We start from the raw sequence: 57,671 nt of genomic DNA, 5'->3' as shown, positions 1-57,671 counted from the left end.
CGATATGGTAGGCCTTATCTAGCAAGTCAAAACTTGCAATTTGTGGAAAATCATACTGAGGCCAATCATTGCGGATGATGTTTGAGTTAGTTGCAGCTGCTTGTGCCAAGACCAATTCACGGACATGGACATCCTCATTCAAAGAACCTGCAGTTCCTACACGGATCAATTTCTTAACACCGTAGTCAACAATCAACTCACGCGCATAGATGGAAATAGACGGCATTCCCATCCCAGTTCCCATGACTGATACACGGTGACCTTTGTAAGTACCAGTGTAACCAAACATGTTACGCACTTCGTTAAAACAAACAGCATCTTCAAGGAAGTTCTCCGCAATAAACTTAGCACGAAGAGGATCCCCAGGAAGAAGAATTTTGTCAGCAATTTCACCCTGCTGAGCAGCAATATGGATAGACATAATTTATGATACAAAGAGCGAGAAGAAAACGACTGAAAATTAGGAATCTGACGAGAAATCCTGATTTCTCAGTCAGATTATCTATTTTCCGAGTTTTCCGCTCGTGTTCAAATTAGAACACCTTGCTCTACCTTTCTTTATTGTATATTCAGGATAGCGACAGAGAACAAAGTAAAAATAGGAAACTGACGACGCATCGCAGATGCTAGACAGTTTATCTTTTTTACACAGTTCTCCGCCCGTATTCAGTTCAGCAAATACGGTTTACCCATCCTTTCTTTTTTTGTTTTGAAAAGTTTTCCGCTCGTATTCAAATCAGAACACACGCTCTACCTTTCTTTTTTTATTTTTATATTTCATAGCTAGGAAAAATCGTATTCAATCATGACTCCGATAAGCCTACTACATTTTTATTTAAAACAGTTATTGATAAACTGACAATAGTTTTTAATCTCTTAAGATAAATCCTTGATTAGAAGAAACGGGCATTTCCTACCAAATTACTTTATTCTTTGACATCTTACACAGTATGCTAGCCCAAGGAAAGCGATCTAACACTTTTGCAAAACCATAAGCCAGGAAAGCAGATACTAAGAGATACGGAAGAGAATCTAAACCTAGCCCAGTGAAACCTATAACTAATCCGGTTGCAGAAATGGGCGCCCTCAAGGTCACAGATAAAAAGCAAACAGATCCTAAAAGTAAAACGGTTGGCTGGTTGTCCAAACCTAGAATCATGCCCAAGAGAGCAGCTCCAGCCATCCCCAAGGCAAAAGATGGCGTAAGAGTACCACCATAGGCCCCTGCCCAAAGGATAATAAGAACGACCACTGCTTTTAGGAAAAACATGAGAAGCACTGTTTGACCACTGCTGCCATTTAAAATCTCCTGAGCCATCATGCGTCCATTGCCAAGTAGATGCGGAAAGTAAATTGCTAGACCAACAAGAAAAAGAAAAGCTGAGGGCAATGTGAGAAGTATTCGTTTATCTTTTATCCTGTTTGAAGACACTTCTTTACTTAAGCGACCAAAAAGCCAAGCTAAGGGGGTTAAGAAAAGAAGTAATAAAGGGACAATCCACACTTCCTTTAATGACCATGCAATAGCTGAAATCTGGTAGAGAGCATGATCTGAAATAACCAATCCTGCTGTATAGGTTGACACATAGGTAGTCAAACCGACTAAGACAAATCGCTTGATAGATAAAGTAATTCCTAGAGTCTCAAAAACGAAGAAAACACTTGTTAATGGAACCTGATAGACAGCCGCTAAACCAGCACCAGCACCACAAGCAAGGAGAAAGATGCGATCCTTCATAGACAGTATACATATTTTTCCAATTGGCCCTGCAAATAGAGTTCCAATCTCTCGTGGCGCAGCTTCTTTTCCAATAGGCGCTCCCCCTCCAACTGCAATAATCTGCCAAATTGAATGAAATAGCTGTCTTAAAAAATGAAGCTTGTATTGCGAAGTCTCATCCTTCATCTGAGCTTTGATGGAATAAAATCTTCGACCCTTTTTGCAAGAAGTACCAGACTAAGGACGAGCTAAGACCCACGATTATTAAACTTAGTCCTATCCGTGAGGAGGAAACTCCATCTGTCAAAAATCCACTATGATGCTCTGACTGACCAAAAACTAGCCCCTCCACCATCTCTAAAAGATAATGGAGAAATATACCAGATAAACCCGAAATTATTCCTTGCAGAATTACTGCTATGAATAATCTAAAATTATAAGGGATTTCTCGAAAAATACTCCTCAATTCTATTAACATGATTACAATTCAGCAAGAATCGCTTTAAGCAAACCTTTGAAGTCGTCTTTAACACGTTCAGTCACTTCTACAACTTCCTCGTGGTTGAGTTCTTCTTGGAAACCAGCAGCATGGTTAGTAATACATGAAATACCGAGAACTTTCAAGCCTGAGTGGGCTGCCACAATAACTTCAGGAACAGTGGACATACCAACTGCATCTGCTCCCAATGTCTTATAGGCACGAATCTCTGCAGGTGTTTCATAAGTCGGACCAGTTACACCGATATAGACACCTTCATCAAGCTTGATACCGAGTTTTTTAGCCACTTCATGGGCAGTTGCACGATATTCTGGAGTGTAGGCTTTAGACATATCTGGGAAACGTGGACCAAAGTCATCTAAATTTTCACCAATCAACGGATTTTGACCCGTAAAGTTGATATGGTCTGAGATAGCCATCAAGGTACCAGGACCGTAGCCGATACCTCCTGCAGCGTTGGTAACAATGACACCCTCACAGCCGAGAACTTTCATGACACGTACAGGGAAAGTTACCACTTCAAGAGGGTTTCCTTCGTAGAAATGGAAACGCCCTTGAAGAGCCAAGACCTTGCGACCAGAAAGTTCTCCATATACCAATTTACCAGCGTGACCAACTACGGTTGAACGACCCCAGTTTGGAATTTCTGCATAGTCTACAACTACTGGATTTTGGATTTCTTCTGCAAGTTCTCCCAGACCTGATCCAAGGATTAAACCAAATTCAGGCGCTAGGACACCCTTTTCTTTCAAAAAAGCAGCTGTTTCCTTGATTTTGTCTAAAAATGTCATTGTGTGTCTCCTTTATTATTTTTTAGTAATTTACCAATTTTGTCAAAGGTTTTTGCATTACGAATGGTGATTTGGCGGTAGAAAGGCATCTTGAGTAAGTACTTGTGATAGGCTGTTGCATAGTAAGATTCTTCAGAAAATTTCCCCCAGAAAATCCCAAGTTTACCAAAATGAACGACTTCATCTTCCAGTTCCAAACTGTCCACTTTCTCGATGACTTGATCCACATCCAAGCCCTCCGTGTAGAAGAGGACATCTTTTCGTGCCATGTCTTTTGTCCACCAACCTGGTAGATTGTCAAGTTCCGCCTCAAAGTCCTCTAGACTCAGCAAAGAAAAGCTCTGAATAAATGGATAATGGACTTTAAAGAAAGTCTCTAACTTTTCAACCAATCGGGCTTTGGGGGCTATCGAAGTAAAGAAGATATTGCCACTGTTGATGTAGGTTTCAACCTTTTCCAGTCCCAACTCTGTCAGTTCTTGACGGAGTTGCGCCATGACAACCTTATTTTTCCCACCGACATTAATGCCCCGAACAAGTAAAGCATATCTCGTCATCTTATACCAATTTATCTAAGAAACTTTCTCCAATCATGGCTGTTTCAACACCAAAGTTATCCGCAACTGTTGCAGAGATATCAGCAAAATGTCCAACTGGAATCAAACCGTTTCCTTTAAAGGCAGGACTGTAAGCCAAAAGTGGAATGTATTCACGAGTGTGGTCTGTACCCGCGTAGGTTGGATCATTTCCATGGTCCGCAGTAATCAAGAGAAGGTCATCCTCTCGCATGGCGGCGATAATTTCAGGCAAGCGCTCATCAAACTCATGCAAGCAATCACGGTAACCATGAGCGTTACGGCGGTGACCGTAAAGAGCATCAAAGTCTACCAAGTTTGTAAATGAGAATCCTTTTTCAAACTCAGCAAGTCCCATAGTCTTCAACAGTGTATCAATTCCATGACTATTTGACTTGTTATGACCCATGTCATGGTTGATACCAGCACCGTTAAAGATATCATTTATTTTTCCAACGGCATAAGTATCGATACCAGCTTCGTTGAGTTTGTCGAGAACGGTTGGTGCAAATGGAGATACAGCCAAGTCACGACGATTTGCCGTGCGAGTGAAGTTTCCAGGCTCACCTACATATGGACGGGCAATGATACGACCTAGAAGGGCTGGACGCTCAAGAGTGATCGAACGAGCGTATTCACAAATACGGTAAAGTTCATCCAAAGGAATGATGTCTTCGTGGGCAGCGATTTGCAAGACAGGGTCAGCTGAAGTATAGATAATCAACTCCCCAGTTTCCATTTGACGTGGTCCAAAGTCATCGATAACAGCCGTTCCTGAGTACGGTTTGTTAGCTTCACGAATGACCTTGCGTCCTGAGAATTCTTCGATTTTCGTCAAGATTTCTTCCGGGAATCCATTCCAGAAAATATCGAAAGGCTCCGTAATGTTAAGTCCCATGATTTCCCAGTGTCCAGTCATAGTATCCTTACCAAGAGATACTTCTTCTAGTTTTGTTGCATATCCTGTTGGATTGCTTTCAGCTGGTACAGTCTTCAAAGGCGTTTCGCGAGGAATATTTCCTAGACCGATTTTAGCCATGTTTGGAACATTCAAACCAACTGTTTTGGAAATGTGTCCCAGTGTATCAGAAGCTCCATCTGGAACCCCTGCATTGACAAAGTTATTAGCATCTGGTGCAGCACCAATTCCGACAGAATCCAGTACCACCAAGTGAATTCGATTAAATTTTGACATAATCTGTCTCCTTATTATTTTGCTTTTGTTGAAGTTAAAATCTGAACACCATCTCGTCCCGCTACGATGACCTTATCCACCATTTGGTTGAATAAGCCATGCTCGACGACACCAACGACATGATCCAATTCTTGTCCGAAAGCAATTGGGTCTTCAATGACTTCCAAGGCTAGATCAATGATAAAGTTCTGCATATCTGTCACAAAACGTTGACCGTCTTTTTCACGGAAACTTGGTTTGTAGCCAGCTCGCTCAAAACGACGAAAAACCTGCTCTGCGCCATATTGAACCACTTCTACTGGCAATTTAAAAGCACCTAGTTTTTCTACCAGTTTGCTTTCATCCACCACCCAAATGTATTCTTTTGAGGGCGTTGCGACAACCTTCTCCATCAGAAGGGCACCCCCACCGCCTTTGATCCCGTTAAACTGGCTATCTACTTCATCCGCTCCGTCGACTGTCACATCGACAAAGTCCACTTGATCAATCGACTTGAGCGGGATATTAAGACCTTCGGCCTGTTTACTGGTCACACTGGAAGTTGTTACAGCAGTAATCTGTAAACTTTCTTCCTTAATCCGACGACCGATTTCTTCTACGAAATAGTAGGCAGTAGAGCCCGTTCCAAGTCCGACTACCATGCCATCCTTGACAAACTCAGCAGCCTTGATACCTGCCATTTTCTTCAGATTTTCCACTCAAACACCTCCATTAAAGAGCTATTTTTATTATAACATGTATCCGTTTTTATTTCATGGATACACTGGAAAAACCCGAACATTTTTATTTCGGGTTTTTATGTCCTATTTAACCATATCAGGATCGTAGTCATAAAATCCTGTATCAAGGAAACGATTTTTAGGATGAAGTTTACGGACTTCTTCATCCAGCAAGAAGGCTTGATCATGGCTAAAGTTACCCTCTTGGATCAAGCTACGCGCTTGGATAAAGAGTTTAGCAATCTCAACAAAATTCTGACCTGGAGTGTAGAGTCCTTCTAGCTTCCAATGGGTGAAACCATGCTCAACCAACTCAGTCAATTTGGTCATTAAATCAAGGTCATTGTTAGCAAAGATGTGGGTACCATGATTGTCTTCAAAGATAGAGTAATGGCTTTCTGGGTCACTCGGTTCTGCAAGGAAGAGATCACGTTTACGTGTTTTTTCATCATCGATGTGCGTGAAGTTGTAGTAGTTTTGTAAGAGCGGACGCTTAGAATGGTGAATGACACTGGCACCATAAACCAAGACTTCAGCAGGAATTTCCAAAATCTCTGGCATCTTAAAGAGTTCAGCAGATGGAATTTCACGCGCTAAAACCGCCTCAGAAGCTCCTGCCTTTTGACCCCAGAAATTAATCTGACGACTACTAGTTACCATAGTTGAAGCATCGTAGATAGTCTTGAAGGAATAGCCATCACGGTTGACCACGTAAAAGACACCTGCATCTCCTACTGTAATATAGTCTGTCTTGATTTCTTCCAAGAAGTCTAGGAAGGGCTTGATACGGTCCATCATATCTTGGTGCATGAGGGCGTTAACCGCAACGATCAATTCCTTACTCGCATCATGAACCAGCTTAGCGATGGTGCGCAACTCTTCATAACTAAAGGTCGTTGGCAGACGAAGACCAAAATCTTTCTCACCGACATAGATACGATCTACGTCAGCTTTAAGTAACTGTTCAACTTGTTCAATACTTTCAGCAGTTGCTGTAATGATAATCTTTTCCATAAGAAAAATTATACCACAATTCTCAAAAATCAGCTATGAATACCAGGAATTTTATAAAAAGTCAACGTCATTTTTTAAAGTTGGCAATCAAAAAAGTGAACAGTAACCAGTACCATCCACTCTCTTTTTTATGCATGTGTTTTTTCTACTAGGTGGCCATCATTCATGACATAGATACGGTCAACCTTATCAAGAAGGCGTGTATCATGTGTAATCATAACAACTCCTCTCCCTTGTTCGTGGGCAATGGCAGCCAACATCTCCGTTACTTGGTAAGCACGCTGGGTATCCAGACTGGCTGTCGGCTCATCTGCAAGCACGATGCTTGGATTGTTATAAAGCGCTCTAGCAATCGCCGCACGCTGACGTTCGCCACCTGATAAAGCCTTGGGATACTGATTTTGAACTTTTTCCAAATCCAACAGGTCAAGTAACTCTTTTCGATCACTTTTCCTATTTTTTCCCTTATCCAGTCTGTCAATCAAATCAAGCTGTTCCTTGACCGTTAGAAAAGGAATCAAGTTTGAAGCCTGAAGAATGAAGCCAAACTCTCTAAAACGGAGAGCTGTTTTCTCCTTCTCCGTCAAACTGCCTGTTTCTTTCCCCTTTACCAAAATCTTTCCACTTGATGCTTCCTGAAGTTGTCCTAGAGTTGTTAGAAAGGTCGTCTTTCCAGAGCCTGAAGGCCCAACGATAGCTACGAATTCTCCCGCATTTAGCTGAAAATTCGTCTCATGTAGGGCAACGACTTTCATCTTTCCTTCCCCGTAGGTTTTTGTCACTTGATTCATTTCAATCAATGTTGTCATACTATTCTCCTTATCACTCTGCAATCGCAGTAATCGGGTCCACCTTTAGCAAGCGTGGAAGTGAAATGACACCACCTAGAAGGGCCATCAAGGAAATTACCAAACTTAGGATAGAGTAGGCTAACCAACTTGGGTAGAAAAAGAAGGTAGCTGGTAAGACTAAAATCACTCCTCCAATAGCCAGCAAGGCTAAAGCAATCCCCATACCAGCTAGAAGGAAGATTTGACAGAAAAGAGACCATACAATGGTTTTGATCTGTATTCCCTGAGCCCGCATTATTCCATAAAGTCCTAGTTTTTGGATGGTAATGATATAGACAAAAATCCCCACAATCAAGCCTGTGATAACAATCATAGCAAGAATCATGCCTGAAAATACATTCACCTGAGGTGTGTAACCAGGAATTTTCGATATCATTTTTGGAATAGAAATCTGTTTCAGTCCGTCTCCAGCCACTTCTATATCATTTTTCAATACCAAGGCAGAGATAGAATGATTGGCTTTCAAGGTTCCTTGTAAGGTCCAATAAGTTGACAGACTCGTAAAGACAACAGGCTCGGTGAAAAATTTATTATCTTGAGTCAGACCTACAATCTTGTAACTTGCCTCGCTTCCATTGAGCTGAATGGTATCACCTAGCTTCATCCCATAATTCTCAAAGGACTGATCCACGACAACCTCATCATCTCCTTCAGGATAACGACCCTCCGTCAAACTAGGAGAGATAAAAGAGTCCCACTCTTGAGCAAAGATGGAAACATTGACCTTTTCACTATCATCGACTAGATTGGTCACAGCGAACATATAGCCAAGGGGAGCAGCCTCTTTAGAACTCTTATCCTTGTAGTTATTTTCAGGAATAAAGGATGCTGTCAAATTATCATTTGCGTAGTCAGATAAAACCACACCCGTCGCTTGCCAGTTATCAATAGCTGCTCTGTTATTTCTCACGAGGCCAAGAGCTAAACTGGTCATAAAAAAGACCATAAAAGCGATAAGAAAAATAGTAGTTAGAATCAAACTATATCGAAGTTTGTTTCGTAATATTTCTTTGATAGCAAGATACATGTTTATCTCCTTTAACTTTTCCCCAGAGGTAGCAAAATGCTACCCAGTCCAATAGACAGAATCTCTGTCTTATCATCCATTCAAAACAACTCCTACCACTCTTACAAAGAATCACGGTAGCAACTCAACAAATTATCTTAGGAAAAGCACTTGCTTGCAATCAATTTATATAAGTTATCCCTTCCTTGCTCAGTATATTTATAATAGAGAAGGTCTGGTCATCTGTTTCAAGTGTAACATCCATGCTATCACTTTCTCTAGTAGGTGTCAAGAAGAGCGACTCAGATAATGATAAGAGACTTTAGTAGTTTTGTAACAATTCTGTAATAATTCTCTGCATAAAAAATGATAAAATAGTTATGTACTGTTAAGGAGAGAATCATGTCCGCAAGAAAACTAGAAGCTTATGAGTTTGAACAAGCTCCCGAATCGAATCAAACTCCGCTTTATCAAGATTATACACCGGAAGCTCCAGTCGGCCCTAACTTAAAAGAGATTTTATTTTTTGTAAATATTGCTTGTTTTTGTATTTTTATGGCACTTTTTAGCTTTATCTTTTTAGCCTTAAAATTAAATACAGTTTTATCATTTATTGCTGCTATGGGGACAAGCTTCGCCCTCTTACAACTTCAACGAAAGATGATTAAACGAAAACTTTCAAAATAAAGGTTGGTACTACTACCAACCTCTTTTCTTGTTATCTAAAAAGACAGTTTCTCAAAACTGTCTTTTTTATTTATTCTTACGTTTGGAAGGAGATTGGATGGCAATTTTAACTTCAAAAATCGTTCCTCTAGGTTTGTTATCTTTTACGCTAATCGTTCCTCGTAAGGCATCTACAATCTGCTTGGCCAGAGATAGTCCTAGGCCAAAACCACCTTTCTGACGAGTCCTCGCCTTGTCTACACGGTAAAAACGGTCAAAGATTTTCTTCTTATCGGCAGCTGAGATTCCAATCCCATTATCTGTTACTGTAAGATAGAGATGGCGATCTGTAGCATGAACTACAAACTCAATCTTGCCATCTTCTTCGGTATACTTGATGGCATTATCAAACAAGATGGTCATGAGCTGTTTTAGGAGCAACTGATCGGTCATGAATGGGCGATAAACTCGATTTTCATAGTCAAAAACACGATCATTTTCAGAAGCAATCAACTCATAGTTGGCAAAGGTTGTTTTAAAGAATTGTGGAGAAACTTCTGCTATTTCTGGTTTGATTCCATCATCTCGACGTGCAAGGTTGAGAAGATTGGTCGTGAGGAAGCGCATGTTCCGAACTTCTTCGAGACTAGAAGCAATACTTTCGCTGGATTCCATAATCGTTGCCTCTGGTTTTCGAAAGAGATTCTCTAAGCGATTTTGTAAAACGGCCAAAGGCGTTCTCAGTTCGTGACTCGCATTTTCAACAAAGGACTTCTGCTTTTGCATACTTTCCAGTAAAGGTTTGACACTGACACGTGCCAGATAAACACTAGCAATTAAAGACAGGAGCCAGAAACTAGCCATAACTACAACAATTAAATGCTCGTGGTTTTGACTGATTTGCTCGAGCTGGCTGGTATTGATTAAAACCGCCGCATATTTGACATTGCTTGATACGGAGGAAGAGTTGGTTTCCATCAAGACCATTCGATAGGTTTCTTCCTGACCATAGCTATTGACTACTTGAATTTGGCGAATATGATTCAACTCTTTCTTGTCCAGCTTGATCTTATCCAAGCCTAGAAAACGATTGCCCAGTAAGAGTTGGTTAAAATCCTTGTCAAAGAGCAAAACTTCTGTATTTGAGCTAACATTGGGCTTTACTTCAGCCTTACTGGCATCCGCTGTTGCTGGTTGAATATCCTTGACTTCCTCAGTTGCCCGATTAAGGGCTAATTGGATGACAGCTTGTGGACTACTACTAAGGGCTTGGAGTTTTTCATCTACAGAGGTGTAGAGACTCGAGTGCATGACCTGAAGGATAATCAAGGTCATAGCAGAGAAAATCAGGGTGAACACTCCGAAGTTTCGAATGAAATAGCTGAAATCATCCGCATACCATGTTTTTTTTAGTTTATTGAACATCTTTTAAAATATACCCGACACTACGCAAGGTTTGAAGGTTTTCAGCAAAGGCTGTACCCTTCAGTTTCTTACGAACTTTTGAAACATAGACTTCTACAACGGAAATAGTCGTATCGCTATCAAATCCCCATAGGCGGTCAAAAATTTGTGTCTTGGGAAGAATGACATTTTGATTTTGAAGGAAGTAAACCAATAACTCAAACTCTTTCCCGAGCAATTCCACAGGAGTATCTTCCACTTTTACTTCATTCGTTGAAAGGTTGACGACAATATCCCCATAGGTCAAGGTATTTTCGTTAAACTTGCCTGAACGTTTGAGAAGAGCTTGAATCCGCATTTTGAGTTCTTCTAGGTAGAAGGGTTTGGTGAGGTAGTCATCCGCTCCCAACTCAAAACCATGTCCCTTGTCATCCAAACTCTCTTTGGCAGTCATGATAAGGACTGGTGTTGTAATTCCTTTTTCACGCAATTCTTTCAAAACTTGGAAGCCATTTTTTTCAGGCAACATCAGGTCAAGCAGAATCAAGTCATAAACGCCACTTTCTGCTTCGTAGAGACCTTCTTCTCCATCAAAGACCTGCATGACATCTGCAAAATCATCTAAAAAGTCAAATACTGAGTTTGACAGGCCTAGATCATCTTCTACTAATAAGATTTTTATCATCAGAAACTCCTCCTTGTTACGATTATTATACCAAAATTGCCTTAAAAAAAACTCAACTCTCTCTTGTTTTCAGATAGAAAGTTGAGTTTTTATTTACATTTCGAACGAATTAAACTTTAGCATATTGGGCTACAACAGCTTCGACTGCTGCTTTCTCACGCTTAATCAAGTCAACACGCGCTGCGATATCCTTGATTCCCATACGGATGTTTCGGCTAAGAGCGAGGTCAGAAAGTTGCGGTTCAAAGAATTCCTTGTACTCTGCCAAGCGTTGCTCTGTTTTAAAGATGTGTGATGGGAAGATAACAAAACTATCAAAGCTCATATCACCACCAAGGGCTGCCTTGATCCAATCCCAGTTTTCTCGCGCCCAAACCCAAACAGTTTCTTGGGTAGCTTGGTGTCCGAGGAATTGGAGGTACCATGAAGAAAGGTCTTGTGGTTTCACTACAAATTTGTCCTTCCATGAGCCAATCAAGGTTTGGATATTGTCGGCATCTGTACTGTACGCAAGAGCTCCTGCCAGCTGGCGTTTAAAGACCGCATCCGTCGCATGAGTATAGAGGTCCAGATAAGTTGCGACCAAATCCTTGGTCTCATGGTGTTTCATTTCATTGATGAGAACTTGAGCACGGATTGCTGCTGGAAGTCCTGCAAGATTTTCCTTGTGAGCCGCAAAGATTTGGCTAGCGACTTGACTAGCTTCTGCATCATTAGAGCGAATCATCATGGAAATGGTCAACTGACGAACCAATTCATCCTCATCTGATTCCCCATCTTTGGCTTCAAAACCAAGACGGTCATAGTTGTGACGAGCCAATTTAGCAACTAGACTGTTAAAGACTCTCTCAGTTTCTGTTCCTTCATCAATAAAGCGCTCGAGGGCAGCAATCACTTGAGAAACAGCTGAAACTACCAGGTAAGACTCTTCCTTGGCAAGTTTATCAAGGACTGGGAGCAAGTCAGCATAAGAAATGTGCCCTGCTTCAGCAAGCAAACGACGTTCTTGAACGATTTGCAGTTTGCTTGTGTTATCAAGTGTCTCTAGATCAGCAAGAACGGCATCTAACAAGTCTCCTTGATAGTCGGTAATGTAGTGGGCTGTATTTTCAGTGTTGAGACGAAGAGCTCCTTTGTTTTCAGCAAGAAGAGCAGCGTATCCAGGGATTTCGATACTTTCAGTTTCAAGTGTATCAGGCAAGCCTTTCCAGTTGCTGTTAAGTGGCACAACCCAGAGACGGTTCTTGTCTTCGTGCTCACCGATAAAGAATTGTTTTTGTGAAATCTTCAAGACATCATTTTCAACTTTGACAGTGAGAACTGGGTAACCAGGTTGCTCCAACCAAGAATCCATGAAGGCTGCGACATCACGGCCTGACGCTTGACCAAGTGCATTCCATAGGTCACGACCGATGGTATTTCCATATTGGTGTTTTTCAAAGTAGGCATGCAAACCTTTGGCAAAATCAGCATCACCGAGCCAACGACGAAGCATGTGCATGAGACGACTTCCTTTGGCATAGACGATAGCTCCGTCAAAGAGGGTATTGATTTCATCTGGGTGTTTGACTTCAACGTGAACAGATTGAACACCATCTGTCGCATCGCGTTTAAGCGCCGCTGGAACACCACCTGTTTGGAAGTCCTCAAAGATATTCCAACTTGGCTCGATGGCATCTACACAGACGTATTCCATCATATTAGCGAAGCTCTCGTTGAGCCAAAGGTCATCCCACCACTTCATAGTCACAAGGTTACCAAACCATTGGTGAGCAAGCTCATGGGCGATAACAAGGGCAACTTGTTGACGGCTGGCAAAGGTAGAGTTCTCATCCACAACTAAATAAACTTCACGGTAAGTTACAAGACCCCAGTTTTCCATAGCACCCGCTGAGAAGTCAGGAAGGGCGATATGGAGCGATTGAGGGATTGGGTACTTAACTCCATAGTAATCTTCGTAAAACTCGATGGAGCGAACGGCGATGTCTAATGAGAAATCAAGATTTGAAAGTGGGTGGGCTTTGGTTGAGTAGACACCTACAAGGGTACCGTTTTTCGTTTTAGCGGTAACCCCTTGCAAATCACCTGCGACGAAGGCCAACAAGTAAGAAGACATGCGAGGTGTTGTCGCAAACTTCCAGATACCCGTTTCCTTGCGGCTTTCAACATCAATCTCAGGCATGTTAGACAAGGCCAACTCACCTTCTGCTTGGTCAAAGCGAAGAGCAAGATCAAAGGTTGCTTTGGCTTCTGGCTCATCCACACATGGGAAGGCTTCGCGCGCAAAATGGCTCTCGAACTGAGTAGACAAGACTTCCTTCTTCACTCCATCAACAGTATAGTAAGAAGGGTAAATCCCTGTCATATTGTCTGTGATTTTTCCTGAAAATGCGATAACCAATTCAACTTGACCTGCATCAGCAAGTTCGATATGAAGGACTTCATTTTCATGATCAACTGTAAATGGACGAGCTTGACCCGCAACTTCTACAGAAGCGATTTCCAAGTCTTTTTGATGAAGGGAAATACGGTCACTTTTCGCTTGACCAGTGATGCTCACCTTCCCAGAAAACGTCTTAGTCTCACGACTCAAGTCTAAAAATAAATCATAATGTTCAGGAACAAATTGCGTAATAAAATGTTCAACTGCTTGCATAGTTTTTCTCCTATTCTAAGTTTAAGAGCTGCTGCTCTTCTTCAAACAAACTTATTATATCATGTTTTGCTTAAGAAAAAAGGATTGGACGGCGATTTCCAAAACTTTCTTCCTTCTAGCGGTCTACTGAGGGTAGACCTTACGAAATTCTTCTAAAACAACCTTACTATCAGGTGTAAAAGTCAGTCCTGCCTCTCTCAGCCACTCGGCAAAACAGTCCTCATGAACCTGACGCCAATAGGCTAGGGATTTGTCTCCTTCCCCTTCCTTGAAAGCATGCTCAGCAGAAACTTGATTGAAGGGTTCAACAGAAACCTTGGTAATTTCGACAATACAGACAGCCTGATCTTGGCTATCTAAAATGACATCAAAGGTCCCTTCTTGTGGCAGGGGTTCGTTATCAACTGCATAAAGATCATAGGCTGAGGCGGTTGCTGTCTTTTCGCCTTTTAAAACCAAGTCTGCCAAGAGATCGGCTTCTACTCCGAAAGCCCAAGCATCTATCTCATCTCCGATAGAAGGGTTAATTTTCTTGTAGGCATTCCACATTTCTTGCGGTGTCATAGGTTGCTCCTTTGTAATTTTTTACTTTTTTCTTTTATGTGTTTGAGATGGTCTGGATGGTTAATCTCTAAATTAAAAATCTCTGGAATAGAACTGTAGTGGATAATGCACTCAATCCCCATCTGATTCATTTTTTGTATGAAAGAAGGATTCAGATAACCTGCCACAGCAAAGTCAATCTTTTTCATCCTTGCTTTATCCTGCATCTGTCTCAGCATATCTAACATAATCGGACTTTCCATATCATGCCATTGACTGTTTCTCACAGTCGCAAAAACAAAAGAAGTCAAATCATTCATTCCAACCACAATCTTTGAAATTCCCGTTTCCAGTATCCTGTCCAAGTCAAAATAAGCTGACGGCAATTCAATCATTGTGCCGATTTTCCCAGTAAAACCATGCTGACGCAGTACTGTAATAGCTTGCTTTAACTGATCGGCATCATTGACAAAAGGAAAAATAACAGACAGATGGGGATTGGTTTGATAAACATCTGTAACGACATTTGCCTCAGCCTGAAATTCATCCGGGCACGCCAGTAAACGCCTAGTTCCTCTATAACCAAACAAAGGATGACCTTCATCAAAATACTTTTTAGTCCCCTCTAAACAATTAGCTTCCATATTCGTTAATTCAGAAAAACGATACCAGACCTCTTCATCTGAGTATAAGGAGCAAATTGAGCTTAGATAATCTTTTACAAATTGCTGACAACTTGGTAACAAGATGTTTTGTTTAAGCTCTCTTAGCAAATATTCCCCACGAATCATTCCGACATGGTGCAATAACTGAGGATAAACTTTTTCAATAATTTTTTCTCCACTAAAAGCCAGTTGGTTTTGCATGTCCATTCACCTCGTCTTAAGAGATACAATATCAGATATCATTATATGCCGCTTTCATCTAGTTCAAAAGCTTCATAAGGTTCAACTAACTCATATCCTAAAAATTCTGCTACTTTTTTGGAAGCCTCGTTATGAGCATCCCAGAGAGGAAACATATCTCTATTTAAACTCTCTAGAATCATTGCAGCACCAAGCTTTTTAGCAAATCCTTTTCCTTGTTCGTTTGGTCTAGTTGCAACTTCCACTTCAACTGCTCCACGGTAAACTAACCCTGAGGAAATCCCAGCAATCAGTTCATTATTTTTAAGAACCACAAAGCCAAATCCACCTTTTAAAGCAAAATCCTGATAAGACTCAAAATCTCCCTTTAAATCTTGTGACCATTCTTCCTCAGAAAAGCAGTTATAAATATGATTATCAATAGGCACAATACTGTAACCTTCCTCTAAATGAGTAACTAGATCATTTAGAAATTCAACTTGAAAATTTGCCTTATCTTTAAAAGAATAGCGAGTAAAAGAAATTAGCCCCACTTTTCGATGCAGAAAATCTTGCCAATTGGTATTTTCTGAAATAATAATCTTATAATCTAAACCATATTTCCTAACAAAATCTTCCCAAAATCTGAAATTCAACTTCCCCGCTAGGTATAGAAAATTCCCAACATCATAAAAGCTTGTTGTCCTATCACTGTTTCGGTAGACAGTTCCGATTTGAGATTTAAGACCATAGAGAACCATATTTTTCTTCCATGTTTTAAATAGTTCCATTATCCCCCTTCTTCACCTTCCAATTTCTATAGCTTGTCATATCTAATTCTGGAAATCCTAGTAACTCTGCCTTAACCTGCAACACTAAAGGAGAAGCATTATCGGCAGTAATTTCTTCCAAATTCAACCAAAGTGCATTTGCTGAATCATTACTTCCGTCAAGAACTTCATGAGGAAGTGATTTTTGATAGCGTTCTAAATCAAGTACTATATCATAAAAGGCCATGATATGGTGTACTGCAAAGTCTTGCCCATCTTCTTGAACCAGCACATCATAAATCCTAGGACTAGTGTAACCTTTAAGCTTATATCCCGTCTCTTCCAGAACTTCTCTCTTGAGGGTTTCTGTCAGCCCTTCACCTACTTCCTGGCTACCACCAGGTAAATCAAAACGATGTTGATAGGGTCCTCTCGTTTTCTCAATGCAAAGTAACTTCCCATTTTCAAAGCAAACACCATAGACGCCAAAGTGATTTTTGATTTCCATCAGATTCCCCTACTTCAAACTCCAACCACCATCAATGGTCAGGATTTGTCCTTGCATAGCGCTCGCTTTTCCACTTGCTAAAAAAAGGCTAATCTCTGCTATTTCCTCTGACTCAATCCAGCGTTTGATAGGCGTTTCACTAGCCACCCAGTCCGCTAATCCACCTGGTTCAAAGTCTACAGCCGTCATACCAGTCTTGACAGCACCTGGAGCAATACCAAAGATCTGAATCCCAGCTTCAGCATAGTCTAGAGCCAACTGCTTGGTAAAACCAGCCAGGGCATGCTTAGAGGAAGTATAGGCATGTCCACCTCCACCAGCTAGATTTGAGGCAATAGAACACATATTGATAATGATTCCCTTTTTATTTTCCAACATTTGCGTCAAATAATAGCGAGTCAGCTCAACAGGAGTCACATAGTTGATTTCAAAAATCTCTTGAATTTCCTGCGCGGTCTGCTCCAAAAGTGGTTTGTAATCATCCAAAACTCCAGCAGTATTGCACAAAATATCCACCTGAGGACACCAGTCAAAAATCGGCTCCAAGTCAAGAGTTAAATCTCTCTGTAAAAAGTGGAAATCACCCTGTAAGAGTGGATTTTCGCCTTGGTCAACTCCGTAAACTTGATAGCCATTCTCTAAAAAGAGGCGAGCTTGAGCTAGACCAATTCCTGAACTCACTCCCGTAATCAATACGCGTCTAGTCATGCACTTCTACCCAATCCGTCGCCAAAACATCACAAAGTGTCGGGCTCCACATCGAAAAACCTTCTCCCTCTCCAGAAACGTTGATGAGGAAATAAGGCGTCACTTCAAGTGCAACCCCGTTTTGCTCGATGGTGTCAAAAAGTTGCACATAGTTTTCAGCCCCTCCCCAACCCGTTCGTACATATTTTTTCTTAGCCTTTAATCCAGGCAAGATTTCTTCAAATGTCATGTTTTTCTCCTTTAATTCTGAAATCATAATTTAATTATAACAAAAAACCGTTTTCCAACGGCTTTTTGACTGTGTTTTTAGCAACAGCTTCCAAATAATTGATTCCCACATACTGCAACTCAATCTTTCTCGGGATCAATTCATCCTTTTGATAAATCGGAGTCACTTTGTAGTCAAGATAGTAGTTCGGGTGATTGCCCAACCAATAATCCAAACGGTTTTCATAGTAAAGCATGCTTTCTTGATTAGTATTATCTGTTCCAGCATTGAACCTGTCAGTCATAGAGACCAGATTTCTCTTTTCATCATCCAATCCACTAAACTGATACCCAATCAAATGACCTCTACATAAGTCGCTCATTTCAGTTGACAAAAAGCCTGAAAAAGGAGAAGACCATATGGCCTTCTCCTAAACTTTCGATTTCAGGAACTCTTTATCGTCCATCAACCACAAGATCCTTGTCAAATACTTACTCTTCCCTCTTTTTGAACAGGAACAATCCTGTCAAGGCGGTTAAAAGACCAAGTAAGAAAGCGGAATCTGTTGCTGTTCCAGTATTTGGCAAGACTGCAGTCTCTTTTCTTTCTGGAGTCTGTAGCGGTGCATCCGGTTTAGCTTCTTTATTCTGAGGAGAATCAGGCTTGTTAGTTTGATCTTGTGAAGGAATTTCTGGTTTTTCTTCCTGCACTTGGCTCGCACTAGTCTTGTACACAACTGCATAAACACTCAGTTGACCTGTCATGAATTCGACATAGCGACCTTTTTGTTGGAAAACAAGACTATCCACTTGCTGAGCACTTTTAACAGTATAGACAGCTTCAACTTCTTTGTTCGCAGCTAGAGGCAGACTGACAAATACCTTGCCTTTAGGCTGGATTGGCTGACCATCTTGATCTTCCAGAGTAATATCGTAGGCATCATAAATCTTGCCTTCCAAGTTTTGTGCTTTCACTTTCTTGACTTTCAGACTAACAACTTTATCCAGTGTAGCCTTGGTACCAATGACTTGAACCTTGGTAGCTTTATCAGTCAGAATACGCAAATCACTTTCCGGTTTAGATGGTACTGGTGGAGTGCTTGGTTTTTCTTCCTTACTTCCAATCTCCACGATCTGATCCACTGGAACTTTGGAAACGAAGCTATCTCGAGTCACTCGACCGCTTTCCTTGTCATTCTCAATCGTCACTTCAACAAGCGTGGTCTTCTCACCAACCTTGCCTTCTTGGACAACTTTTCGGGTGCCCTTAGGCAATTGCGGATTTTTGCGTTCGATGGTCTTGAAAGCAACCTCTTCAGTTACCACATCCAAGCGCGGCTGTTCAACTACAGGTGCTTGAACGCCTTCAGCTGGTGTCACTTGCTCGATTGGTTTACCGATTTCCACAATCTGATCCACTGGTGCTTTGGAAACGAAGCTATCCCGAGTCACTCGGCCACTTTCCTTGCCATTTTCAAGCGTCACTTCAACAAGCGTAGTCTTCTCACCAACCTTGCCTTCTTGGACAACTTTTCGGGTGCCCTTAGGCAACTGTGGATTTTCGCGTTCGATGGTCTTGAAGCCAACCTCTTCAGTTATCACATCCAAGCGTGGCTGTTCAACTACAGGGGCTTGAACGCCTTCAGCTGGTGTTACTTGCTCGACTGGTTTACCGATTTCCACGATTTGATCCACTGGTGCTTTGGAAACGAAGCTATCTCGAGTCACTCGACCGATTTCCTTGCCATTCTCAATTGTCACTTCAACAAGCGTGGTTTTCTCACCAACCTTGCCTTCTTGGACAACTTTTCGGATGCCCTTAGGCAACTGTGGATTTTCGCGTTCGATGGTCTTGAAGCCAACTTCTTCAGTTACCACATCCAAGCGCGGCTGTTCGACTACAAGTTCTTTATCGCCCGCAGCTGGCGTTACCTGCTCAACTGGTTTACCGATTTCCACGATTTGATCCACTGGAACTTTGGAAACGAAGCTATCTCGAGTCACTCGACCGATTTCCTTGCCATTCTCAATTGTCACTTCAACAAGCGTAGTCTTCTCACCAACCTTGCCTTCTTGGACAACTTTTCGAGTGCCCTTAGGCAATTGCGGATTTTCGCGTTCGACGGTCTTGAAGCCAACTTCTTCAGTTACCACATCCAAGCGCGGCTGTTCAACTACAGGAGCTGGAACGCCTTCAGCTGGTGTCGTCTTGTGAACTGGTGGTGTTGGTGTATCTGGATTAGGTGTCTCAGCTATCTCAGCATGATAGGTAGAAACCTCATAAAACTCAGGGCGACCACCTTCCCACTTCAATTTAACATCTAATAAGTGGGCGCTGTTAGCGAGCTGGAAGGTTTGGAAACTTGTGGTAACCGCACCCAAGTCTTGCCAAGCTGTTTGCCCATCTTTGGAAATGGTTCTTGCCCAAACGTGCGCTGAGCTTCCTGCTGGAATATCTGAAATCAGGCGAACATGATTTGATTCTGTCTTTTCAGATAGATGGTAAATCAACTCACCGCTGTCTTGGGTCGCCTTGTAACTGCTGAGAATATTTCCATCTGCTATATTATTCTTTTCAGATGACTTGCTCTCTGTACCCGCACCTTCCACAGTTGGATTATTGACTGACTTAGTGTATTCTCCATTATTGATAACTAACTCTGTAAATCCAACAAAGCGATGACGATAAGGAGCTGTGTAGAGCACTCGGAGATATTTCGCTGCAGTTGCTTCTGGCAATTCTCCCTCAATATAGCGATTTCCAGGTCGCTGTGAATCATGTGTCCAGCCATCAGTTAAGGAGTCATCACGTGCTGGATTTTCCTGACCATCTCCTACTGAAACTACATCTTTCCAGGTCTTGCCATCTGCGCTAACTTGAATCTTTCCATCACGAAGATAGTTCTGTGTGCCATCTTTAATGTAGGCACGAATCTTCTTAATTTGACGGGTTGCTCCAAGATTGAGAGTCATATGACCATCGGTTTGTGGATAATCAGAAAATTCAACATAATTGTTTAAATCACCATCAAAGAGTTGGTCTAGGTTTTTCGCTTTACGAACATCTCCACTACCATAGTTAGGATCGATACCCATGCTGGTTGACTCAATTGATGTTGGTTGAATTTCCTTAGTAGTCAAGAGCAAGGAAGTCGTTCCAATTGCCTGTTTCTGACCTGTCTTGTTTTCAAGACGTACATAGCGGACGAGCTGGTGATCCTGTAACTCAGAGGCACTATACCACTCCACCCCATTTGGAGAATAGCGAAGCTGGAGTGCTTGATTAGCATTCTCACCCAGTTTCAAATCCTCAATTTCATGGAGGCGATCTAGTTTCATTCCAAGATATTGGCCCGCATCTAAAGTTGTTCCAGCTGGAATATCCATCTCGTAGCGGCCCAATTTTTCATGGACTTGAGTAGTCTTGAGTTGTTCAACATCAGTGTCTGTGTATTGGTCTGTTCCAGTCTCTGACTCGACAGATAGGTTGCCAATTCGCCACCAGAAATTAGTCTTTTGCGTATTTCTAACGCGTACATAACGGATATTCTGATTGGTTTCAACTTCTTTGCTTTGCTCACCTGTTAAGTTGGCTACCGTTGTCCAGTTTTGTCCGTCAGTAGAGACTTCGATGACACCAGCTGCTAGCTTATCTGTCACTCCTTGTACCAAACGAATCTTCTTGACTGTTTGTTGAGAACCAAGATCCAACTGTACCCAAGCATCTACCGGGGTTGTATCTCTTTCTCCATTTGCTGTTGAAGAACTTGCCAACATTGCTTCTGTGCTATCACTATTGTCAGTCATCTTGGCAGCCGTTGTATTGAGTTTATAGACCAGATTTGGACTGATGGTAATACTTCCAGCTTTCTTCTTGGCATTTTCAAGAGGACGGTTAACTGCGATTTCACGGACTGCAAACCAAGTATTGTCTCGTTCTTCTGTCGCAACCATTCGAATACCTTTGGCCTTGATGTCAAGATTATCTAAGGTAATCTCAGACTCATTGCCGACATAGTTACCTTGAGGAAGGGCAGTCCACTCACCCGCTTCATTTAGGTATTCAATCTTGGCCTTGTTAAAGGTGTCTTTCAGATTGCTGACAGCTCCCATAGCAAAGCTCAATTTCTTGATAGAAACAGGCTTATTGAACTGGAGTCCAACATAATCACCAGCGCTAATTCTGGTTGGATTTTTAAAGATAATCTGAGTAGACAAGTCTCCGTCCAAGACCTGAGTCAAATCTCCTTCACCACCTGTACGATTAGTAACGAAGGTCGTTACAACTTTATCTGGGTTCAGTTCTTTTTCGATCTCCTTGGCCAGATATTCTTTAAGGTTAAGGATAAATGGACGGATATGCTGTACACCTAGCTCAGCATTTTCGTAATGGTCAACATACCAGAAAGAATGTTTCTTAGATTGCTCATAATCTTTCAAGCCCTTGTAGTAATTATTCCAAAGGCCGTCAGCATTTTTACTACCAATAAATTCAGTAGCTGTCAAGAGAGCATCTAAGGCATTCATCTGGTCAATGGTATTGTCAAGCCAGTACTTAATCTGCTCACGCATCTGTTCATTTCCTGATGCTTTATAGGTCTCAGCTGCAGCTTTTAGCTTAGCAAATTCTGCCTTCAACTCTTTGCGCTCAGCTGAGACATCTTGACCTGCTTTCAGCTTGCTCATGAAGTTTGTCAGTTTCGGAGCTAGCTCTACAGACTCTTCTAGCTTCACAACACGATTATCCATATGTTGGTTAATCATGTGCTTACCTAGCTCACGGAAGGCTGCAGATTCTTTGGTCTCTGTGAAACGACCTGTTTCTGCAAAGTTGAAAGCTATATCATTAACAGCTTTGGCTTCTGCCTCATTCTTCCAGATATTCCAGCTGTACTCTGCAGCTGAGAAGAGAGCAATTTTAGATGGTTCTGATTGTTGCATTGGATTGAGCATGACCCCACCGATTAGGCTTGGATCCACACCAGGGTGTAGGAATTTCTCACCACCACCCAAGATAAGGTGTTGTTTAGAATTATCTGTACACGGCCAGTTGATCCAAAGTTGAACAGGACGATATGGTTGACCAGATGCCTCTATATTTTGCTTAAGTTGAGTCAAGAAGTTTTCAGAAACTTCACCCCAAATCTTTCCTCCTGTCAGAGTCATAATGCTACTTTTCGGAAGATTACGGTTTAGGGAACGCAATTCGTCTTCCCGACCATTGCCCCAATACTGACTTGGAACAAAGATCATCTCTTTCTTCAAGCCCGGATAAGTCGCTTGTTTTTCAGTCAACCAATCGGTCATATCTTTCATCAAGCGGTTATAACTTTCATAACCACCATAAGGCTGAGCTGCATCATCTGCAAGGATACCAAACTCACGAACGCCGACGTCCAGTAACTGGGTAAATTTAGCCTTGATTGCATTCAAGTCTTCTTGGTAAACCGTCTCGTTTTGGAAGCGAATTCGACTATTCATAAATGGATGAATGGTCCAAACATAACGAGTCTTGTTTTCGTTCCCCACCTTAGCGAGCTGACGGATTTCTTCTAGTTTTTCTTTTGGATAAAGCTCTCTCCACTTGCTGTTATGATATGGGTCATCTTTTGGTGCGAAGAAATACTGGGTCAGTTTCAAATCACCACCGTAACGCATCAAGGCCGCACGATCTTCGTTGGACCATGGGTTACCATAATAGCCTTCGATAAAGCCACGATTCTTCACATCTGCATAGTCTTCAACATTGACCTCACGCAGAACTGGAGCAGAGCTATCATTTAGCATATGCTTGAGTGTTGTTAGTCCATAGAAGACAGCATCTGTATCTTTTCCGACAATGGAAATTTGCTGACCTTTAACCACTAATGAATAAGCATCAATCTTATCAAATAGTCCTTGGTTGACAGACTCTGTTTTCTGAGCTTCTTCCGCTTTTGAGCCAGTCTGGTGAACTCCCAGATAGATATTAGTTGCTCCAGCTTCGGCTGTCTTACCAGTAGTATAGGAGATATTGCTATTTTGCAAAATAGACTTGAGTCGATTACGAGTATAAATATCAACTTGCTCACCAATTACCAAATGAACTTTCTTATCTAGACGTACCAAGCCATCGCCATAAGTAACCTTATGAGGAGTTGGGAAAATCTTATACTGTTTCTTAAGGTATTCTTGGCTTCTCAAAGCTGCTTCTACTACACTTGGATCTGCTGGTTTTTTAGCGATAAAGGTATCTTCCAATTCAACAGTTCCGTCATCTTTCGGAGCTGGAGTTTCGGGTTTTGGATCTGGTTTTGGTGCTGGTGGTGTAGCAGGCTCATCTGATGTAGCTATTGGTTTCAAAAGATTGATTTCAGCTGCACTAGCATATCCTTCTACTCCCTGTAGAATCTTCAACTGGATTGTATCCGTTTCGACAGCTTCAAAGTTTGCAATCTTTTCAGCTGCATTATTATCCCAAGTACCTTCAGCTACCTTAACCAATTGATCAGCCTTTTTAGCATAGATTTCATATTTAGTCACAAGACCATTTCCGCCACCTGGACGAGGAAGATAAGTCAAAGCATTTACAGCTGTCGCTTGCTTCAAGGTCATAGTAACCGTATAAGACGGATCCTTCTTCGTCCAATGTGAATGCCAGAAGGTTGCAGGATTGCCATCAAAGGCTTTAGAAACAGCTCCTTCTGTCGCATTTCCTGGTAGTTGCTCACTGCTTGCCTCCACACGGGCAATCTGATCCTGTGCAATCAAACGTGGATTGACAAATGGCTTATCAGACAAGCTGAGATTGTGCAAAGTACCTTCAAAACCTCCGATTTTTTCAAGAGGTAGGACAAGACTTGTGTGAGCCAATCTCGGGTGAGCTGGGTTAGCAATACGATTAATCTTTTCACCATTGACATAGAGCTCAGTTGACTGAGGTTTGGTGACAAAGACTAGCTCATAGCGTTTACCTTTTTCCAATGTCTTATCAAACTGAATATGGTGTTGCTCAAACTTATAGGCTACTTTACCTGACTCATCAGACAAATAGAGCTTGTTCCCCTCACTAGAAGCTAACTCCTGCACACCGTCACCTGTAACCGTCACATCAACTTTTAAGACGTGACTTGGACCGACGTTCCCAATGGCATTTTCAATCTTGCTTTCTTTATTGAAGACCAGGCCTTTAGTGCTTTGTGTGATGTTTTCTGCATCGTAACGCTTGATTGTCTTTGGATTAATTTCATAGGTCTCAGTATCATCAATCTTGTACTCTGGATTGCTACCTGGTGCATAAACATAGTCTGCGTGTGGTAAGGTTCTTCCTGCAAAGTTGTTAGCAGCCCGGTTTGATCCCCATGTCTTTTCAGCAGTAACTCTTGTTGCTTCAAAGAAGCGCTTGAAAATATCATAAGAAGTCATGCCTGTTTCGTGGAGATCAATATTATCATTCCAAACAGCATGTCCACCACCCAAGATATGAGGGTTTGAAGCCGCTAATTTTGGACCATTTCCTGCTGTCGTAAAATCATTTGGTGTCCAACGATTATATTGATACTCATAAGAAGAGTAATCACCATATGCTCCTTGCTGGTTATTACCATTTGGCACACTGTAAGTCGGAACATCAGTAATATTGATAATTTTAGCACCAGCCTTCAAAGCCGCTTGGGGATGTTGCCATCCTAGACTCCAGATATCCACTTCGACATCCTTCAAATCAACTGGGGTTTGACCACTCTTACGGCTAAGTGAACCCCAAATTCGTGGTGTATAACCCTTACCTTTAATGTAGGTAATCAAATCATTGACATAACGACGATAGTTTTCATTGTTGCCATAGTACTCATCTGTTCCGATGTGAATCGTCTTAACTCCACGAAGCGGTGCATCCTTACCATCCAGCAATTTATCATAAACAGACTTGACAAAGCGCAATGTTTCATCATAATTCTTGTCCAAATCAAGCATCGCAACACGCTCTACATTGTGCTTATTCGGACTTAGCTGTCCTTTATACATCAAGTCTGGACGAACCTTCACAAATGATAAAGCATGCCCCGGTGTATCAATTTCTGGCACCAAGTTGATTCCTAGCTCATCAGCCAAAGCGATGAGTCTTTGCATTTCATCTTTGGTATAGTGTTGCTTAGAAGTCAAAGGCACACCATTGTCACCGACAATATCTGTCTGTAAACGGAAACCTGTATCTGCATGATTGAGCACATACTCAATTTCCTGCTCCTTGGTCAGATGTTTACCTGCTAAGTGCTCCTTGAGGAAGATATAGTTATCATTCAAATGCAACTGCAAGTCATTCATCTTGTAGTAAGCCATGTTTAGCATAATGTCCACAAGAGTATCATAAGGAATAAACTTACGACCAGTATCTAGCATAAATCCACGGTGGCTGAAACTTGGAAAGTCTCGAATTTCACCATTTTGGATATTTTCTTGCCCCATTTGAAGTAAGGTTCGAGTAGCATAAAAGGCACCTTTATTGGTCTGCGCTTCAATGGTAAAGACATTATCACGAATCGTAATACCATAGCCTTCTTCACCATAGCCCTTGTCCGTTACCTTTTTAAACTCAATACGATGCGCGGAAGTACTGTCTCCCTTGGCAAGCTCTAAACCTCGAGAAATCAAATCATTGGCATAGAAATTAGCTGCCTTGTCAAATCCTGAATCTCCAACAGATAGAACGGTATCTTCCAAAATAGAAGAACGTCCTTCCTCACCATGCCATTGCTGAACAGTTGGAGCCACTGTTGGTTTGTCTCCAACTCCCTCATCTGCATAGCGACCAGGAACTCTAACTTCAAATTCCTTGGTAATGGTTTGGCCTTCATGCACTTGTTGCAAAGAAACTTTAACTGTCTGCTCTGTTAAAGGCTGGTGGATTTTATTATTCAGATCAATCACACCTGTTTTATTGCTACCAACTAAGCTAACTTTACCTGGTAATTCAGGTAAAACAAGTGAATGTCCATCTTGAGCCAAAGTCAGTGACTCTACTTGGTTAAGATTTGTTACCTTATCTGGTTCTGGAATGTTAGAATAAGCTCGTATTTCCTGAATACCGACATTGCGCCAGCGCATACTACCTTCAGTGTATTTTGTGATTTCCAATTTGAGATATTTGGCTTCAATCGGAGCATCCAAGTTGACTCTTTCGTCTAAAACCGGTTGACCATCTTTTTCATAAGCCAACTTCCACTTACGTGTCGCTTCCTCTTCATTGATAGCTTCAGCTGTAGCATAGTATAATTTCCATCCTTGAATGTTTGGATCGTTCGGCTGTCCTGTTCTCTGTCTACGATCCCAATCGATCTCAATTCGTTTGACTGATGTCACTTTATCTAGTGTCATAGTCAACTGAGGATTGACTACATCCTTATCTGTCGCCCAACGACTAGTACTATCTCCATCAACTGCCTTATCAGCAGTAAAAGAAGTGTTTTGTTCGTGATTGGATGCGCTTACACGAACATTTAATAAATGATTGATATCAGGGGTCTTTTCCACTTCTGTTGTTGGTGCAGTTGTTGCTGATTCTGGATGAGTTGGTTCATTGCTAACCTTAGGTTGAGCTGGTTTAGGTGAAGTCGCTTCCGCAGATGCTTCGGAAGTTGGTTCATGACCTTCTGTACTTGGAGTATCATTTCCCCCCGCCTCTGCTTTAGCTAGTTTATCAGCTAAATCTGCTGGCAATTCATCTAAGGGTTGAATCTTCTCTACCGCCCCCGAAGCAGTCTCATCAGTCTCAGTCGCCGAACTAGCACTCGAAACAGGACTTGTAGGAGTAACTTCTGCAGCTGCAGCTAGTTGGGAACTGAATAACATAGTTCCTATCACAACAGAGCACACTCCTACAGCATATTTCCGAATGCTATAGGTAGATTTTTTTTCAAAAAATCTCTTATCCATTTTCCTTTTCTCCTCCTAAAAATGAGTAAGCGCTTTCAATAACGCATTTTATATATTATTATCTCTATTATGCAACCCTTCCCTAAAAATGTCAAGTCTTTTTATAAAAAAATTTAAAGTTTCTAATTAACTCAAGTATCAAACATTCTAGAGAGTAGCTAACGTTTTTTGATTTCTTATATGCCTCTCAAAGAAATCTTGATATTACTGAGCACTATCTCTAATAAACTTATCAAATATCACACTAGCATAGAGATTAGTTTACTTGTCTGAGACCTTACAGCGTGAGACGGATTAATACACATATAACAAAAAGACTCTCCGAAAACTCGGAAAGCCTTATTTAATGCTACTTCTAGCTTCCTCGCCTTTACATTTCAAGGCTCGGGATAAAAAGGTTCACTGGACCTTTTTATTTTGCGATTGGGTAAACAGAAACTTGTTTTTTATCGCGACCTTTACGTTCAAAGCGTACTACGCCTTCAACTTTAGCGAACAAAGTATCGTCTCCACCACGTCCAACGTTTACACCTGGGTAGATGTGTGTACCACGTTGACGGTAAAGGATTGATCCACCTGTTACAGTTTGTCCGTCAGCTGCTTTAGCCCCAAGACGTTTCGCTTGTGAATCACGTCCGTTTGATGTAGAACCTCCACCTTTTTTGTGGGCGAAAAGTTGCAAGTTGTTAAGAGTCATTTTTAACATAATGTTTTCCTCCGTGTTAGTTTTCTGTGATAACTCTGGTTTGGACGAACTCAGAAGAGTTCTCCGATAAGTTTGCCATACCTAAGAAAAATGATTCGAAGAATAACTGGGTCATTTCTCTCTGGTGCGAAGGAAGATCCGCTGGTATTTCAACCTTTAGATAGCCACCTTCATCTTCGTTTAATTCTAAGATTGGTTCATAGCCTGCAAATTTCTCAATGGAATTGACAAAGTTAATGGCAAGCGTAGAAACCGATGCACACACGACATCTAAGCCGTATTCGCCACTTTCGGCGTGTCCAGTAATTTCCGCACTCCTCAGCTCGCCATCTTCGGCTCTCTCAAAGACTGCTTGTATCATGTGTTCTCCTTAAAATTAAGCGTTGATCGCGTTGATGACAACTTTTGTATATGGTTGACGGTGACCTTGTTTACGGTGGCTACCTTTTTTAGGTTTGTACTTGTAAGTAACAACTTTCTTTTGTTTTCCTTGCTTTTCAACAGTTCCAACTACAGTAGCTCCAGCAACAAGTGGAGTTCCGACAACAGTGTTTTCACCACCAACAAGAACAACTTCGTTAAAAGTAACTTCTTGACCAGCTTCAACGTTCAATTTTTCAACGTAGATTGCTTGACCAACTTCAACTTTAACTTGTTTTCCGCCAGTTTTGATAATTGCGTATGTGCTCATTATGCACCTCCTATGATTTTTAGGGTTTCCCCGTGTTTTTGTGAAGACTCGCCTAGCATCGTGGGACGAACCACTTCTGTCTCACAGAGTGAGCAACGATGTTCGTGCGGTTGCACAGGATTGTGCATAGTCAACTATTCAAGTATAGCATATCTTCTTTTTTCTTACAAGCGAAATCAATCAAATTTAAGCTTTTTCTTTCCCTTTTTTTCTCCAAGAAGCAAAAAGCATACTGATGTAAAAGATGCTCATCATCAGGGGAACACCTAAAATTGTCTTCTCCTGATAGTAAATCGTCAAATAAGCTGAAAAAACAACTCCGAAGACAAAACTGCTAAGCAAGCTAACAAAAATCAAGGCTTCACGCAGGAAGGGCGTATGTTTAGTCCGAAAATAATCTCCAAAAGCCAACATGGTACGTTTGATATTCCCTGTCATAAAAGCATTATTATAGGCAATACCTGACACTTCTCCAAAAGCAGTTGTCACCAGTCCCATACAAAAGGCCAATGGCGGTACGAGATAGATATTATCAACCGTTTGCGGCACAAAGCCTATAATTAGGGATAGGACTGCAAGAGGAATCAAGGACAAAATCGGCTTTTTAACAATTCGTAGTTTTTCCTTATACAATGTCAGAAAAAAGACACCCATCATAAAAGAAAATAAGGTCATTACTTTGGCACTGGCATCTGAAACATTCTGTTGAATGAGTCCGACAGAAAGAAAGACGACATTCCCAGTTTGTCCAGCCACAAGGGTGTTCCCTCGCACGATAAAGGTATAGGCATCGACATACCCTGCACAAAAAGTCAAAAAAAGCGCTAGTCTCTTAGACTGACGTGATATTTTTCTTATTGGTAATAATCTCATTTTCTCCCCCTTCTCATTTCATCTACCTATCTAAATATTGTACCACTTTCTCCAAGAAATGCGTAGTCCATTTGAAAATTTTTACCATCTGTTGGATAGTCCTTCTTTTCTATGTTATAATGAAGGAAGGATTTGAAGTCGGAAAAGGAGTATCTATGCTTAAATTAGGTGTCATCGGAACAGGGGCTATCAGCCACCATTTCATAGAAGCAGCCCATGCTAGCGGAGAATACCAGCTGGTTGCAGTCTATTCTAGAAAACTAGAAACTGCCACAACCTTTGCTTCTCGCTATCAGAATATCCAACTCTTTGATCAATTAGAAGACTTCTTTAAGTCTTCCTTTGATGTAGTCTATATCGCCAGTCCAAACTCCTTGCATTTTGTTCAAGCCAAGGCTGCCTTGTCTGCTGGTAAGCACGTCATTCTTGAAAAGCCAGCTGTCACTCAGCCACAAGAATGGCTGAATCTAATTCAAACAGCTGATAAAAATCACTGTTTTATCTTTGAAGCAGCTCGTAATTATCACGAAGAAGCTTTTACTACTATCGAAAACTTTTTAGCAGACAAGCAAGTGCTGGGAGCAGATTTCAACTATGCCAAGTATTCTTCCAAGATGCCTGACTTGTTGGCTGGGCATACGCCAAATGTCTTTTCAGACCGTTTTGCTGGTGGAGCTCTTATGGATTTGGGGATTTATCCTATCTACGCTGCCGTTCGCCTCTTTGGAAAAGCTCAGGACGCGACCTATCAGGCTCAACAGCTTGAAAATAGCATTGACCTAAATGGCGACGGTATCCTCTTCTACCCTGACTTTCAAGTTCATATCAAGGCTGGAAAAAACATCACTTCCAATCTTCCTTGCGAGATCTACACAGTAGATGGAACCTTGACACTCAACACGATTGAGCATGTCCGCTCAGCTATTTTTACCGACCACCAAGGAAATCAAGTCCAGCTCCCTATCCAACAAGTTCCTCATACGATGACTGAGGAAGTTGCTGCATTTGCACACATGATCCAGCAACCAGACCAGACACTTTACCAGATCTGGCTGGATGATGCAGGTTCTGTTCATGATTTACTCTATACCATGCGCCAGTCTGCTGGCATTAGATTTGAGGCAGAAAAATGAAAACCAAACTACCTACTGAATGGCAAGAACTAAGTGACCGACTCGGTTTCCAAGAATTCACCCCCATTCAAACTCAACTATTTGAGCCCATTCTCGATGGAGAAAACCTCCTAGGAGTGAGCCCAACAGGAACTGGTAAGACCCTAGCTTACCTCCTACCTAGTCTACTCAGACTACAAAAGAAAAAAGCCCAGCAACTCTTGATTCTAGCACCAAATACAGAACTTGCTGGACAGATTTTTGATGTATGTAAAACGTGGGCAGAAGCTATCGGCTTAACTGCTCAGCTCTTCTTATCAGGTTCAAGTCAGAAACGCCAGATTGAACGCCTAAAAAAAGGATCAGAAATTCTGATTGGAACTCCTGGCCGTATCTTTGAACTCATCAAACTGAAAAAAATCAAGATGATGAATGTGGAAACCATCATTCTGGATGAATTTGACCAATTGCTTGATGATTCTCAGATTCACTTTGTCGAGAAAATCACTCACTATGCACCTCGTGACCACCAACTCATCTACATGAGTGCGACGACCAAGTTTGACCAAGAAAAGATTGCTCCCAACACGCGCACCATTGATCTTTCTGATCAAAAACTGGACAACATTCAGCACTTCTACATGCAGGTAGACCAACGTCACCGAGTGGATATGCTACGAAAGCTGGCTCATGTAGAGGATTTTCGTGGTTTGGTCTTCTTTAACAGCCTATCAGACCTTGGAAGCGCAGAAGAAAAGCTACTGTATCGGGATATCTTGGCTGTTTCCCTCGCTAGTGATGTCAATGTTAAATTTAGAAAAGTTATCTTGGAAAAGTTTAAGGACCAGCAACTAACCCTGCTCCTTACAACTGATCTTCTAGCTCGTGGAATTGATATCGATAGCCTAGAATGTGTCGTAAACTTTGATATTCCTAGAGACATCGAAACTTACACTCACCGCGCTGGCCGTACAGGTCGCATGGGCAAAGATGGCTATGTGATCACTCTCGTAACCCATCCTGAAGAACTTAAAAAACTCAAGAAATTTGCAAGTGTACGCGAAATTGTCTTAAAAAATCAAGAACTCTATATCAAATAAGGTTGGCTCTCGCCAACCTTTTTCTTATCCCCAAGTAATTTCTAGTTGATAGCTGGCAAAAGGATGTCCCTCTTGATTTTGTAGTTGATAGGCTAGCTCAATCTTTTGCCCATCTAGTTTGTAATGACTCGTTTGAATGATAAACTCCTGCATCCCCATTGGAGTAGGAATATAGGCTAAACTATCACTATCCTTTAGAAAACGCATGATGGTCTTGGAATTCGAGAAACGTGTCATCACCAGTTCCTTACCATGAAACTTGAGCACCACTTTTTCCTTTTCCTCATTGTAAAAAAGCAAGTAAGTATAATCTCCCTTTTCACGCACTTCCACGTCATAGAGTTGGTCAATGACTTCCAACTGTTCATCAAACCGAATCGTATTTCGCATCCGAATCTTCACATCAAATCCTCTTTCTTGTCTCTTGTCCTACTATTTTACCAAAAAGAGCAGGATTTTGCTATAATGGTCATATGAACGAAAAAGTATTCCGTGACCCAGTTCACAACTATATCCACGTCAATAATCAGGTCATCTATGACTTGATCAATACAAAAGAATTTCAACGTCTGCGCCGTATCAAGCAACTAGGAACTTCTAGTTATACCTTCCATGGTGGGGAGCACAGCCGCTTCTCCCACTGTTTGGGGGTTTATGAGATTGCACGACGTATCACAGAGATTTTTGAAGAAAAATATCCTGAGGAATGGGATCCTGCTGAGTCTCTCTTGACCATGACCGCTGCTCTCCTACATGACCTTGGGCATGGTGCCTACTCCCATACTTTTGAACATCTCTTTGATACAGATCATGAGGCCATTACTCAGGAAATCATCCAAAGTCCTGAGACAGAGATTCACCAAGTTCTGCTACAAGTAGCACCCGATTTCCCGGAGAAGGTAGCCAGTGTCATCGATCATACCTACCCTAACAAGCAGGTCGTGCAACTCATTTCCAGTCAGATCGATGCGGACCGCATGGACTATCTCTTGCGCGACTCCTATTTTACAGGAGCATCTTATGGGGAATTTGACCTGACACGGATCCTCCGAGTGATTCGTCCTGTCGAAAATGGGATCGCCTTTCAGCGCAATGGCATGCACGCCATTGAAGACTATGTCCTCAGTCGCTACCAGATGTATATGCAGGTTTATTTCCACCCAGCAACACGCGCCATGGAAGTCCTCCTGCAGAATCTTCTCAAGCGCGCTAAGGAACTCTACCCTGAGGACAAGGAATTCTTTGCACGAACTTCTCCACATCTCCTTCCTTTCTTTGAAAAAAATGTGACCTTGTCTGACTATCTGGCTCTTGATGATGGTGTGATGAATACCTACTTCCAGCTCTGGATGACCAGTCCTGACAAGATACTATCCGACTTGTCGCAACGGTTTGTAAACCGCAAGGTCTTTAAATCCATTACTTTTTCAGAAAAAGACCAAGACCAACTCGCAACCATGAGACAACTGGTTGAAGAAATCGGTTTTGATCCAGACTACTATACTGCTATTCATAAGAATTTTGACCTCCCTTATGATATCTATCGTCCCGAATCTGAAAATCCACGGACACAGATTGAGATTCTGCAGAAAAATGGAGAACTAGCGGAACTCTCTAGCCTGTCTCCTATCGTCCAATCCCTTGCTGGCAGCCGCCACGGAGACAATCGTTTCTATTTCCCGAAAGAAATGTTAAATCCAAACAGCATTTTTGTAAGTATCACCCAGCAATTTTTACACTTAATTGAGAACGATCATTTTACCCCGAATAAGAACGAATAGAGGAAATATATGAGTATTAAACTAATTGCCGTCGATATCGATGGTACCCTAGTCAACAGTAAAAAGGAAATCACTCCTGAAGTCTTTTCTGCTATCCAAGAAGCCAAACAAGCCGGTGTCAAAATCGTGATTGCAACGGGCCGTCCCATCGCTGGTGTTGCCAAACTTCTGGACGACTTGCAGTTGAGAGACGAAGGTGATTATGTGGTAACCTTCAACGGTGCCCTTGTTCAAGAAACTGCTACTGGCCAGGAGATTATCAGCGAATCCTTGACCTATGAGGATTATCTGGATATGGAATTTCTCAGTCGCAAGCTCGGTGTCCACATGCACGCCATTACCAAGGATGGTATCTACACCGCCAATCGCAATATTGGAAAATACACGGTGCACGAATCAACCCTCGTCAGCATGCCCATCTTCTACCGCACTCCTGAAGAAATGGCTGACAAAGAAATCGTCAAATGTATGTTTATTGACGAACCTGAGATTCTCGATGCTGCGATTAAAAAAATCCCAGCAGAATTTTACGAACGATACTCTATCAACAAATCTGCTCCTTTCTACCTTGAACTCCTTAAAAAGAATGTAGACAAGGGTTCAGCCATCACTCACCTAGCTGAAAAACTTGGATTGACCAAAGATGAAACCATGGCGATCGGTGACGAAGAAAACGACCGCGCCATGCTCGAAGTCGTTGGAAACCCCGTTGTTATGGAAAATGGAAATCCAGAACTCAAAAAAATCGCCAAATACATCACCAAAACAAATGACGAATCTGGCGTAGCCCATGCTATCCGTACTTGGGTATTGTAAAAGGTAAGAATAGACGAAAACCGCTCAGCAGAGCGGTTTTTTCAAATCAATAGTTTTTCTATCCCATCATTTTTAAAGTAATCAAGTTAATTCATCTAGGTAGGCAAATCGCTATGAACTTTGCTAAATTACCAATCACTTGATGATCCTCCACCATCAAAACCACCACCAGACCAATCATCACTCGACCAAGACGATGAGGAATCACTGCTACTTTCCTCAGGATACTTATCTCTATTTTTGCTACGGAAGTCTCTTAGTGCTTTTTGCGACCATGAACCATCATTAATAAAGGCAGCATCATAGGGGAATAATTTATCATTACCCTTATATGATTTATTAGATTTTCGTTTTCTTTCCGAAACAGTACCATTCTTAAAAAGATTAATCAAATAAGAAATTATAAAATATCCGCCATATAACAAAATAATTCCTATTGACATATCCCATAATCCTTTTGCGATTTCAAGTAAATAATTTCTCTCCACCACAGGTGCGTCAGCTAATTTATATTCTTGATCGGAAATATTTTGGATTATATCAATAACAGCTCCGTCATAGTCTTTTGCTCGCATCTTATCACGAGAGGCATCTAATATTTTCTTAGCCTTTGTATCAGTCAATGTAATAGATAGGTTATTAGAGGTTTCAATACGAAACTTTCTATCTCTTATAGCAATCAGTAACAATGCACCCTTATTTGAATCCGAATAACCGATTTTCCAAGATCTGGCTATAGTATTTGATAATTCTTCTAAAGATTCACCATTTAGACTCTCAACAATATAAATGCCAATTTGAATTTCCGATTTGCTATTTAGTTCCTGTAGTTTATCTGAAACAGCCCCTGATAAATAATGATTTGGATCATAAATACCATTGGAAGGTCTATCTGATATCACTAAATCTGCTTGAGCTGGTCCAATAAAGAATAACAGGATTGTAAAAAAAGACATTAGGATTAAAGCTATTTTTTTCATCATGAAAGTCGAATCTTCCTTTTGTTGACAATTTACAATTTCAATAAGAACGAGAATAAAGGATATTCTTTTTTAAAATAGAATTACTTTAATAAAGTCATCTTTCTATCGATCTATCGTAAAAGGTAGTTCCATTATAAGCTATTTATCTGACTGAATCAACGTAAAAATATAGGAAAACTAGTTCTAAATTTTTATTAACAATATTGTATCTCAGCACTGAATGTTGCTTTCAAATTTGACCAATAAAATCATTTCTACATAGTCTTCATACTAGAATTGAAGTACGAAATCAGATTATCTGCAGATGACATAACCTTTTTATCCAGTCAATTTTTACTAATTCATTATCTATTTCTTCCACTGAACTAAACTAATTTGTGATTGAATTTCATCGAATAGAAATACCATGGAAAAAATCAGAAACATTCTTGCCCAGACTTTTGACAGTCTCCAAGCCTTGGTGGAGTCCTTCCAAATCTATTTTACGTGTTTCTCATACCATTCCTGATACTCTTGGTAACTGTTGAGCGGAGTCTCTTCCTTTGTTTTGGGATCTATCCCAACAACATCTAGCTTATCCTGACCAACCGGCGCAAACCAATGCCGCATATCTTGGAAAATAGCTTCCGGATCGGAATAGGCTCCTTTTCTAACTACTATATTAGCGGCTCCCTCCATAGCCTTATAATATTCGGGGTAGTCCCTAATAAAGTTTATATTAGTATCTTCTCTCACTTTTGAATCATTACTGTAGGCTAAATCGTAAGTGGGTATGAAGCCGTATTCAGTAGCTATCTTATCTAGATTGGTATAATCGAACGAAAAAGGGGTTCGTTTTGATTCTGCTTTATCTGTAGGTAGAGCTGGTACTATCTGTTCAGAAGCTACATCCAAAGCAACCTCCTTCTTATCTTCTCTATTTTGCTTATTCCTCAAAGAAAAAACTAAATAATCTTTCCCATCATTAGTGTAATTTCTTGTAGAATAAAAATCTACTCTATAATTTTGGTCATAGGTTTGGATCAGTTTGACTACATCAATCGTCTTTGGTAGGTTCTCTAAATGATTGAGATCATAAACATCTAGCGTTAATTCCACCAGATTACTCTCGCTCCTCCCAACAAACTTTGCATTACTTATAACAAAATGATTGGATAAAACAACTGGAATCATAGGCTCCTTCATTTTATAATAAACATAACGGTTCTGGGAACCAAAGGTTTCAATGCGCTCCACCTCTGTTTTAACTATCAATACCTCATGGTCTTCCTGCCATTGGACATATATGGGCCAGGTATAGGCATAAACACCATAGCCCACCAAAGAAACTAGAAGCAAGCCCACAAACACCTTAGTTCGGAAGCTGAGAGTCTTTAGGTATTTCATTTGGTAAAAATCCTCCTTTATTTGAGTTTAAATACATAGGACGAATCGTCCTCTTATTCTCCTTTTTCAACTAATATTCGACGTTGTTTGTTTAGTTCGCGGTCTTTAGCAACATCGTAATACAAGTCAAATTCTTCTTTGGTATTGATTGAATGTTCTTGATCATCCTTGCTAAGTTCGGCTGGAATCATCAATCCTTCGTAAAGATTCGTATTTGCTGGGACAAAAAGCTGATACAAATCAAGAAACTGTGGAACATCTCCATAAACCTTATCATAATCATACTTGGAATCAATCAAAAGGAAAAACTGTGAATCTTGCTCACTTAATAATTGATAAACCTTAGGCGCAACTGTCTCTAAAACACTTCCCTTCAATACATCTTGATGAAAAGAAAGTTGATTTTGGCGAAGACTATCATAGTAAGTTTGTAAGATAGTCATCTCTATCAATTTCTCTTTTAAAGAACCTAGATCTACCGAAGGAGTTTTAGGATACTGTTGTATTTTTGTGTCTTCCCAATCAATTTGCTTGGTTTCTAAATTTAACCATAAATGACTTTCCTGTGATAGTTTCCATCCTCGTTTGTATACTTGTATGGATATATAATCTTTACCATCCTTTTCGATAATACCACCAGTTTTTTCGGGTATATAATCAGGGTTATAGTCCTCTACAAGTTTATAAATATCGAGCTGACTCCCTTCCAATTTTCGATCACCTATTCGATAAATGGACATGGCATAATAAACGTCAGGATCCTCTTTAGGTAATTTTTGTATCCTTCTATGGGTAAAATTATGGAAATAATCACGAACAATATAGCGTTGATTAGAGGCCCCATGAACGCCTAAAAAGTTCTCAGCTACTTCTGGATTGTATTTGGCAAACAATCGGTCTTCTTCTGGATTCAGCGACTTCCAATGCACGGCCACTCCCCTGCCATCTTCTAAAAACTCATAAGAATCAATTTCCCATTTTCCTGTATAGTAACCCATATTTTCATATTTTTGAGGTTCTTGCTTGGCCTGCTCTGATTTTTGGCGTTCTTGTTTATCCTGTTCTGATTGTTGATAACTATGATAGCCCCATAGAAGCAGAACACCCAACAGGACAGATCCGACTATTAGTAGTACTTTCTTCATTTCTCTCCTCCTTATTTGCCATATTTCTGTTCGAAATACTCTTAACTTTTCCTTTAACCTGATTTAGACTATTCGCCATCTTTTGAATCTGCTTTGAAATGATTGCCAAACAGAAAAGCAAAAGGAAAATGTCTTTGTCCCATTATACCACAAAAAGAGAGCGGATTTCGCTCTCTTTATTACTCTGGCAATTCTATCTTCAAACTCATATCCGTTGGTTGTAATACCTTCTGAACAGCTGCGAGGAAGGCTAGTCCATTATCCGATGGAGAATACTGGAAAGTGATATGGATGACTTTTCTGTCAAAACTATCGCCATATCGTGCCACATACTGCTTGCTTTCGAGGAAATAAATATAGTTGTTGAGTTTTTCTTGAAGCTTCAACAAATGTTCTTCTTCTAATGACTCTATCCATTTGTTTTCATCAATCAACAACAACTCTAAATGGTCATCTGAAACACCCATCGCATCAATATTTGTAACGTCTAGTACAATTGGCCATACTTCTGCAACTGATTTAATTTTTCTTCTATTCTTATTTTCCTCTTTCTTCTGCTCATTAACAATATATTCTACTTTGTTTTTATCACAGCTTTTGAAAAGCTCCATGGAATCAATTAAATTACAAATATTACGGTAATAATCAACCTTTTTCTCATTAGGAAGATTATAAATACTTTCAAGAACAATAGGTACTATGTTCTCCACATCAATGATAAAAGGTAAAGCATCATATTCTCCCAGTAAATCTTCTTGTTTTTTGATAAATGATACAACTTGATACAAATGTATAGTATCCTGACTAGAAGCCAACTCCTTTAAAATATCTAAAACTCGGTCTGGAATATCAAAATCTCCGCCTACATAAATTGGATAAAGGCAATATTCTATCAAAATATGAGTATCCGTAATATCTTGATAATATGAATCTCGATGACCTATCCTATACTCGGGATCAATACCTAAGAAAGCATCTATTTCTCTGTGATTTTCAATTGCTTTTTTATACCTCATAATATCCCACTCGGTATCTGTTTTTAGTCTATATGTCTTCATTTAATTACTCCATTGGTTAATTCTGCCTATTTCTAGGTATTTATTCAATCTATTTCTCATAATCATTGTTGTTTTTTAATATCGTACAACTTTTGTATTGCTGAATTTCTATTGTCGTATAAATTTGCTTCCTTTATTTAACATTGCAGAATTATCATAGACCAAAAAAGATTTAGTTGGTGCGCACATTTCTTATCAAACTCTCCATTACCTTCTTTCTCCTGTGCAAATTATTGGCTATACACAAATAGAGAATAAACAAAAGCATCGAGTGGAAAAATAATGGCAAAAAACTAGGATATATTAGGTAGGCAATCAAGGATACTAATAAACTAATAAAGCTAGCACGAAGTACAGAAGTAACAACAGCTCCACTTTTCTTTACTACTTCTAGGAATTCTATGTACTCCAAATCTGTAAATAAAGCAGGATACAACTCCAAATCTTTTTTAAAATAGATATCCAGCAATTTACCGATAAGTAAGAAAAGACAAGAGAATAGAATCAAATAAAGATACTTGTGCTCAGCTATACTAAAGATTGTCAGTCCATTCAAGAATCTAATAAATGGAAGAGCTAGTAATATCAAGGAAAGAATAAAGTACTGTTGACTCTTAGAAGTTCTTTCTAGAATTGAAAAATACAGTTTCCTTCCTTTTAGGTCATAGTAAACCAATTTGTTTTTAAACTCTCCTAGATGAACTAGTCCTTTATATTGTTTATTCCTTTTCTTTCATTTCCACTCCCTCCCTAACTCAAACACTCCATAATCAAAAGATACAAGCTCTTAAAACCTCGAATTGAATGACATCTACCCACTGTAGTTTTAACCCCTTTTCCTCTCTATTATACCACACGAATGTTTTCTTATAAATTTGTCTCGCACCTTACAAAGCTATACGGATTAATAGTCGCATAACTAAAAGAACTGGGCCCTGTACAATACAGAACTCAATCCTTACTTTTAGTATAATGCCTAATTGTTTTGGGGAAATATATTACCACATAGCAGCATTTAGTTAGTCTTTCCCACCAAGTTTGCTATTGATGTTCATCATGATGCTAGCTATTTTTTCACCCCAATATGGGTCAGAAGCATAGAGAACATTCATTCCTGTCGCCTTGTTCCCCAAGTGATCTCTTCCACGGTCAATGTAGTTCTCACGAATCCACTTAGCCGCGCCGAGGATCCCCTTATCCACATCATCAAATTTCTTGGCTGAGGTATACGGGCTCGAATCATAAGCTGCAATTCCAAAGAAATTATTCTTATCCTTAGCTATCTGGCTCCGTCCCCAAGCACTCTCAAGTGCACTATGGGCCATTAAGTAAAGAGCATTCACACCATATCGTTCCTCAGCTTCCTTAAAAATAGCTCCCTTACCAGCGAGGCGACTATCCCGAATATTCATCAAAGAATAAACTTTATCCAATTCAGCTGCACTGTAATTACTTGGTTTAGTCAAATCTCTAAAGAGGAAAGGATTTTCAATGGTAAAGCTATCAAAATGAAGCCCATCAGTTGAATAATATTTCTTACCAATGGTCATAGCCGAGCTATGTGGAGCAACACGGAGACTCACATAAGGTGACAACTCATGGTAAAAATACTTGCCATCGCTTGTATAGTGAGGGACAAACTCACTTTCTTTATCAATAGCTACTAAATCACTTTTATTCATGAAGCCGGATAAACCAGAAATATTGACTGGTATTTGACTATCTTTTTTAGATTGAGCATCCCCAAGTGAAACTATGGTTCCTTGCGATACATAACTCAATCGTTCACCAGAAGCGCTATAGACATAAGCAGTAATTGGCTTCACTTTGTAATATTTTGCCTCTGAGATCCATTTCCCATTATTCTGGAAGGAATACTCTTTACCTTTGATCGTGAAAGTACCTGTTACATATCGACCATCATCTTTTAGATAGTACCAAGCATCGTAATCTTTGTCAAAAATCCATTCATTTTTGGCCATATAACCACCAGATTTAAGGTAGTATGAACCAATCCATTCACGGGAAGCGTAGGCTCCACCTGACTTCAAGTAGAACCAGCTATTGTAGGATTTATCAAAAATCCACTCTTTTTCCGCCATAGCGCCACTATCTTTCAGATAGTAGTCACTTTTCCACTGGCTACTTGCCATCACACCATCGCTATTGAAGTAGTACCATGTCCCTTTGATTTTCTCCCATTTGTCGCGAGAAATCTTTCCTGAAGCTGTAGCATAGTACCACTTGTCGGATATTTTCACCCAATCGTTTTCTGCCATAGCACCACTACCTTGGAAGAGATAGTCATTATAGATGGTGCGACTAAGCATGACACCATCTCTATCAAAGTAATACCAGACATCTTCAATCTTTTCCCACTTATTATGAGAAATCTTGCCTAAAGCTGTAGCATAGTACCACTTATCAGATATTTTTACCCAATCGTTTTCTGCCATAGCACCGTTACCTTTGATAAGGTAACCATCAACTATAGTATTACTGAGCATAATACCGTTTTTATCAAAGTAATACCAGACACCTTCAATCTTTTCCCATTTGTCGCGAGAAATCTTGCCTGAAGCTGTAGCATAGTACCGCTTGCCAGATATTTTCACCCAATCGTTTTCTGCCATAGCACCGTTACCTTTGATAAGGTAACCATCAACTATAGTATTACTGAGCATAATACCGTTTTTATCAAAGTAATACCAGACACCACCAATTTTTGTCCAGTTTACGACGGGCTGGTTATTCTCATAAAAACGCCAGTTTCCTTGCTCTTTTTTCCAACCTTCCTTGATAACTTCCTCGTTTTTTTCCTTTTTGGATGTGTCATCTTTAGAAGAATTTTCCTCTTTTACAACCGGCTCTTTCTTGGGCTCCACTCGGGGAACTTCCTTTTTCGGAGTAGCTTCTTCTTTTTTCTCGACTACATCTGTGGTCTGAGTTTTTTTCGTAACCTGTGATTCTTCAGCATATACAGATGTCTTTGCAAATCCTGCCATAGAAAGAACGACAGTACTTACAAGTAGTATCTTCTTCATTTTATTCTCCTCAGTAGAAAACTATCTACACTATTACTATTTTATAAAACCTATTGTAACATAGTTAACAGAAGGAAATATTACAAATTGATGAAGATTCTATGTCTTGTTGACGATAAGGAAAGTCTAGCTTATCTCAGACTGGCTTTGACTTCTAGACGGAGTTCTTCTAAACTGCTAATGCCATATTTGTCCATGACTTTTGGCAGATTTTCGATGATGTCAGGACAGGCGTAAGGATTAGTAAAGTTGGCTGTTCCAACTCCGATGGCAGAGGCTCCAGCCAGATACATTTCCAAAGCAGCTTCAGCCGAATCCACTCCCCCCATTCCAATGATGGGAAGGTCTGTTGTTTGAGCTACTTGTCGAATGAGTTTGAGGGCTACTGGAAAGACTGCTGGGCCTGACATCCCACCCGTTCCATTGGCTAAGATTGGTTTTCTAGTTTTGAGGTCAAATCGCATTCCAACGAGAGTATTGATCATGGTTAAGCCACTTGCTCCTGCATCTTCTGCGGCTTTTGCGACAGTAACGATATCCGTCACACTAGGGGTCAGCTTGACATAGACTGGCACATGAGAAGCTTCCACAGCCGCTTTTACCACTTCATAAGTCAAATCAGGATCTTGCCCAATCAAAAGTCCATGATTGCCGTGATCCACATTAGGACAAGAGATATTGAGCTCGATAGCTTTTACATTAGCTGCCTTGGAAATTCCTCGAGAAACAGCAGCATACTCTTGTTTTGAAAATCCTGCAACATTAGCGATGATGGGAAGCGTAGGATATTCTCTTTCCAGCCAAGGCAGTTTTTCAGCTAAAACAGCTTCTAAACCCGGATTTTGCAAGCCGATTGCATTGAGCATACCAGCAGGTGTCTCTGCTACCCTGGGAGTTGGATTACCAAAACGGGGTTCAAGTGTCGTTGCCTTGATCATAATGGAGCCTAAAAGGTCTAAATCATAGTACTTGGCATACTCTTGGCCAAAACCAAAACAGCCTGATGCTGGAATGATAGGATTTTTCAGGGCCAAGCCCGGTAGAGAAATTTGTAAGCGATTTGTAGTCATGACTTTCTCCCTATAATACAACTGTTCCTGTACGGAAGACAGGGCCATCTTCACAGACGCGTTGGCTGACCGTCTCACTATCTGGCACTTTTAGAACACAGGCATAGCAAGCACCCATCCCGCAAGCCATACGAGATTCTAGAGATAGATAGGCTCTTGGATGGTCATAAAAGGTTTGATTGATGTACTTCATCATTCCTGGAGCTCCACATGAGTAGACGGCGTCAAACTGATTTTCTAAATCATTGATGACGACTGACACATTTCCCTTGATACCATAAGAACCATCATCTGTCGTTATAAAGATCTGACCATATTGAGCCAATTCCTTTTCAAGGATAAGAGCATCCTTGTTAGCAAAACCGAGGACTGTTACTATTTTTACCCCACGCGCATGCAATTCCTTGGCCACCTCAAGCAAGGGTGGAACACCAATCCCCCCACCAACGAGGAGAACTTGGCTCTGATTGTCTAAATCAGACAAGTCAAAACCATTTCCCTGAGGTCCCATCACATCAAGACTATCACCCTGACTTAATGTTGAAAAAATAGCTGTCCCAGCACCCTCAATCCGATAAATGAGGCGACACTGCTTGTTAGCCTTGTCAATAGACGAAATTGAAATAGGACGACGCAAGAGATGGGCATCATCAGGCACCCGCAGATGTAGAAATTGGCCAGCTCGCATGGCTTCAACCATTTCCCCTTCTAGGACTAATTCAAAGATTGCTGGAGCGATTTCCTCCTGTGCAACCACCTTCATGCTTTCCAAACGAATCGCACCCATACGCTTTTTACATGTGGGATTCATGATTTTCCTCCTTAAATTTTAAGGGGACCAGATAAAGAAAAGACCTTGCTAGTGCAAGGTCTCAGTCGAGATAGGACAGAACTCATGCGCACAACTAAAAGGTCTCCGCAGAGAGTTTTCCCTATCACTTTTATCTGACACCTTGTGAGTCTCTCTGGACTCCCCTTAAAGGTTAAATTTGTATTAGTATACTCTTTCAAAGTAAAAAAGTCAAGTAGAAAACGAACATTCTACTTGACTTTACTGGATTATTTTTCACGAATGACTTCAACCTTGTAGCCATCAGGATCCTTGACAAAGTAATAGTTTGGTTTGGTTCCTGGTAGGCCTTTTGGCTCTGTAACCTCATAGCCTTTCGCGCTATGTTCTTGATGAAGTGCCTCAAGGTCAGGTGTACTGAGGGCGATATGGGCAAAGCCATCTCCTACCACATAAGGACCGTGGTCATAGTTATAGGTTAACTCCAATTCGTAGTCATCACCCTCAAGTCCTAGATAGACAATGGTGAAGGCATGATCTGGAAAATCTCTGCGACGCAATTCTTTAAATCCAAAAGCATCTTGATAAAATGCGATTGATTTTTCAAGGTTTTCTACTCGCAAGCAAGTGTGTAACATTTTTGAAGCCATATGTTCTCCTTTATTTTTAAAAAGACTGAGAAAATCTTCCCAGTCTTATAAACATTATTTACCAAGTTTTGCTTTAGCTGCATCTGCAAGAGCTGTGAAAGCTGCTGCATCGTTAACAGCCAAGTCAGCAAGCATTTTACGGTTCACTTCGATTTCAGCCAATTTCAAACCATGCATCAATTGTGAGTATGAAAGTCCGTTCAAACGAGCTGCCGCATTGATACGAGTGATCCACAATTTGCGGAAGTCACGTTTTTTCTGACGACGGTCACGGTATGCATAGTAGTAAGAGTTCATTACTTGTTCTTTTGCAGTACGGAACAAGATGTGTTTAGCTCCATAGTAACCTTTTGCTAATTTAAGAATACGTTTACGACGTTTGCGTGATACAACGCCACCTTTAACACGTGCCATGTTTTATTTCCTCCAAATATTTCCTAGAATTGTTTACTTACTGTTAGGCTCTTATTTCAAGCGAGTAAGCATTGCTTTGATACGTTTGAAATCTCCTGAATGCACCATAGATGCTTTACGAAGATGACGACGTTGTTTCTTAGTTTTTCCGTGGAAACGGTGAGAAGTGTAAGCACGGAAACGTTTAAGTCCACCAGAACCTGTACGTTTGAAACGTTTAGCTGATGCGCGGTGTGTTTTTTGTTTTGGCATGATTTTTTCTCCTTTATTTAACTTTCTGACAATTATTTTTTGTCAGTTGCTGGCGCCAACTGCATGAACATTTGGCGTCCATCCATCTTAGCTCGTTGTTCGATGATCGCAATATCTTGTGTTGCTTCAGCAAACTCGGCTAAAACTTTCGCACCAATCTCTTTATGGGTAATCATACGACCCTTAAAGCGAATAGATACCTTAACTTTATTTCCTTTTTCAAGGAACTTGCGTGCATTGCGAAGTTTTGTGTCAAAGTCACCCTTGTCAATCGTTGGACTCAGACGAACTTCTTTCACAGTAACAACACTTTGTTTTTTACGTTGTTCTTTTTGCTTTTTCTGGTACTCAAATTTGAACTTACCGTAGTCCATAATTTTAGCAACAGGCGGTTTTGCTTGGGGTTGAATCAATACTAAGTCAACATTTGCACTATCAGCCAATGCTTGTGCTTCGCTGAGTGGCTTAATGCCTAGCTGTTCTCCCTCAAGACCGATCAAGCGAACTTCACGTACACGAATTTCATCATTGATGAATAAGTCTTGCTTTGCTATGGTTTTCACCTCTTTTTTATTATTAGAGAAAAACAAGAGCGGGCTCGTAATGATACAAGCCCGCACGTTATGATAGCGTTTCTTAGAAACTTTTCATCCGTAGGGCCAGGCAACTTGATGTCACAAGGCGAGAAGCTCTCACTTCTGCTTTTCTCAACTTTTATATGATACCAAGTTTTCTATTCCTTGTCAAGATAAAAAGTTATTTTTTCAAAAAACTTTCTGTTTTCTTCTTGATGTCTGCATCAAAAAGAGAGAACCTAGTTGGTTCCCTCTCTATGTTATTTTTCCCCTCATCTTCCGTATAGGAACGCTAAGACCTATTAAAAACTTCCTTTTTACGTGAACTTCCCCATCTTTCGATAAATAGAATACCCGCTAACAAAAGGATAATCAGGCAAGGAAGTAAGACCATCCCCATGCTCCAATTTAGATTGACATTATCAATTTGCTTAGGTAATCTTCCAGATAAAATCTCCACTGAACGCAAGTAAGTAAAGGGAATCAGATGTGCAATCTTTTGGAGAGGCTGGATCGTTTGGATACCAAACAATAAGCCAACAATCCCAATGAGGGAAAGAAAGAGGACAGGCATTTTTTGCTTGAAAAAGTATGCAATCAAGTACACGATTTCCACAATGACGATAAAGGCTAAGAAAGTTAAGAGCAAGCTAGGAAATAACACATCTTGTATCTTCCCAATAGTTACCTCTTGATTCGTTAAGCTATAGAACGGATAGGGATAATCTAACTGTCCAAAACCACTTATCAGACTTCCCACTAGAAAAGAAAATCCACAGATTCCGATAAACAGCACGGTTACATAACTCACCCCAACTCCAAGAGAGGACAGGGCAAATGTCACTTTTGAAAAAGGATATAACTGAGCTATATCGAGATTATTTTGATATCTTTCTGCGAACAGTTGTGTTAGCACAAAAATAATACCAATCACAAATAAGGTTGGGATGATAACCTCTAAAATCCAGACAATCTGATCAATCCCGTGGGTCGGAAACTCCAAAGTATGTGCTTTTATGTTCAAGGGATACAGGGCTTGATAAATCTTCCGTTCGCGGTCAACCCCCATTTTTAATTCAGAGCTAGCAGTCGGGTCATTTGATACAAATTCATAATCCTTCTCTTCATCTTGCCACTGCAAATAGTAGGCTTCTTTCCAGCGCCCTTCTTTTAATAAAGTCAGAATTTCTTTCTTTCGCGTCAAAAGATTTTTTTGCAAGTCTAAATCACTTTTAGCAGTCTGGTATTCCTCCGAGCTGGTGTCAGACATTTGGGAGAGTTTCTCTTCATTTTCATTGATAGCTCTCTCGTTGGCTGCAATACGAGTTTCCAACCTGCTCTCCAAGCTGTGTGAGTTTGCAGTCTGACTATTTAAATAAAAGGTAACACCGAGTACAGATGCAAATAAAGCTAAGATAATCCAGTTTAAACGACTTTTGAAAACTTTCTTTAACAAAAATAGACTAATATCTTTCATAACGGAACCTCTTCTATCTGCCCCTGACGAATGGTTACCATGCTATCGCAAATCTCCACTAACTCCTCTTTGTAGTGGGAACTCAAAAGAACCAGCTGTTCTTTTCTATCGATTTGTGCCAGCCTATCAAAAAACTTCTGTCGATAATACTCATCTAAGCCATTTGTAATCTCATCCATAAGCCAGCATTTCGCCTGACTGAGGAAATACATGGCAATCACCAAGCGTTGCTTCATCCCTAAGGAATACTTGCGGATGGGAAGATTGATATAGTCAGACATTTCCCAATAGGCGATTTCATCCCCCAAGTTTAGGTCTGACTTCCAGATGTTTTTTATGAGACGAAGGTAGTCCATCCCACTTAAGTTTCCATCCAGCCATTCAACGCTCTCATAATAAAACAAAGAAGGAGGAACTGCGATGTGTCCACTACTAAGGGGAAGCAACTTGCTCATAGCTCGGAATAGTGTCGTCTTTCCCGAGCCATTGATAGCAAGAAGGCCATAAATCCTACCCTTTTTAAAGGTGAAATCAACATCTTGCAAGATGACTTGTCGCGTTTTTAAGGTAACATGAGTAAGAGTTAACATATCCAGCCCTCCTTTTTCTCACTCTTTAAGGATTAATAACCTCCAGTATAGAAGTTTATGACCTCATAACGAGCGTAGTTCCAGCCTCCGCCAACTTTATACTCAGAATAGCTGTAATAACGAGACCATTCCGGAATGTTAGTATATCTATGTCCGTGGTAATTCATACTATACTTCCAAACAGTATTCCAATCATACCAATAACTTAGTGATTGTCACAGCAGATATACTGGATTGAAAAAGACCAATAAATCATAAACTAGCTAATAAAACAACTTTTGCTGATTTTTCATGTTTTCATTGCATTTATATTTTTCCTTGAAAGCGCTTTAATTATATCATTTTTCTCGGTATTATGCAACAGATTTTTAGTTTATTTCACTAATATATAACATTTTTCTTCCTAACGAACACTTTCAATTCGCCAACTATTCCATCCTTTAAAACGAATGGCCCCTTGCTGGTCTGTTCGGTAAATCTTACTCTTGATGGATTCCAGTCGTGTCAAGGTTTCCTGATGGGGGAGCTTGGCACGATTATTCTTTCCAACTGAGATGAGTGTAATTTCTGGTTTAAGTTTTTCCAGAAAAGCTGAATTTGATGAAGTTTTAGCACCATGCTGGCCAGCTTTCAAGACATCCACCTCTAAGGTAGGGTGTTGCTTTAAAAGTTCCTTCTCTCCCTTCTCCTTCAGGTTTCCAGTAAAGAGAAAGTGCTTATCCAAGAGTTTTCCATAAAGAAGGAGAGAATCATCATAACTTCCATCTCCAATTTCCCTTGGAGATAGGACTTCTAAGTAACTGCCAAAAATCGGCAAGTTCTCCCCTGCTGTCACACTGCGCACCTTGGTTTGAGTCGCTTGTAGTTCTGCCACAAATTTCTTCTGTGTCAGACTTCCTTTTGATACTAAAATCTCCCCGACATGGAAAGCCTTGGTCACCTCCAGCAAATCACCAACATGTTCTTTATCAGTGTTGGTCAAAACAAGCTGGTCTATCTTAGCCACTCCTCGACTTTTTAGATAGGGAATCAAGGTCCTCTGGGCATTGCTGATCGTCGTCTTTTCTTGCCAATTCTCAACTTTCTTATCAGATTCTGCCTTACCACCCACATCTATGAGGATGGCTTTACCAGTCACATCCCGTAGAAAAATACTTTCCCCCTGCCCTATATCCAGCATGGTAATTTCATTTTCCAGCGGATGCTTGGTCAAGAAAAAGAGACCCACGACAAACAAGCCTAGTATTGCTAGTCTTTTGATGTTTTTCCTCATGTCATAGACCAAGGCCAATGAAACTAAAAGAAGAATCAAAAGCCATGCGTTGGGTTGACCAAAGACCATAGGTCTGCTTGCCAGCTGAGATACCAAGCGAATGATGTCCTCCAACCACTCAAAGACAAAGTTAAACTGAGTGACTGGGTAAACGAAGGACAGAATGAATAAGATGGACAAAAGAGGTAAGAAGACTAAGTCAAACAAAAATGAAAAGACAAAGGTCAAGAGAATTGACCAAGGCTGAAATTCTGCAAAATAGAAGGATAAAATGGGCAATATTCCCAAGGATATAACCAAGCTTTCTCTAAACACAGCCTTAATCCCCTCCCCTTTTTTGCTTGTCATAGTCAAGATAAAAGCATAGGCACAGGACAAGATACCTCCTGCAGTCAGGAAAAAGTTGGGCATGATGATAAAGAGAACAAGAACCGTCAAGGCAAAATTGTCCAAGCCCTTAACACCATGTTGGGCTAGTAGCTTTTGCAAGAGACTGCGAATGACCGAAGCTGAGAATCCTGTCAGCCCTGCATAGATAAGGGAAAAAGGATAAGTCAGCCACTTCAAATTTTCTTGAGTCAAGCCCAATCGTAAAAGGAGCTTCTTAAACCCATCCATAAAAAAGCCCACCTGCATACCCGACAAGGCAAAGAGATGGATAATCCCTAGACTAGAATAAAGCTCATTCATCTCCTCGAAGTCAGTATCCAAATGTCCTAGCAACAGCCCTGTCATATAGTTGCGCATAGGGTCGGGAAAATGGCTCTTAATCCAAACAATAGCCTTTCGACGTAGGCTTGATAGGTTTTCACCAATATCCCAACTGCTAACCTGTTTAAATGACTGGATTTTTTTGATATTGAGAGTCTGGTAAATTCCCTGAGTCTTCAGGTAGGCTTGGTAGTCAAATCCACCAAAATTTCTCTGCCCTTCTGGCTCGGACAGTTTTCCTTCTAGTTCTATCTCATAAATATCTGTCAAAGCTTGAAATTGCTCTTTCTCCTCCTCGGACTGGAGTTTATAATAGACTTGAAAAATGCGTCCATCAGACTTGCCACGAAAGGACAGGCTATCTCCATTGACTTTGATAGTATCTGGTAAAATCCTCACCTTTTCAACATAAGCGACTAAGTTTTGACTAGCTTGTGTCTGGTGCCAAGTTTGAAATAGAAACCAGACTCCAAAACAACTACAAATCGCTAGAACTTTGCCTCCAGATTTCCAAGGAAATTGAAAAAAGAGGCAGATCAGCAAAAAAACAAAGCCTAGTAAAGCAAGATAGGACGCTGAGAAAATGGCATAGTAAAGCCAAAGTAACAAAAAGCCCAGATAGATTAAGGGGATAGGAAGAGTCTTAATCCACTGTAACATAGTCTTTTAACTTTTCTATGGTCTTTGCACCAATGCCAGAGACTTTCTTGAGTTCATCTACCGACTTGAATTTGCCATTTGCCTCACGATGGTCGATAATGTCCTGAGCTCGTTTCCCTCCAAGTCCTTTGACCTGCTTGAGCTCTTCCAGACTAGCTTTATTTAGGTTGACCTTCTTATCCTTACTTGTAGAAGGAGTCGTTCCCGAACCAGTCTGCTGACTAGTTGCTTCTTCCCCCTTACTCGGAACGTAGACCAGAGCCTCGTCGCTGACTTTCTGGGCTAAATTGAGCGACTTGCTATCTGCTTGCTCTGTCAAGCCACCAGCCTTCTGAACAGCATCATTGATCCGACTACCGACTGGCAAATCGTAAATCCCTGGTGATTTGACAGCACCTTTGACATCCACTGTAATCAAATCTTGTTCAGGGGACTCTTCCTTTTCTTCCTTCTTCACTTCTTTTTCAGACGATGAATCACTTGAAACGGCTGCAACTTCAGCCTGCAAATTTGTTTCTTTCACAGATGTTTGTGAACTTGGTTTTAGCAGGAAAAAGCCGCCTAAGGCCAGACCCAAACCTGCACAGATGACAATGATTTTATACTCTTTGATTTTCTCGATAATTGCTTCCATATTTTCTCCTCTCTTTGATTATTCGTAAGAGGAAGAAAAAACAGTCGAAAATTTCTTTTCAACTGCTTATTTATTTGCAAAATAGTTTTCCTTGGTCAAGACATAATGAACTCTTGTGACGATTCGACCTTCCTCATGCAGATCAAGAGCTGCATACTCTTCGTCATGAGAATAACGCATACCGGACTTCTCCATCACTCTACCAGAAGCTGGATTTGCTTTGTCATGAACAGCTATCAACTTATTCATCCCTATCTTCTCAAAAGCTAGCTCAATCACGGCTCGAGTGGCTTCTGTTGTCAATCCTTGCTTCCAATATTTTTTATTAATAATATAACCAATAGCAGCCTTTTTTAAGACTGTGTCAATCTTGTGCAGGTCAATGGTACCGATAAACTGACCATTGCTTTTTAGTTCAATCCCCCACCGTCCCAAGGGATTGGCCAAGTAGAACTGAGCAATGTTGTTCTTGGTTTCCTCTAAGCTTTGATTTGTTGGAAAAGTGTAGCGTGTATTTTCTCTGTCCGAGGCATACTCAAACATAGCTTCTGCATCATCCAAAGTTACATGTCTAAGCAATAAACGCTCAGTCTCGACTATTGGATACTGAGCTAGTTTTAAAAAGATTGATTCCATATTATCTCCTTTCGTTTCAAAACCGAATCCCTCTTAATCTCTAAGTTTTCAACTACAAAAGGGTCTGCTATATTCTTCGTATTCTTACAACATCTAAGGATTTTAGCTTATCTAGATTTATTTCGTTTTTCCAAATAAATCTTTAGTAATTAAGGATAATTCCCCGAAACCTATAAAATCTGTATTCCTATCGTCAAAGTAACCTTCACGGAATAAAACAATTCCACCACTACTAACCACATTCTCAATATACTCGCTATTTTCAGCTATTATCTTTGAAAAACCTGACTGTAAAAAAGTTGTAACTTTAAGTCCCTCTGGCAACAATAATAAATGAGCTGTTAGTTTTACTAGCAAGATTGAAACAATGTCTGAAACAGACTCTCTATCTGATATTTGAATTCCACCAAAAAATTTCACTTTATTATTCTTCGTAATCATAATCTCTTCAGAATAAATTGCATTCCTAACCTCTAGGTGTTGCTTTTTTAGCAATTTCCAAAGTTTATAATATTGGATTATTTTAGTATTATCATTAAAACAATCATCCCCTAATACTAAGTATAGATTAAAATTATTTTTAGTTGAATAGTCATATAATTGCGAAATCAAATACTGTAAATACTCCTCCCTTCTTCTATAGTCACCAATTATCTCCCAACGTCTTACATAAATTTTTTGTACTGACATAAAGTTGAGAGAAGAAGTATCAGCATTAACTTCTGTATGGATTATCATAAAACTTTCTCCTATCCTAACTTATATATTTTCCTACTAGCTTAGCAAAAAAAGCTCATCAAAGCAAAAGTTTTTCTTGATTTTTGAAGCGGTTTCATATAAAATAAAACCATCACATTTTTGATTTATGAAATGGGATGTGACAACTAAAATAATCCCGTCAATTGAAAGGTAGGTTATCTCTATGTTAATTGGAATTCCAAAAGAAATTAAAAATAACGAAAACCGTGTCGCCCTCACACCTGCTGGTGTCTATAGCCTAGTTGGTCGTGGTCATCGTGTCCTTATCGAAACAAATGCTGGACTCGGTTCTGGCTTTACTGATGCTGACTACCAAAAGCAAGGTGCTGAGATTGTCGCTACTGCTGGTGAAGCTTGGGCAGCTGAGTTAGTCGTGAAAGTAAAAGAGCCATTAGCTTCTGAATATGGCTACTTGCGCGACGACCTGCTCCTCTTCACCTACTTGCACATGGCTGCTGCACCAGAGTTAGCAGATGCTATGCTAGCAGCAAAAACAACAGGAATTGCCTATGAGACTGTCCGTGACAGCCAAGGACATCTGCCACTCCTCGTTCCTATGAGTGAGGTTGCTGGTCGTATGGCGGTTCAAATCGGAGCTCACTTCCTTACCAAACAAGCTGGTGGATCTGGTGTCCTACTTGGTGGTGTACCAGGTGTTCCAAAAGGAAAAGTAACCATCATCGGTGGAGGTGTTGTCGGTACACATGCTGCCCGCATCGCTCTTGGACTTGGTGCTCAAGTGACTATTTTAGATATCAGTGCTAAACGTCTCTCAGTCCTAGAAGATGTTTTCGGAAACCAAATCCAAACTCTTATGTCCAATTCATTCAATATCGAAGCAAGCGTGAAAGATGCTGATGTAGTAATTGGAGCAGTTCTCATCCCTGGTGCCAAGGCTCCGAAATTAGTGACAGATGAGATGGTCAGACAAATGCGTCCAGGATCTGTCATCATTGACGTTGCCGTTGACCAAGGCGGTGTTATCGCAACAGCAGATCGTGTGACAACACATGATGAACCCGTCTATGAAAAACATGGGGTGCTCCACTATGCTGTCGCCAACATCCCTGGTGCCGTAGCTCGTACTTCTACCATCGCCCTGACCAATGTCACCCTTCCTTACATCGAAGCCTTGGCTGGAAAAGGCTTTAAGAAGGCAATCACTGAAGATCAAGGCTTACGCGAAGGAGTTACAACTTATCAAGGTTACTTGACCAGTCTTCCAGTTTCACAAGGGCTAGATAAGGACCACACTTCGATTGATGAACTTGTCTAAAGACATTAACTAGTTAACATAAATACAAGAAAGAGCAGTCTCATCTCAACTGCTCTTTTTCTTGATTTTCTGGTATCGAAAAATATCCACAAAAATCATATATTCTCTCAATTTTTCAATACCAACAAGAATGTTCCCAGAATGTAAAACCAACGATTATTAAAAATTCCTATTCTTTAACCAAACTCCTCATTTTAAGTTGGAAAGTGGAGAAGATTAAGATTTATCATACTGTTTCTTATAACTAGACTAAAAACAACAAATTTTCTATCCTATACTATCTATAAACTAAAAGTCGCAAGCGAGACAGCGCTAGACTGAATTATCCTGCTCCAAAATGTCCCCACAGTATTGACTACTTGGTTAAAATAGGTCTTCCTAAATTCACTCAACGACCGATAAAGATGCCCCATACGACTGCTGTCGAGAAAAGTTTTACCTGTCACCGGTTCCAACTGCATTCTTAACCAACATGAATCTAAAGCTCTGTTTTAACTGCCGTTTGCATATCTTGGGAGGAGGGAACGGACTATGGAGTGACAAATGTAACCAATCTTTTCCTATGATATTCCAAACAGAGAAAGACCAAGTGAAGGGCATTAAAATGGAACATGTTTAGTCCCTACAATAAAATCCCTATCCAAGATAATTAAGCAAAATGTTTTTATTTTTTGTATTTTTGACAACTTTAAAGTTAGAATAGTCACTGGATATCAAAAAGAAGAGAACCAGTACGGCTCTCTTCAGAGTATGATTTCTTATTTACCAACAATAGTTGGCCGGGACTCATTTTTTCTTACAATTTACCTGCTACTGCATCCAGCAATTCTTGAATCTTAGCTTGGTTGCTTCCTCCTGCCATGGCCATGTCTGGTTTTCCACCACCACGTCCATCAACGATCGGAGCCAATTCTTTAACCAAATTACCTGCGTGGATATCTTTGCTCTTACTTGCTACAAGAACATTTACCTTGTCACCGATAGCTGCAACTAGGACTAGCACGTCAGAGTAGTCTTTTTGTTTCCAGTTATCTGCAAAGGTACGAAGGGCACCTGCATCTGATACAGATACTTGGCTCGCAATGTAACGGTGGCCCTTTACTTCTTGAACATTCTTGAAGACATCGCCTGCCGCTGCTGCTGCTGCTTTTTCCTTCAATTCTGCATTTTCTTTTTGCAATTGGCGGAGTTGCTCTTGAAGGCCTTCAACTTTATGAGGCACTTCCTTGAGTTGAGGTGCTTTCAAGGTTGCTGCGACGGCTTTCAGAGCGTCTTCTTGTTCACGGTAAGCTTCGAAGGCTTCTTTACCAGTCACGGCCAAGATACGGCGAGTTCCTGATCCGATCCCTTCTTCTTTGACAATCTTGAAGAGGCCAATCTCAGAAGTGTTGCCAACGTGGGTACCACCACAAAGCTCGACTGAGTAATCGCCGATCGTCACAACACGAACTTCCTTACCGTATTTCTCACCAAAGAGAGCCATGGCTCCCATTTCTTTAGCTGTCTCAATATCAGTCTCAACAGTTTCCACTGCGATTGCTTCCCAGATTTTCTCATTGACTTGTTGTTCAATTGCACGAAGTTCTTCTGCCGTCACAGCTTGGAAGTGAGTAAAGTCAAAGCGGAGGAATTCTACTTCGTTTAGTGAACCTGCTTGAGTTGCGTGGCTACCAAGGATATTGTGAAGGGCTGCATGGAGCAAGTGAGTCGCTGTGTGGTTTTTCATGACACGAAGACGACGGTTGGTGTCGATGCTAAGTGTGTATTCTTGGTTCAAGGCAAGCGGAGCATGGACTTCAACTGTATGTAGCGGTTGGCCATTTGGCGCTTTTTGAACATCTGTCACCGTGGCCACAACATTTCCAGCAGCATCCAAGATTTGACCGTGGTCAGCAACCTGTCCACCCATCTTAGCATAGAATGGAGTTTCCGCAAAGATAAGAGAGGCAGTTCCTTCAGAGACAGTTTCAACTTCTGCATTGTCCGCTACGATGGTCACCAATTTAGAAGACAATTGTGATGCTTCATAGTTAAAGACGCTCTTAACAGTGATATTTTGAAGGGTTTCATTCTGCATACCCATTGAACCACCCTTGACAGCTGACGCACGCGCGCGTTCTTGCTGTTCTTTCATGGCTGCTTCAAAACCTTCACGGTCTACAGTCATCCCAGCTTCTTCAGCGATTTCTTCTGTCAATTCAACTGGGAATCCATAAGTGTCGTAGAGTTTGAAGACATCTTGTCCAGCGATGACGCTTTGACCTTTCGCTTTCAAGTCTGCTACGATGCCTTGGGCAAAGTGTTGACCTGAATGAAGGGTACGGGCAAATGACTCTTCTTCGCTTTTGACAATTTTTTCAATAAAATCACGTTTTTCAAGTACTTCTGGGTAGTAGCTTTCCATGATTTTTCCAACAGTTGGAACGAGTTTGTAAAGGAAAGGTTCGTTGATGCCCAATTTTTGACCATGCATGGAAGCACGACGAAGGAGACGACGAAGGACATAACCACGGCCTTCATTTCCTGGGAGAGCACCATCCCCAATAGCAAATGAAAGAGAACGGATATGGTCAGCGATAACCTTAAAGCTCATGTTGTCGCCATCTTGGTCGTAGACCTTACCAGACAATTTCTCTACTTCACGAATGATTGGCATGAAGAGGTCTGTTTCAAAGTTTGTCTTAGTCCCTTGGATAACTGCCACCAAACGCTCCAAACCAGCGCCCGTATCGATGTTCTTGTGCGGTAATTCCTTGTACTCACTACGAGGAACAGCAGGGTCTGCGTTAAACTGTGACAAAACGATGTTCCAGATTTCGATGTAACGGTCGTTTTCGATATCTTCTGCAAGGAGGCGAAGACCGATATTTTCTGGGTCAAAAGCTTCTCCACGGTCAAAGAAAATCTCTGTATCAGGTCCAGAAGGTCCCGCACCGATTTCCCAGAAGTTGTCCTCGATTGGAATCAAGTGACTTGGATCAACTCCCACTTCAATCCAGCGGTTGTAAGAATCTTTATCGTCTGGATAGTAGGTCATGTAAAGTTTTTCAGCTGGGAAATCAAACCATTCTGGGCTTGTCAAGAGTTCATAAGCCCAAGTGATAGCTTCATCACGGAAGTAATCTCCGATAGAGAAATTCCCCAACATTTCAAACATGGTGTGGTGACGTGCTGTCTTCCCTACGTTTTCAATATCGTTGGTACGGATGGCCTTTTGCGCATTGGTAATCCGAGGATTTTCAGGGATAATGGTCCCGTCAAAATATTTCTTAAGAGTTGCTACCCCAGAGTTAATCCACAAAAGAGTTGGGTCGTTTACTGGAACCAAGCTGACTGATGGTTCTACAGAGTGGCCTTTGCTTGCCCAGAAATCCAGCCACATTTGGCGTACTTGTGCACTAGATAGTTGTTTCATATTGTCTCCTTATTTCACTTGTTTAATTTGATTGGCTTTCTAGCATCTCCACATAGTCAATCGTGACACAGAGGGAAATGACCAGATCTGCATAAGAGTCTTCATAGACGGTTACGGTGTAAGTTGAGGTCAAATGGAAAATTTCTTTCCTAATCTCGGCGACAAGTTGATCTCGGTCATCCAGCAATTTGAAATTCAAATCCCAGATATTGCCCTCGATACGAAGGCCTAAATCATCAAATTCATACCTATCTCGCCAGAAGGTCAACTTCTTACGAATGACGAAATTGGAACCGTCCCGTAACTGAATGTTAAAGCGAGGAAGCAAAGTGAAAAATTCTTTGCTGATTTCACTGACTTGCTCACCATAGGCGTCATAGATGGTAAAGGTTTTAGGAATTTGGAAAAAAGATCCCTCCACCTGATAGTTCACTACTCCTCTATCATCCTTGATATCAAAGCGTTCGCCTCCAAGACGAAACTTTTGTTTCACGAGAAATGTCTTCATAAACACCTCCAA

Annotated in this window: 48 protein-coding genes, 3 pseudogenes and 2 other annotated features (1 of these 53 only partly in view); of the genes and pseudogenes, 6 read left to right on the top strand and 45 right to left on the bottom strand. The window is 40.8% G+C overall.

The window, feature by feature from the left end:
- The 9 genes and pseudogenes from deoD to B7709_RS07010 form a co-directional block, all read right to left on the bottom strand.
- On the bottom strand, window positions 1–421 hold the 5' portion of the coding sequence (gene deoD, locus B7709_RS07050) for a purine-nucleoside phosphorylase (RefSeq protein WP_012972499.1). Its footprint begins 290 nt before the window's first position; 421 of the gene's 711 nt are visible here — the first part of the coding sequence; its start codon is at window positions 419–421; its stop codon lies beyond the left edge, outside the window.
- 492 nt (window positions 422–913) lie between these two features.
- Window positions 914–2,198: pseudogene (locus B7709_RS07045) on the bottom strand (chloride channel protein).
- A 2-nt stretch (window positions 2,199–2,200) separates the two neighbouring features.
- On the bottom strand, window positions 2,201–3,010 hold the full coding sequence (locus tag B7709_RS07040) for a purine-nucleoside phosphorylase (protein WP_084972240.1): 810 nt from the start codon (window positions 3,008–3,010) through the stop codon (window positions 2,201–2,203).
- Complete coding sequence (locus B7709_RS07035; RefSeq protein ID WP_084972239.1) at window positions 3,007–3,567, bottom strand: DUF1697 domain-containing protein; 561 nt, start codon at window positions 3,565–3,567, stop codon at window positions 3,007–3,009. The genes B7709_RS07040 and B7709_RS07035 overlap by 4 nt, the downstream gene beginning before the upstream one ends.
- A 1-nt stretch (window position 3,568) precedes the next feature.
- Complete coding sequence (locus B7709_RS07030; protein WP_084972238.1) at window positions 3,569–4,780, bottom strand: phosphopentomutase; 1,212 nt, start codon at window positions 4,778–4,780, stop codon at window positions 3,569–3,571.
- Window positions 4,781–4,794: 14 nt separating this feature from the next.
- The gene (gene rpiA, locus B7709_RS07025; protein WP_084972237.1) at window positions 4,795–5,478 is read right to left on the bottom strand and encodes a ribose-5-phosphate isomerase RpiA; all 684 of its coding nucleotides are present in this window, start codon (window positions 5,476–5,478) and stop codon (window positions 4,795–4,797) included.
- Between the two features lie 105 nt (window positions 5,479–5,583).
- The gene (locus B7709_RS07020; RefSeq protein ID WP_084972236.1) at window positions 5,584–6,513 is read right to left on the bottom strand and encodes a peptidase U32 family protein; all 930 of its coding nucleotides are present in this window, start codon (window positions 6,511–6,513) and stop codon (window positions 5,584–5,586) included.
- Window positions 6,514–6,641: 128 nt separating this feature from the next.
- Window positions 6,642–7,322, bottom strand: a complete 681-nt coding sequence (locus B7709_RS07015) for an ABC transporter ATP-binding protein (protein ID WP_084972235.1) — start codon at window positions 7,320–7,322, stop codon at window positions 6,642–6,644.
- Window positions 7,323–7,335: 13 nt separating this feature from the next.
- A complete protein-coding gene (locus B7709_RS07010; RefSeq protein WP_084972234.1) occupies window positions 7,336–8,391 on the bottom strand; it encodes an ABC transporter permease in 1,056 nt (351 codons plus the stop codon).
- A gap of 381 nt (window positions 8,392–8,772) precedes the next feature.
- Between B7709_RS07010 and B7709_RS07005 the strand changes: the two genes are divergently transcribed.
- Window positions 8,773–9,057 (top strand): DUF3270 domain-containing protein, encoded by a 285-nt coding sequence (locus B7709_RS07005; protein WP_084972233.1) that lies wholly within the window; start codon window positions 8,773–8,775, stop codon window positions 9,055–9,057.
- Window positions 9,058–9,123: 66 nt separating this feature from the next.
- Here the strand turns inward: B7709_RS07005 and B7709_RS07000 are convergent, their stop codons facing one another.
- The 15 genes and pseudogenes from B7709_RS07000 to B7709_RS06930 form a co-directional block, all read right to left on the bottom strand.
- Window positions 9,124–10,461 carry a sensor histidine kinase gene (locus tag B7709_RS07000; protein ID WP_084972232.1) on the bottom strand — a complete coding sequence of 446 codons (1,338 nt, stop codon included), beginning with the start codon at window positions 10,459–10,461 and terminating at the stop codon, window positions 9,124–9,126.
- Window positions 10,451–11,125: a two-component system response regulator CiaR gene (gene ciaR, locus B7709_RS06995; RefSeq protein WP_000590630.1), complete on the bottom strand. Its 675-nt coding sequence runs from the start codon at window positions 11,123–11,125 to the stop codon at window positions 10,451–10,453. Before ciaR ends, B7709_RS07000 begins: the two co-directional genes overlap by 11 nt.
- A 109-nt stretch (window positions 11,126–11,234) precedes the next feature.
- The gene (locus B7709_RS06990) at window positions 11,235–13,781 is read right to left on the bottom strand and encodes a M1 family metallopeptidase (RefSeq protein ID WP_084972231.1); all 2,547 of its coding nucleotides are present in this window, start codon (window positions 13,779–13,781) and stop codon (window positions 11,235–11,237) included.
- Window positions 13,782–13,904: 123 nt separating this feature from the next.
- Window positions 13,905–14,345: an ASCH domain-containing protein gene (locus B7709_RS06985; protein ID WP_084972230.1), complete on the bottom strand. Its 441-nt coding sequence runs from the start codon at window positions 14,343–14,345 to the stop codon at window positions 13,905–13,907.
- A complete protein-coding gene (locus B7709_RS06980; protein ID WP_142358143.1) occupies window positions 14,342–15,190 on the bottom strand; it encodes a putative PEP-binding protein in 849 nt (282 codons plus the stop codon). The genes B7709_RS06985 and B7709_RS06980 overlap by 4 nt, the downstream gene beginning before the upstream one ends.
- Before the next feature lie 41 nt (window positions 15,191–15,231).
- Window positions 15,232–15,960 (bottom strand): GNAT family N-acetyltransferase, encoded by a 729-nt coding sequence (locus B7709_RS06975; protein WP_084972229.1) that lies wholly within the window; start codon window positions 15,958–15,960, stop codon window positions 15,232–15,234.
- Entirely contained in the window at window positions 15,947–16,447 is a 501-nt protein-coding gene (locus B7709_RS06970) for an NUDIX hydrolase (RefSeq protein WP_084972228.1), read from the bottom strand. Before B7709_RS06970 ends, B7709_RS06975 begins: the two co-directional genes overlap by 14 nt.
- Window positions 16,448–16,456: 9 nt before the next feature.
- Window positions 16,457–17,155: a 3-oxoacyl-ACP reductase gene (locus tag B7709_RS06965; protein ID WP_084972227.1), complete on the bottom strand. Its 699-nt coding sequence runs from the start codon at window positions 17,153–17,155 to the stop codon at window positions 16,457–16,459.
- A complete protein-coding gene (locus tag B7709_RS06960; RefSeq protein WP_084972226.1) occupies window positions 17,148–17,384 on the bottom strand; it encodes a DUF2829 domain-containing protein in 237 nt (78 codons plus the stop codon). Before B7709_RS06960 ends, B7709_RS06965 begins: the two co-directional genes overlap by 8 nt.
- Window positions 17,385–17,481: 97 nt before the next feature.
- Window positions 17,482–17,730, bottom strand: a pseudogene (locus B7709_RS06955) (DNA/RNA non-specific endonuclease); the annotation flags it as partial.
- Window positions 17,731–17,854: 124 nt separating this feature from the next.
- Window positions 17,855–27,274, bottom strand: coding sequence for a beta-N-acetylglucosaminidase domain-containing protein (locus B7709_RS06950; protein WP_084972225.1), 9,420 nt, complete (start codon window positions 27,272–27,274; stop codon window positions 17,855–17,857).
- A gap of 412 nt (window positions 27,275–27,686) precedes the next feature.
- Window positions 27,687–27,980, bottom strand: a complete 294-nt coding sequence (gene rpmA, locus B7709_RS06945) for a 50S ribosomal protein L27 (RefSeq protein WP_000916509.1) — start codon at window positions 27,978–27,980, stop codon at window positions 27,687–27,689.
- A gap of 16 nt (window positions 27,981–27,996) precedes the next feature.
- A complete protein-coding gene (locus B7709_RS06940) occupies window positions 27,997–28,341 on the bottom strand; it encodes a ribosomal-processing cysteine protease Prp (RefSeq protein WP_000613705.1) in 345 nt (114 codons plus the stop codon).
- Window positions 28,342–28,356: 15 nt separating this feature from the next.
- Entirely contained in the window at window positions 28,357–28,671 is a 315-nt protein-coding gene (gene rplU / locus B7709_RS06935; RefSeq protein ID WP_000109137.1) for a 50S ribosomal protein L21, read from the bottom strand.
- Window positions 28,672–28,705: 34 nt separating this feature from the next.
- Window positions 28,706–28,793, bottom strand: a sequence feature (ribosomal protein L21 leader region).
- A gap of 64 nt (window positions 28,794–28,857) precedes the next feature.
- Window positions 28,858–29,544, bottom strand: a complete 687-nt coding sequence (locus B7709_RS06930) for a YoaK family protein (RefSeq protein WP_084972224.1) — start codon at window positions 29,542–29,544, stop codon at window positions 28,858–28,860.
- 155 nt (window positions 29,545–29,699) lie between these two features.
- Between B7709_RS06930 and B7709_RS06925 the strand changes: the two genes are divergently transcribed.
- Window positions 29,700–30,677 (top strand): Gfo/Idh/MocA family protein, encoded by a 978-nt coding sequence (locus B7709_RS06925; RefSeq protein ID WP_084972223.1) that lies wholly within the window; start codon window positions 29,700–29,702, stop codon window positions 30,675–30,677.
- Window positions 30,674–31,756: a DEAD/DEAH box helicase gene (locus B7709_RS06920; RefSeq protein WP_084972222.1), complete on the top strand. Its 1,083-nt coding sequence runs from the start codon at window positions 30,674–30,676 to the stop codon at window positions 31,754–31,756. The genes B7709_RS06925 and B7709_RS06920 overlap by 4 nt, the downstream gene beginning before the upstream one ends.
- 24 nt (window positions 31,757–31,780) lie before the next feature.
- On the opposite strand, the gene B7709_RS06915 is transcribed toward B7709_RS06920, so the two are convergent.
- Complete coding sequence (locus B7709_RS06915) at window positions 31,781–32,158, bottom strand: YwiB family protein (protein WP_084972221.1); 378 nt, start codon at window positions 32,156–32,158, stop codon at window positions 31,781–31,783.
- 71 nt (window positions 32,159–32,229) lie between these two features.
- Between B7709_RS06915 and B7709_RS06910 the strand changes: the two genes are divergently transcribed.
- On the top strand, window positions 32,230–33,537 hold the full coding sequence (locus B7709_RS06910) for an HD domain-containing protein (RefSeq protein WP_084972220.1): 1,308 nt from the start codon (window positions 32,230–32,232) through the stop codon (window positions 33,535–33,537).
- Between the two features lie 9 nt (window positions 33,538–33,546).
- Window positions 33,547–34,353 carry a sugar-phosphatase gene (yidA, locus tag B7709_RS06905; RefSeq protein ID WP_084972219.1) on the top strand — a complete coding sequence of 269 codons (807 nt, stop codon included), beginning with the start codon at window positions 33,547–33,549 and terminating at the stop codon, window positions 34,351–34,353.
- 128 nt (window positions 34,354–34,481) lie between these two features.
- Here yidA and B7709_RS06900 read toward each other — a convergent pair whose 3' ends face one another.
- The 18 genes and pseudogenes from B7709_RS06900 to B7709_RS06810 all read right to left on the bottom strand — a co-directional run bounded on the left by B7709_RS06900 (window position 34,482) and on the right by B7709_RS06810 (window position 52,439).
- A complete protein-coding gene (locus B7709_RS06900; protein ID WP_084972218.1) occupies window positions 34,482–35,336 on the bottom strand; it encodes a TPM domain-containing protein in 855 nt (284 codons plus the stop codon).
- 477 nt (window positions 35,337–35,813) lie between these two features.
- The gene (locus tag B7709_RS06895; RefSeq protein WP_084972217.1) at window positions 35,814–36,722 is read right to left on the bottom strand and encodes a hypothetical protein; all 909 of its coding nucleotides are present in this window, start codon (window positions 36,720–36,722) and stop codon (window positions 35,814–35,816) included.
- 53 nt (window positions 36,723–36,775) lie between these two features.
- Window positions 36,776–37,867 carry a hypothetical protein gene (locus tag B7709_RS06890; RefSeq protein WP_084972216.1) on the bottom strand — a complete coding sequence of 364 codons (1,092 nt, stop codon included), beginning with the start codon at window positions 37,865–37,867 and terminating at the stop codon, window positions 36,776–36,778.
- 179 nt (window positions 37,868–38,046) lie between these two features.
- Window positions 38,047–38,925 carry an NAD glycohydrolase toxin immunity factor gene (ifs, locus tag B7709_RS06885; protein WP_084972215.1) on the bottom strand — a complete coding sequence of 293 codons (879 nt, stop codon included), beginning with the start codon at window positions 38,923–38,925 and terminating at the stop codon, window positions 38,047–38,049.
- Between the two features lie 1,019 nt (window positions 38,926–39,944).
- Window positions 39,945–41,969, bottom strand: coding sequence for a glucosaminidase domain-containing protein (locus tag B7709_RS06875; protein WP_084972213.1), 2,025 nt, complete (start codon window positions 41,967–41,969; stop codon window positions 39,945–39,947).
- Window positions 41,970–42,100: 131 nt separating this feature from the next.
- Window positions 42,101–43,087, bottom strand: a complete 987-nt coding sequence (locus B7709_RS06870; RefSeq protein WP_162279169.1) for a dihydroorotate dehydrogenase — start codon at window positions 43,085–43,087, stop codon at window positions 42,101–42,103.
- Window positions 43,050–43,850: a dihydroorotate dehydrogenase electron transfer subunit gene (locus B7709_RS06865; RefSeq protein WP_084972211.1), complete on the bottom strand. Its 801-nt coding sequence runs from the start codon at window positions 43,848–43,850 to the stop codon at window positions 43,050–43,052. The genes B7709_RS06870 and B7709_RS06865 overlap by 38 nt, the downstream gene beginning before the upstream one ends.
- 248 nt (window positions 43,851–44,098) lie before the next feature.
- Entirely contained in the window at window positions 44,099–44,479 is a 381-nt protein-coding gene (gene gloA / locus B7709_RS06860) for a lactoylglutathione lyase (protein ID WP_084972210.1), read from the bottom strand.
- Window positions 44,480–44,533: 54 nt separating this feature from the next.
- Complete coding sequence (gene rplT / locus B7709_RS06855; protein ID WP_000124830.1) at window positions 44,534–44,893, bottom strand: 50S ribosomal protein L20; 360 nt, start codon at window positions 44,891–44,893, stop codon at window positions 44,534–44,536.
- A gap of 51 nt (window positions 44,894–44,944) precedes the next feature.
- Window positions 44,945–45,145 carry a 50S ribosomal protein L35 gene (gene rpmI, locus B7709_RS06850; protein WP_001125942.1) on the bottom strand — a complete coding sequence of 67 codons (201 nt, stop codon included), beginning with the start codon at window positions 45,143–45,145 and terminating at the stop codon, window positions 44,945–44,947.
- 32 nt (window positions 45,146–45,177) lie between these two features.
- On the bottom strand, window positions 45,178–45,708 hold the full coding sequence (infC, locus tag B7709_RS06845; RefSeq protein WP_000848184.1) for a translation initiation factor IF-3: 531 nt from the start codon (window positions 45,706–45,708) through the stop codon (window positions 45,178–45,180).
- A gap of 15 nt (window positions 45,709–45,723) precedes the next feature.
- Window positions 45,724–45,855 (bottom strand) — a sequence feature (ribosomal protein L20 leader region).
- A 157-nt stretch (window positions 45,856–46,012) separates the two neighbouring features.
- A complete protein-coding gene (locus B7709_RS06840) occupies window positions 46,013–47,197 on the bottom strand; it encodes a hypothetical protein (protein ID WP_084972209.1) in 1,185 nt (394 codons plus the stop codon).
- On the bottom strand, window positions 47,194–47,787 hold the full coding sequence (locus B7709_RS06835) for an ATP-binding cassette domain-containing protein (RefSeq protein ID WP_084972208.1): 594 nt from the start codon (window positions 47,785–47,787) through the stop codon (window positions 47,194–47,196). The genes B7709_RS06840 and B7709_RS06835 overlap by 4 nt, the downstream gene beginning before the upstream one ends.
- Window positions 47,788–47,819: 32 nt before the next feature.
- Window positions 47,820–48,036: pseudogene (locus B7709_RS10355) on the bottom strand (hypothetical protein).
- Between the two features lie 154 nt (window positions 48,037–48,190).
- The gene (locus tag B7709_RS06825; RefSeq protein WP_084972207.1) at window positions 48,191–50,431 is read right to left on the bottom strand and encodes a DNA internalization-related competence protein ComEC/Rec2; all 2,241 of its coding nucleotides are present in this window, start codon (window positions 50,429–50,431) and stop codon (window positions 48,191–48,193) included.
- Window positions 50,415–51,065: a helix-hairpin-helix domain-containing protein gene (locus B7709_RS06820; RefSeq protein ID WP_084972206.1), complete on the bottom strand. Its 651-nt coding sequence runs from the start codon at window positions 51,063–51,065 to the stop codon at window positions 50,415–50,417. Before B7709_RS06820 ends, B7709_RS06825 begins: the two co-directional genes overlap by 17 nt.
- Before the next feature lie 66 nt (window positions 51,066–51,131).
- Complete coding sequence (locus B7709_RS06815) at window positions 51,132–51,701, bottom strand: GNAT family N-acetyltransferase (RefSeq protein WP_084972205.1); 570 nt, start codon at window positions 51,699–51,701, stop codon at window positions 51,132–51,134.
- Window positions 51,702–51,818: 117 nt separating this feature from the next.
- On the bottom strand, window positions 51,819–52,439 hold the full coding sequence (locus B7709_RS06810; RefSeq protein ID WP_084972204.1) for a hypothetical protein: 621 nt from the start codon (window positions 52,437–52,439) through the stop codon (window positions 51,819–51,821).
- A gap of 184 nt (window positions 52,440–52,623) precedes the next feature.
- On the opposite strand from B7709_RS06810, the gene ald reads away from it, so the two are divergent.
- Window positions 52,624–53,736: an alanine dehydrogenase gene (ald, locus tag B7709_RS06800; RefSeq protein WP_084972202.1), complete on the top strand. Its 1,113-nt coding sequence runs from the start codon at window positions 52,624–52,626 to the stop codon at window positions 53,734–53,736.
- A 796-nt stretch (window positions 53,737–54,532) separates the two neighbouring features.
- Here the strand turns inward: ald and alaS are convergent.
- Together alaS and B7709_RS06790 are read right to left on the bottom strand one after the other, a co-directional pair.
- On the bottom strand, window positions 54,533–57,151 hold the full coding sequence (alaS, locus tag B7709_RS06795) for an alanine--tRNA ligase (RefSeq protein WP_084972201.1): 2,619 nt from the start codon (window positions 57,149–57,151) through the stop codon (window positions 54,533–54,535).
- A 22-nt stretch (window positions 57,152–57,173) separates the two neighbouring features.
- A complete protein-coding gene (locus B7709_RS06790) occupies window positions 57,174–57,659 on the bottom strand; it encodes an LURP-one-related/scramblase family protein (protein ID WP_084972200.1) in 486 nt (161 codons plus the stop codon).
- Window positions 57,660–57,671: the final 12 nt, after the last annotated feature.

It is taken from the genome of Streptococcus oralis subsp. dentisani, from assembly GCF_002096335.1.
GTDB classification, from domain to species: domain Bacteria; phylum Bacillota; class Bacilli; order Lactobacillales; family Streptococcaceae; genus Streptococcus; species Streptococcus oralis_Z.
The sequence above is the reverse complement of the archived record's forward strand: the minus strand, read 5'-3'. Positions and strand labels throughout refer to the sequence as shown.

Coding starts and splice junctions, on each gene's coding strand:
- B7709_RS06930 (WP_084972224.1), bottom strand. CDS start 29,544: ATGAGATTATTACCAATAAGAAAAATATCACGTCAGTCTAAGAGACTA.
- gloA (WP_084972210.1), bottom strand. CDS start 44,479: ATGGCTTCAAAAATGTTACACACTTGCTTGCGAGTAGAAAACCTTGAA.
- B7709_RS06790 (WP_084972200.1), bottom strand. CDS start 57,659: ATGAAGACATTTCTCGTGAAACAAAAGTTTCGTCTTGGAGGCGAACGC.
- B7709_RS07030 (WP_084972238.1), bottom strand. CDS start 4,780: ATGTCAAAATTTAATCGAATTCACTTGGTGGTACTGGATTCTGTCGGA.
- B7709_RS06970 (WP_084972228.1), bottom strand. CDS start 16,447: ATGGAAATCAAAAATCACTTTGGCGTCTATGGTGTTTGCTTTGAAAAT.
- B7709_RS06875 (WP_084972213.1), bottom strand. CDS start 41,969: ATGAAGAAGATACTACTTGTAAGTACTGTCGTTCTTTCTATGGCAGGA.
- yidA (WP_084972219.1), top strand. CDS start 33,547: ATGAGTATTAAACTAATTGCCGTCGATATCGATGGTACCCTAGTCAAC.
- ald (WP_084972202.1), top strand. CDS start 52,624: ATGTTAATTGGAATTCCAAAAGAAATTAAAAATAACGAAAACCGTGTC.
- B7709_RS07040 (WP_084972240.1), bottom strand. CDS start 3,010: ATGACATTTTTAGACAAAATCAAGGAAACAGCTGCTTTTTTGAAAGAA.
- B7709_RS06980 (WP_142358143.1), bottom strand. CDS start 15,190: ATGCAAAACCAACTGGCTTTTAGTGGAGAAAAAATTATTGAAAAAGTT.
- rpmI (WP_001125942.1), bottom strand. CDS start 45,145: ATGCCAAAACAAAAAACACACCGCGCATCAGCTAAACGTTTCAAACGT.
- B7709_RS06810 (WP_084972204.1), bottom strand. CDS start 52,439: ATGATAATCCATACAGAAGTTAATGCTGATACTTCTTCTCTCAACTTT.
- B7709_RS07015 (WP_084972235.1), bottom strand. CDS start 7,322: ATGACAACATTGATTGAAATGAATCAAGTGACAAAAACCTACGGGGAA.
- B7709_RS06975 (WP_084972229.1), bottom strand. CDS start 15,960: ATGGAACTATTTAAAACATGGAAGAAAAATATGGTTCTCTATGGTCTT.
- B7709_RS07035 (WP_084972239.1), bottom strand. CDS start 3,567: ATGACGAGATATGCTTTACTTGTTCGGGGCATTAATGTCGGTGGGAAA.
- B7709_RS07005 (WP_084972233.1), top strand. CDS start 8,773: ATGTCCGCAAGAAAACTAGAAGCTTATGAGTTTGAACAAGCTCCCGAA.
- ifs (WP_084972215.1), bottom strand. CDS start 38,925: ATGAAGACATATAGACTAAAAACAGATACCGAGTGGGATATTATGAGG.
- B7709_RS07020 (WP_084972236.1), bottom strand. CDS start 6,513: ATGGAAAAGATTATCATTACAGCAACTGCTGAAAGTATTGAACAAGTT.
- B7709_RS06920 (WP_084972222.1), top strand. CDS start 30,674: ATGAAAACCAAACTACCTACTGAATGGCAAGAACTAAGTGACCGACTC.
- B7709_RS06820 (WP_084972206.1), bottom strand. CDS start 51,065: ATGGAAGCAATTATCGAGAAAATCAAAGAGTATAAAATCATTGTCATC.
- B7709_RS06900 (WP_084972218.1), bottom strand. CDS start 35,336: ATGATGAAAAAAATAGCTTTAATCCTAATGTCTTTTTTTACAATCCTG.
- B7709_RS06835 (WP_084972208.1), bottom strand. CDS start 47,787: ATGTTAACTCTTACTCATGTTACCTTAAAAACGCGACAAGTCATCTTG.
- B7709_RS06865 (WP_084972211.1), bottom strand. CDS start 43,850: ATGAATCCCACATGTAAAAAGCGTATGGGTGCGATTCGTTTGGAAAGC.
- B7709_RS06950 (WP_084972225.1), bottom strand. CDS start 27,274: ATGGATAAGAGATTTTTTGAAAAAAAATCTACCTATAGCATTCGGAAA.
- B7709_RS06840 (WP_084972209.1), bottom strand. CDS start 47,197: ATGAAAGATATTAGTCTATTTTTGTTAAAGAAAGTTTTCAAAAGTCGT.
- B7709_RS06815 (WP_084972205.1), bottom strand. CDS start 51,701: ATGGAATCAATCTTTTTAAAACTAGCTCAGTATCCAATAGTCGAGACT.
- B7709_RS06910 (WP_084972220.1), top strand. CDS start 32,230: ATGAACGAAAAAGTATTCCGTGACCCAGTTCACAACTATATCCACGTC.
- B7709_RS07010 (WP_084972234.1), bottom strand. CDS start 8,391: ATGTATCTTGCTATCAAAGAAATATTACGAAACAAACTTCGATATAGT.
- B7709_RS06895 (WP_084972217.1), bottom strand. CDS start 36,722: ATGAAATACCTAAAGACTCTCAGCTTCCGAACTAAGGTGTTTGTGGGC.
- alaS (WP_084972201.1), bottom strand. CDS start 57,151: ATGAAACAACTATCTAGTGCACAAGTACGCCAAATGTGGCTGGATTTC.
- B7709_RS06990 (WP_084972231.1), bottom strand. CDS start 13,781: ATGCAAGCAGTTGAACATTTTATTACGCAATTTGTTCCTGAACATTAT.
- B7709_RS06965 (WP_084972227.1), bottom strand. CDS start 17,155: ATGACTAGACGCGTATTGATTACGGGAGTGAGTTCAGGAATTGGTCTA.
- ciaR (WP_000590630.1), bottom strand. CDS start 11,125: ATGATAAAAATCTTATTAGTAGAAGATGATCTAGGCCTGTCAAACTCA.
- rpmA (WP_000916509.1), bottom strand. CDS start 27,980: ATGTTAAAAATGACTCTTAACAACTTGCAACTTTTCGCCCACAAAAAA.
- B7709_RS06960 (WP_084972226.1), bottom strand. CDS start 17,384: ATGACATTTGAAGAAATCTTGCCTGGATTAAAGGCTAAGAAAAAATAT.
- B7709_RS06825 (WP_084972207.1), bottom strand. CDS start 50,431: ATGTTACAGTGGATTAAGACTCTTCCTATCCCCTTAATCTATCTGGGC.
- rplT (WP_000124830.1), bottom strand. CDS start 44,893: ATGGCACGTGTTAAAGGTGGCGTTGTATCACGCAAACGTCGTAAACGT.
- rplU (WP_000109137.1), bottom strand. CDS start 28,671: ATGAGCACATACGCAATTATCAAAACTGGCGGAAAACAAGTTAAAGTT.
- B7709_RS06890 (WP_084972216.1), bottom strand. CDS start 37,867: ATGAAGAAAGTACTACTAATAGTCGGATCTGTCCTGTTGGGTGTTCTG.
- B7709_RS06985 (WP_084972230.1), bottom strand. CDS start 14,345: ATGACACCGCAAGAAATGTGGAATGCCTACAAGAAAATTAACCCTTCT.
- B7709_RS06940 (WP_000613705.1), bottom strand. CDS start 28,341: ATGATACAAGCAGTCTTTGAGAGAGCCGAAGATGGCGAGCTGAGGAGT.
- B7709_RS06925 (WP_084972223.1), top strand. CDS start 29,700: ATGCTTAAATTAGGTGTCATCGGAACAGGGGCTATCAGCCACCATTTC.
- B7709_RS06870 (WP_162279169.1), bottom strand. CDS start 43,087: ATGGCCCTGTCTTCCGTACAGGAACAGTTGTATTATAGGGAGAAAGTC.
- B7709_RS07000 (WP_084972232.1), bottom strand. CDS start 10,461: ATGTTCAATAAACTAAAAAAAACATGGTATGCGGATGATTTCAGCTAT.